This is a genomic window from Paenibacillus sp. GCM10027628 (assembly GCF_042676385.1).
Taxonomy (GTDB): Bacteria; Bacillota; Bacilli; order Paenibacillales; family NBRC-103111; genus Paenibacillus_E.
This window is the reverse complement of sequence record NZ_JBHTHA010000033.1, coordinates 173,015-230,685: the sequence shown is the minus strand read 5'-3', so window position 1 is coordinate 230,685 and position 57,671 is coordinate 173,015. Positions and strand designations below refer to the sequence as shown.

Genomic DNA, 57,671 nt, shown 5'->3' with positions numbered 1-57,671 from the left:
GCGGGAATAGACTCGGCGTTTTCAAATAGATCATCGCATCGAAGTAGGCATTCCAATTGGAAACCGCATACATGAGCGTAAGGACGGCCAGAATCGGTTTGGACAATGGCAGCACCACACTGAGCATAAACTTAATATCGCTGCAGCCGTCCAGCTCCGCCGCCTCGGCCAGTTCATCCGGAATGGTGGTCTGGAAAAAAGTTCTCGCCACAATGACCTGAAAGACCGCTATGGCACCTGGGATAATCATGGCCAAACGTGAATCCAGCAGATGCAGATTCTTCACGACCAGGTAGGTTGGAATCAGTCCAGCCTCGAACATCATCGTAAGCACCAGCAGAACCATGATGAAGTTGCGGCCGTAAAACGTTTTACGGGCCAAAGGATAGGCCATCATGACCGTCAGCGCCACATTCACGAACGTTCCGCCAACCGTATAAATCAACGAATTCCAGTATCCCTGAACGATATGCGGATCCCTGAACACAGCCTTATACCCTTCCAAAGAAAAATCGACCGGAAGCAGCCAAACTTTGCCGGATACGACAGCTTGCGGCGAACTGAACGATGAGCTGACGATAAATAGCAATGGGAATAAGACGGCAGCGAGAACAAGGGTCAAGAACACGTAGACGCCGAATAGAAACCATTTGTCTCCCCTCGAATCTTGGATGGCTATTCTAGACATTCTGATCCCTCCCTTTTACCAAAGACTTGAGCCCGATATTTTTTTGGCTACCTGATTGACAAGTACGAGCAGCAGCAAGTTGACAAGCGAATTAAAAAGCCCGATGGCGGCAGAAAAGCTGTAGCTTGCATTTAGCAGGCCCACTTTATACACGTAAGTTGAAATGACCTCTGACGAACTGAGGTTCAGCATGTTTTGCATCAAAAAGATTTTTTCCACACCAACCTTCATAATGTTGCCGACACTCAGAATTAAAAGAATAACAGATACCGGAATAAGGCTGGGGATATCTACGTTAATAATTTTCTGCAGCCTGGAAGCTCCATCGACCTTCGCCGATTCATAAAGCTCCGGATTAACTCCCGCTAAAGCGGCTATATAAATGACGGCCGAATAACCGGAATACTGCCAGACATCCGACATGACATAGATCGTCTTGAACAACTTGGGAATCCCCATAAAGTTCGTATTAGCTACGCCCAACATGCCGAGAAATTTACTAATCAAACCCACTTCAGGCAATAAGCTCATCATAATAATGGAAACCATGATGACCGTAGAGATGAAGTAGGGGGCATAGGTGGCCATTTGGACCGTTTTCTTAAACGGGCCGTTGCGTATTTCGTTCAGCGCGATCGCCAAAATGATTGGGGCGGGAAACCCAACCGCTATCCCGTACAGGCTGATGCCGATCGTATTTTTGATGTACAGCCAAAAGTTCGGCGACTCGAAAAACTGATTAAAATAAGTCATGCCTGCCCATGGACTGCCCCATATGCCTTTAATCACGTTATAATCCTTAAATGCAATCGCGGTACCCAGCATCGGTATATATTTGAAAATAATAATGTACGTGAGCGGCAGTAACACAACAAGGTAGAGCTGCCAGTGCCTTTTTATTCGCTTCCATACGTTTCTCTTAGGTTTGATATTTATTCCTGCGGCTGTTCGTGCCAATGTCCCGATCCTCATCTCGTGCCCTCCCCTTTGCTTTCCTCCGATTCTAGGCTCAACCGACCATTTGCGCAATAAACAAGATTCGAGGTGCAAACTGAAATCGAAATCACTTCCTAAACGCCTTTCGCATGACAAATACTTTTCGTAAAAGCATGAGAAAAACGTCTATCGACGTCTTTTCGAAGATGAGCGACCGCGTTCAGCGGAAGTTTATACGAAAATAAAAGTAACTCGATTCGGCCAAAATGGTGCTAGAAAGACAAAAAAGTAACTCGATTGTGCCAAAATAGTGCTAATAAGACAAAAAAAGACCCACTTCCCTTGATTCAGCTAATTCACTTTTCAAAAATTAGCTGACTTCTTTGGTGTTAATTTGAATTTCAAAACCCATTCCCTGAATTTGCTTTAAGTAATACTTGAGTATTTTTTCTTGAGACGTGCCGCCATGCACGTCTATTTCTTTATACTCGGTTTTGTCTCTCATCATCGCATAGATCATACGTAGCATGAGGTGCCCTGTTGCCACAATCGCTTTTTTCTCGCCTCGTCGTTTCTGGACCTGCCGATAAAATTGACCGATTCGATTGTCTGCTCTGGCATTCGCCCAAGCTGCTTGACAAAGACTGCTCTTGAGTTGTTTGTTGCCTTGCAGAATCTTTGTACTTTTCTTTTTTCCGGCGCTTTCGTTATTCCCAGGGCAAATTCCCGCCCATGAAGCGAACTGGGTATCAGTCGGAAAGTAATCCGTTACGTTGGGGCCAATCTCAGCAAATATAGCTGCCGCCGTATGCTCATCAATTCCTGGGATCGAATCCAACCAACCGACTTCATTCTGGTAGTCTTGAACGCAGGAGTCGATCTTGGCCTCTAATTGCTCAACTTGTTTCTCGAGGTACTCGATATGCTCCCAGTGGTAACTCATCATTTCCCGATGATGCAGTCGCAGTTTTCCATTTAATGCATCAAGAAGCTGAGGAATTTTACGTTTCAGTTTTGCCTTGACCAGCGCACGCACTTCCGGTTCATCGAGCACTTCACCGTTAATTAACTTTTGCAGCAGCGCCCTCCCTGACACGCCAAAGACGTCGGACATAAATGTCGTCAGTTTGATGTTCCCATCTTGAAGTATTTTGTGGATTCGGTTCTTTTCCGAGGTGATGGCCTGAACCAGTTTTCTCCGATACCGAGTGAGATCCCTTAAATCCCGGATGTTTTGAGTAGGGACCATACTTGCTTCAATTAGCCCACATCGGTGAAGTTGTGCGATCCACTGCGCATCCTTGATATCGGTTTTGCGCCCCGGTAAGTTTTTGATGTGCTTGGGGTTTGCCAAAATCAAGTTGCAGGTCGACTCCAGCACATTCCAAATCGGTTTCCAAAGTACACCCGTACTTTCCATCGCCACCTCCTTGCAATCGTATTCCGCCAGCCAGTCCTGCAATTGCAGAAGTTCTTTCGTGGTCGTACCGAAGGTTCGGATTTGTGGCCTAGGTTTTATATCCAAGGGCCCTTTTAAAATGCATACAACCACTGTTTCCTGGTGCACGTCCATACCAGCACAACATTCTCGAATCGCATCCATCATCATTCCTTCTTTCATGAAAAATGAACAAATCATGCGCCCGCAGTGTGAAAGTTTATACACGCTCTAGTGAGGCAATTGGCGGTTCTCGAAGGCGCAATAGAGACGGGTTTTTATTCAGGATCGAATCCCAGTACTTCCGCCGTCCTTTGATTTGTTACTTTTCATCTTTGACGAAATGCTCTATCTTGAGTCCTCTGTCTGTGAGAACTCATTTATTTTCATTCTTGGTGGTGACGTCGTAAGACGTCATGAGTGGTTTTTATCGCCAATAGGAAAGTTTGTTAAGCACTTTAGTGCTTTAACGAAGTTAAACTTTCCTATGTGGTAAAAAAGAGGCTATCCCTCAGCCATTTTCATGGTTTTTGGGACAGCCTCGAACGCTAATCATTGGATTTCATACAACAGAAAGGGTGCATAGGAGTAGGTTCCGTGGGCTTAATTGGAAAATCTCCAATTACCGGCTGACCTGCCGGGTGATTTCCTCCCGATACTCGGTCGGAGAGAGTCCAACAATTTTTTTAAACACGCGGCTGAATGAAATCGCATTCGTATACCCGGCATTCTCCGCGATGTGCTGCACCGGATCGTTCGTTTCGGAGATTTGCTTCTTGGCGTACTCCATTCTGGCATCGATCAGAAAATCAACGAACTTACGGCCGGTCTCCTCTTTAAACAGCTTGCTTAAATATTTGGCATGGATATGGAATTCCTCGCTCAAATGGTCCAACGATAGATTCGGATTGCGAAAATTTTGCTCGATATATTTCCTTACTTCCCGGATCGTCGACGCATGGTTTCGTTCATCCTGAACCCTTTTAAGCGCTGCAGCGAAATCAACCAGTTCGTTCTCAATGTGCTGCCGCATCTCATCCAGCGATTGGAACGATTCCATTCGTTCGCTAAGTCCCGGCAACCCCTTATGCTCCCATAACTCCTTAAATTCCTTCGCCATTCCGGACATTTCACGCCCGAGATAATACGTCAGGTAATTCATTAAATGAATAATCTCGTCTTTCGTTAACAGTCCTTGCTTCAAGCTATTGAATAAACCATCGTACTTATCCTTCCAACATTCTTCCTGCAAGCGGAAAGAATGGACGAAGGCGCGGATGGCATTGAGGTGGGAAAATACCTCGATCTGTCCATGGCTCACGATATCCTCGTAGCGGATGATGCGATTTTCTCCGAGCATGATTTTATATTTCAAAGCTTCCATAGCACTCTTATAGGATCTCGGGATGTCTGCCATACGCACAGCCGTTTCCCCGACTCCGATCGCGATGGTAAACTTCAAATTGGACTCAACCCATGACCGGATATTGTCAAACAAGAGGTGGATGTCCTGATCGGATGCCTCTTCATTCGTTCCATAATCGATAATTGCGCTTAACTGGAAGGCCGATGTCCACTCTGTCAAAAGCATGCAGCTGATCTTCTGAGCAAATTCCTGGATAACGCTGCGAAGCGCAAATTTGAGCAAATTCAAATCTCTTTGCGAATAATCCTGACAAATTTTCGTATATTTATCGATTTCGATTACCGCTACGATTTGCCGTTCCGAGGGCCGTGGCAAGTACAGGTTGATCGCTTCTTCATTCCAATCATCCCGCGAAAGCGGAGGTTCCCCTTCAATCAGCTGGTAAAATAAATACCTCTTTCTTAAATGCAAGTCTTCTTCGTGTTTCTTCTGAAACTGGTTGGATTGTTCAATCATATTCACCAATGCGGACTCAATGAATGTAAACTCATCCACCTTGCTTTCTTTGGAAAAAGTATGGGTGAGGGGTACCGTATAATTGCGGATACGGGCAACGATTTGCTCTAATGGCTTATAGTTTCTCCTTGTGACATAGATCATCCATACGAGTCCCAGCACGATCATCAGTATGCCGATCATAAACCAGACGTTGTACAGATTCATCACAACGCGGATCCAACCGCCACCCATTAAACCGCTTTCATAAGACCAACCGGTATAGCTGGAGACGAATTTGGAGGACACCTCTAATTTGCCGGAATGGTTCTGATTGTCAAATAAGCTCTTTCCATTTGCATCCGTTATATGAATGAAACTTGTCTTGGGATTGTATAAGTCGGCGATCATCTTGTCCAGCGAGTCCGTCGCTACGTTAACCACTAACAGTCCGTCCGTACCGGTAATGAAAGGAGCTCCCCGTACCAGACTGACGACGTGTTTGCTCTCTTTGACCGTAAATTCCTGAAAATTTCTGACACCCGTCCACTGCTTGGCGTTGGGGGATTCCATATGACTTTTAATAAATGGCGCGTCCAAGTAATGCTCTAACGTATCTCTCGTCGAAGTGCTGATCACAAATTGATCCTTGAGCCTGATTAAATAAATGGAGTCGATGATCGGGTTGGATGTCATCATATCCTGCAATTTTTTGACAGCCTGAATCGTTATATAGGCATCCGTCCCATTCGGATCGTTATAAAATTTGCTCAACTCCGGACTATTGATAATTTCCAGCATGACCATATTATCAACGGCTTTCAGGGAAGAGTCGATCAGTCTGATCGCTTGCATCGAGAGCGTCTTGTTAGCATTCAGCGCTTCGTTCCTGCTTTGCTCGCTCAACATTTGAAAAAAAACGAAGAAAATAAAGGTGACCACTATGAAAAAAACGGGCATATACGAGAAGAGCAACCGATAAAACCAAGTTCTACCCATCTGCCGGATCCCCCAATTAAGATCATTTTTTCTATATGCTAGTCAACAAAAAAAGCAGAGAAGCTTCGAACAAGCGGGGTTTCCACACTGTTGATAAATCTTACGCGCAGTCCGTTTGCTTGAACGGTTTCAAAACGATCGATTTTCTTATGACCAATCGCGCTTCCCCTGACAAGCTCCACCCAATCTCCCGCCAGATTTGCCTCAATTACATACTCCCTAACCCGTTCCCCATATGCGATATCCTCCATCAAGATGACATGGTTAACTGAAGTCATTGAACCAAATAGCAGCTGAACTTCCGTTCCTTCACCCGTTGTAGAAGCTATCGGATTGGAAAATCTTCTTCGTATTTCATCCCCAAACTCAATAACGCGCTGCACATCGGATTCCGGAAGAAGGCCCCGATCATCTGGCGCTACATTGAGCAGCAGGGTCGCTCCATGCCCGACAGACCGATCGTATAAATCGAGCAAATGATCAAGCGAATGCAGACTGTCTTCATCATTCGGATGCCAGAACCAGTGATGCTTACGAATCGGCACATCGCATTCGGCTGGAACCCAATCCGGAGTTCCCTCCAGCCAAGTCAGCATGTCGCTTGTGAACATGCTTTCTCTTGCCGTTGTCGCCGTATTCCAGCACGGGTAGGGCGCCACGCCGTCTTCGTTGCCAACCCAGCGAATGGTTGGAGAGCCCATGTTGAAGATCATCGCATCCGGTTGATACTTCTTCACAAGCCCAATAATACGAGGCCAGTCGTATTCTCTTCCTTGCGAACCGGCTCCATCGAACCACACCTCGACTAGGGGCCCATACTGCGTTAACAATTCCGTCAGCTGCTCGGCATAAAAATCGTCGTAAGCGGCCTTATCCGCATAGCAGGGTTCATGCCGATCCCACGGAGAGAGATACAGACCGAATGGCATGCCTTCGGCACGGCAAGCATCTGCACATTCCCGAACGACATCGCCTTGCCCGTTTTTCCATGGACTGCTTTTCACTGAATAATCGGTCGTATTCGTAGGCCAAAGGCAAAACCCGTCATGATGCTTGGCGGTTAAAACAAAATATTTAAATCCCGCGCGTTTGGCTGTGCGCACCCATTGCGAAGCATCCAATTGCGCGGGATGGAACAACGCCGGCGAATCCGTCCCCTCTCCCCATTCCTGATCGCAAAACGTATTAATGCCGAAATGACAAAACATGCCGAGCTCCAAATCCTGCCACCTCAACTGCTGCGGAGTCGGTAACGCTAATAAGGATTCATACATGCTTGATTGCCTCGCTTTCTAATTGAACTAAAGGAATGCTGCTCATTCAATTTTAACGGGGCACGAGGCAAGGCACAATAAATAGATTTCGCGTAACCAACATATTTCGTATTGAAAAATTAGCTCGCCATTATAGCAACCTGACAGTCGAAATTCTTCATTTTACTGTCACTTCCACATGTTCCGGACGTTCAGCCAGCCAATCCTCCAGGGTAGCCACCCGGTGCGGGTACTTATAGCTTCGAGCCAAAAAGCCGGCGCCGTGCGATGCCATGGGATCTTGATCCGTTGGCTGATAGCGCAGATCAACACTCCAACGGACTTCGTCCGATAGGTTGGGTGTTGACATATGCAAGCAGCGATCGTTGAACAAAATCGCGCTCCCCGCCGGGACCGGCAAAGCTACGGTCTGCGTTTTTCCCAGTTGACTTTCACGCAGTGCGGTATATCCTGTGCCGGTCTCTGATTCCTGATGCCACTTCAACAGACGCTTCCGATGCGTCTTCGGCTTGATGTGTAAGCAGCCGTTTACCTCATTGGCATCAACCAGAGGTATCCATACGGTAATGACAGGATTGGAGTTAGCGTCCGGCCAATAGGACTTATCCTGATGCCAAGGTACAGCTCCCGCGGCCACCCTTGGAATCTTCGGCCTTGTGTTATAGACCGGATTGGCAAAAAGCTCCCCGCCTATCAACGATTCAACGGCATCCAGGATCTTGGGATTGCTCATTAAATGGAAATATCCAGGAAGGCGATCTCGCCAGCTTCTGCCGTATTTCAAAAAATCATCCGCGGTCAAATGCTGAAAAAGCGCCGCAAGCCGTTTCTCAAATGGATACTCAACCAGCGTATCTGCAATGAGCCCATCCCGCAGCAGCTCCTCTGCAATCATCGAAACCTTTTGATTCATCGCCTCTTTGGCAGGAGCCATCTCCGCTTCAGTAAGCAAATACGGCAGTATAAGGTAGCCTTCCTCATCATAAAATTCCATTTGTTCCTTACTCAAACTTCCGCCATATTTATCACTGTTCATATCTAACACCCTCCAACGATAGTTATGATTACGCTTTAATACTAGCAAACATACTGCTAATAATATTTAGATAGCTTTTCGGAAATTGGTCATTTTCTCCGGTGATTTATCTAACGTGATATAATGAACCGTGTATATTATTGCAGAAAGGAGAGGGCGGATATAAGTTCACTACTGACCTTTCAGCCGTTTATTCGAACAGCCCATTATTACCGGTTTCCAGTTCAAAGAAATGAGAGTGAAGTGAATCGAATCGGCTATTGTTACGCATTCCATCTGATTGATGGCGGTAAAGGAACAGTGACCGTTGAAGACATTACTTTTGCCGTTAAAAAAGGAGATCTTCTCTACATCCCCCCTAAGCTGCTGCATGGGTTTTATTCCGAACCTGCGCATCCGCTCTCTTCCTATAACATTTACTGTGATCTATGGACGGATAAACCTTTTGGCACAGATCATCATATCGTTTGGAAGCCGTCTGATTTTGACCCTTCACTCATGACCACTGTGACGATAGGTACGGAATTGGATACGTTGCCTTACTTCTTACCACTACAGTATCAAGGCGCATTATCGGAAGCTTGTGCCGAAATCGTCAAAAACCATCAGAACAATGAACCATACTCGGTTGAGATAGTCATCTGTTTGCTGAAGGCGTTTATCTTGCAATTGGTTCAACTGCACGCGCAGGACCGGATCATCGATTACCGAATAAAGCCGATCATAGAGCGAATTGATAAGGAAGCGGCCACTGGAGCGCATTACATGAGCTGGCTTGAGGAGAGCGGACTTCAAAGGACTCAATTCCATGAATTGTTCAAGCAGGCCACCGGCCTTTCTCCTAAAGCTTATTGGACCAAAACCATTATGAAGCAAGCTTCCGTGACGCTTTTGGAAAGCAACCGATCCGTCACGGATGTAGCCGAGGATTTGGGCTATTCTTCGATTCATCATTTCACTAAGCAATTTACCGCTTTTTACGGGGTATCCCCCTCCGAGTTCCGGAAAAGGAAGAGATGAATGGGCGGTAAGTGAGTGAGCATATCCGAAATAGCTGGCCACTCTATTGGATAATTCCAATAGAGTGCTGCTTAAGCGACTGAAACATGAGTCCCGGAGGAAATCACCCTCCTGGAAGATTATTGGAAATAGGCGGGTTCAGCGGCGTATTGGACATAAAGTCGCTATTAGCGTACTGTTGGGACGCTATTTTATTGGTGAAATGTTCCAAACTGGTCTCGAACGAACAAAAGTCTATACCGAAAGAACCATCCGACTAGTGAAGAAATTAGGTATGGCATCTGCCCGATTCAATTCAGTAACGATGAAAAACATCGCTATGGGTTCGATTCCATTTTCTCTTACATCTAGTAACGATGAAATTCATCGCTATTGCTTCGCTCTGGCTCACCCTACTGCCTTTTTCTACTCTCTAACAATGGAAAACATTGCTATTCACGCGTTTCCATTTACTTTTACTTCAGTAACGCTGAATAACATCGTTCCAGCTTCGATCAGCGTCACATAGGGTCGAAATCGCTTAGAAAAGTGAGCCAAACCGTCCTCCCCTGCCTACCGAGGTTACTCCATGATGAGCTACAGCGTTTAGTGGTTGGTTATATCGCGAATAAGAAAGCGATTTTCGGCGCGGGCAATATGTGGAAAAAGAGCTGCCGCGGCAGCCCTTTCCGATCTCTAGATATACGATTTTAGCCTTGCTGGATCAAGCTCGCGTCAAACAGCTCCACTTCTCGCCGCGTCGGAAGCGATGTCTGCGCACCGAAACGCGAAACCGTCAGCGCGCCTACTTTCGTCGCGAATTCAATGCATTGCTCTAGCGGCTGCCCTTCGCCATGTTTTACCGCCAATGCCGCATTGAAGGAATCGCCTGCCGCCGTCGTGTCGATCACCGGAACCCGAAACGCTGGATATGATCCGGTGTTTCCATTCATATGGTAAGTTACGCCCTTTTCTCCCAGCGTAATCAAAATGTTCGTCTTCGTCTGATTGTAAAGTTTGGTCATGAGCTCAGACTCATCAGTATGGGACGCCGTTTCTGCCGTCAAAATGGCCGCTTCTGTCTCATTTGGCGTTACCAAATCAACATACTGCCAAATCTCAGACGGAAGCTCGGCGGCAGGAGCCGGATTCAAAATGACTTTCACGCCGTGGCTTTTCGCAAGCTGCACTGCCCGCATGACAGTCTCAAGCGGAATTTCAAGCTGGACAAGTATAACATCTGCGTCAGCAATGACTGCTTTCGCTTGCTCAACATGTTCAGGCGAAACGCTGGCGTTGGCTCCCGGTACAATGGTAATCCGGTTTTCACCGTCCTGCACCTGAATGAGCGCTACACCGGTAGTTTGCTGGGGTTCTGTAGTGACGTAAGTAGTACCTACTCCTTCATGAGCCAATTGTTCCAGCATCTGCTTCCCAAACGTATCGCCGCCCACGCAGCCAATCATCTCGACCTGTGCGCCAAGTCTGGCCGCAGCTACCGCCTGGTTCGCCCCTTTGCCGCCGGGGATGGTCGCGAACTCTTGACCGATGACCGTCTCACCGGCGACGGGGATCTGCCCCGACTTCACCACAAGATCGATATTAATGCTGCCGACTACGACGATTTTTGCTTGTTTTTCTTGCATACGGCTATCCCTCGATTTCACTGTTTCTGACTTCTTCCGCTGCCGGTTTAAGTGTGATGACGCAGTCAAGCGCTTTGACGCCTTGACCACGCGGCAAAACGGCGAGCGGATTAATTTCTACGCTCTCTAATAAATCCTGCTGATCATATACCCAATGCGAAAATATTTCCAGCGTTTGAAGTAAATCATCCATATCCATCTCTGGCATATGGCGGAATCCTTGCAGATATGTCACAAGTCCTTTAATTTCAGCCAGCATCCGCGCCGCTTCCGTTTTATCGATCGGGGCGACACGCCAGGTAACGAGTTGGAACAGCTCGGTCAATACTCCGCCCAGCCCGATCATGATGACAGGACCGAATTGCGGGTCATCGGTCGAGCCCAAGATCAGCTCCACTTTCTCGCCGACCATTTTTTCCAATAGCATGCCTTCGACGGCTGCTGCATCTTCAGTACTTTGCAATATGCGACGCTCAAAGAACGCTTTGACCTGTTCCGCACTTTTCAAGCTCAAAGCTACGCCCCCGCTGTCGCTTTTGTGAGTTATCGTGCGGGACACCAGCTTAGCTGCGTAACTTTCACCATCGAAAGGAACAGCTTGCAAAAAGGACGATAATTCTCCGTTCACAGGTAAGTAATAGTGATCCGGCACGGAAATCCCTATGGATTGAAGCACCTGCTTGCCTTCAAGTTCCGTTAATGTTCGTGATCCGGATTGTTGAGCCAGCGACCGCAGCGGAGTTTCAACAGCTGACACTTTGCTGCTCGCAATAGCCGTGATCCTACTCACAACATCTCGGCTGCGTTCGTAGAAACTCTGCAATTTCATTATCGTAAAGGCTAACTGATTCGGATTAAAGAATAAAGGTACAGGAAGCTTCTTAACTTCCTGCAGTACAGGGTCTTCCAGGCTTCCCGTCCACAGCCAGTATAATGGCCTAGCTGACAATCGATCAAGCGCATCTAGCCGTCCAACCAGCGGACTTTTACCGTGAGTGGCGTATATGAAACCGTCCAGTTGGGTCTCGCTTACAAGTGCAGCGTGAATCTCCATCAATTGCTCGGTTTGCATGGTCCCCGACAAATCAAGCGGATTGTTCGCCGTTCCGAAACCCGTAAGCAGCGTATCGATCTTAGCGATTGTTTCCGGCTGAAGCTGAGGAACGTGAAGACCGGCCGCGCCCAACTTGTCGCCGACGAATCCGCCGATGCCGCCCGAATGCGACAATACGGCGAAACGGCTTCCCGTGAGCGGCTTGCTGTACGTGCAGCACTTGACCATCGCGACGAACTCGTCGTAATCTCTGGCGTAGGCGATGCCTTTTTGCCGGCAGAAGGCTTCGAACACCTGCTGGTCTCCCGTCATCGATGCGGTATGGCTGACCGCTGCTTTTTGCCCGACAGCAGATTCTCCGATCTTGAGCGTAATGATCGGCTTGCCTAACCGCAGCGCTTTATCGGCCAACTTCGCGAACGCCTTCCCGTCTTTGATGCCTTCAATAAACAATCCTACCGCTAACACGTCCGGATCGTCCAGCATAAAATCGGCAAACTGCGTCATCGATACACTCGCTTCGTTGCCTGTCGATACAATGTAGCGGTAGCCGACCCCGTAATCCTTCGCCCGATTCAACAAAGGACCGAATGCCGTTGCGCCGCTGTGGGAAATAAGCCCGACGGAACCGCCTGGCAACTTGCTTTCTCCGATCGATGAAGCGGAGTTTGCCCACATCTGCGAAGCGCTGCTGCCAATGCCCAAGCAGTTGGGCCCGCAGATCGGTATGCCTGTGCGATGCGACCATGCCGTCAGCATACGCTCGCGCTGCGCCCCCTCCTCTGTCCCCTGCTCTCTAAATCCTGCGCTGATGATCAGCACGGAGCCTACTTGCAGCGCCTCGCACTGCGTTAGCAAGGACTCGATAGCCTCCGCTTTAACGATAAGAACGGCTAAATCGATGTCGGCATCAATTTCATTGAGAGAAGCATAGCAAGGTATGCCGAATATTGCTTTACTCGCCGGATTAACGGGAAATATTTGTCCATTATAACCTTGTTGAAGCAAATTTTTCATCAACCGGCCGCCGTAATTCATTTTCTCGCTGGCGCCGACAACGGCAATCGAGGTCGGATTCAACATGCGATGAAGCGCCTTGTTCATCCCCCGCTCACCCCCTGTTCATCATAGTTGTATGGCGTTTAAGTAAGGCCTGTGCCCGCAAATAAACGGGGGGATCGATCATTTTCCCCTGAAATGAACAGGATGACCTGCCCTCTTCCTGCGCTTGTTCAAAGGCTTGAACGATTCCCAACGCCCTCTGGACTTCTTCCGGCCGAGGCGTATATACTTCATTCAGAATAGCCACTTGGTCGGGATGAATACAAGAGCTGCCCATAAACCCTAGCTGCTTGCTCTTCTCGGCCAAATGGCGGAAGCGATCCAAATTCCGATAATCGGCAATCGAAGAAACGAAGCCCAATGGCATCACGCGATGAATGCGGGCAAGCAAAATAACCTGCGCATAGAAGGGATACAACTCTTCCCCTGTTGCAGAAGCCTCAATGCCCAAATCGAAGCAAAAATCTTCATTCCCTAGCGTCACCGTGCTAATCCGGTCGCTCGCCCGAAGCAGCTCATCCAGCCGGGATAACCCCAGCGCAGATTCGACCAAAACCGAGATTTGGGTATGCCCTTCCGCCATGCCGCGCTCCCTTTCCAAATCGATAAGCTTAGCTTCAACTTCTTGAATGATAGCAGGTTCTTCACATTTCGGGATCGTCACGCTTTGCAGGCGCGGGGTTACGCAGTAAGCTAAGTCATCCTTCCACATCATAGGCTCATTGTTGATGCGGACATTGATTTCTGCATGTGACGGCGGCAGCGCATGCAGCGCTTCCCACACCATTTGACGGCCGATGTCCTTTTGTTCCGGTGGAACACTGTCTTCCAAATCTAGCTGAACGGCATCCGCGCCGCGAGTGATCGCTTTCTGGATAAAGCGCTCCACATTTCCAGGGACAATGAGCGTAGAACGTCTTACTTTTTCGACGCGATTGCGTACGAATTTAGCATCCATGGTTAGCTGCTCCTCCTGACAATAAGTTCCGGAGTCTCAACGATCTCGTGTCCAAGCGGTTGCAGATTACGCTCAATTAAAGACAACAACATTTCGGCGGTCTTCATACCGATTTCTTTTTTAGGGACCCGGACGGTTGTCAGCTTAGGCGTGCAGAACTTCGCCATACGAATATCATCATAACCGACAATGGCAATATCCTCAGGAATCCGGAAACCGCTGTCCTGGAGCTTCTCCATCAAATTGATCGCCGTATAATCGGTAGATACGAATATAGCCGTTACGCCATGCTCTCGAACCCAGCTGCTGACCGGATACTCAGCCGAGAACATATCCGAGCTGACCGAGAGCGCCGGATCAACCGGCAACCCGGCTTCCCGATGCGCCATTTCATAGCCGATCCTCTTGTTGATCGAATCGTTCGTATGTTTCACATAGCGGTTCGTATAAAAAGCGATGCGCTTGTGGCCTTTTTCAATCAAATGCCGCGCAGCGAGCTGTCCTCCCAGCACATCGTCGCAAAGCACACGGTTATATTCAGAATTACCGTCCAGCGGATAACGGGTATAGAAAACGAACGGTACTTTCTCCTGCTGCAGCTGACGGTACATTCTCTGCTCGCTATCGACAACCGGTGACGGATGAACGATCAATCCCGCGCTTTTCAGCTGTAAAAATTCTTCGATGATGCTGTCTTCCGCGTCCCCCTCATTGTTCGTGAGCCCTACAAGAATTTTGTAGCCGCGTTCCTTGGCATAGTTCTCGATGCCCAAAAACACTTCATGGCTAAAATCGTCATGAAAGGAAGGGATCACCATGCCGATCAGCTTCATATGCTGGCGAGCCAAGCCTTGGGCAATCACGTTGGGCCGGTACTCCAGCTCCTCCGCAATTCGTTTGACTTTATCCCGCTGCTCTTGACTGACCCTTCCCGTATTATTCAGCACCATCGATACCGTCGCTTTAGTCACACCGGCCAAATCCGCTATTTCTTTTAATGTAGGCTTTTTGTCACGAATCATGTTTTCATCCCCTAGATCTCTGTAAATCGAATATGACTAAAATAAGTCCTTGCTGCAGCAAGGGTGCTCACACCATACATGCCGTAGCCAAAAGTATCATCCGTATATTTAAGAATCTCTTCTCCGTTAATGTATAGCGTAATTGTACTACCTTGAGCCGTTACTTTGAAATCATAATCTTGCTCATGCTGCCATTCATACGTACAGCCGGCCAGCTTTCTATAGCCGAAATCATTGATGTACAGCGCTACCTGATTCTCTCCGTCAAATCCGACATGGTATCCGCGCATCGCACCTTGCACGCGAACAGCCGCCAAATGTGAGTAACCATGCTGCGGATTCACTTTTACAGAAACCGAATAGTCCCGCGCAAAATAATTGCCCGTATACGCTTCAGCAGGCTCCGCAGTCATGAGGTACATCGCACCTTCAGCAATGCTCCAAGCGCCATGATTATGGGCGAAAGGCGTGACGCAGCCAAAATTCATCCGTTGTTTGTTAAAATCGATCGTATAGCTGGATTTGCCGGAAATTTTGAACTCATCAATGAAAATTCGGCCGAGACTAAGCGGTTTGCGCGTCGAATACGATTCTAACACGATACCGACTTCATCGATCAGTTCACCATCGGTATCCGGAATTTCAAACTCCACCTGCAGCCATTCCTGGTTGACGAGTTTCCTGTAGCCTTGCAATACATCTTTTTTGCTTTTTGCCAGCCGCACGTAAGGAGCAATCCCCATCGTTTCATTCCCGCCCCATTGGTCGAGGTAGATCTGCATGGACACTTTTTGACCCGAGTAGGCTTTGGGAGCGAACGTCGGCGAATACCTTTCATCGTTAAAATCATCCCGTGTATAAAAGGGTTTATAGAAAACTTTAGAACTCTCGCCTCGGGTCATCCTGTCAAATACCACTTCAAGGGAGCCCGATCCTTGGTACGCTTTTTCCGTAGAATGTTTGGTCTGGCAAAAGAACGGATCCGAAACGCGTATATTGTGGGTCGAACCCGGCAGCTCGAAATCAAAGTAGATGTCACTGTTCGTAAAACTGTCCAGAAGGTCCTGCGGACATGGAACGCCCGCCAGGCGATAGCCAAGAATCGCCAGTTCTTTCGCATAAGTAGGAAGATCCAGGATGTTCAAATAACCGGAAATTCCCGACATGACGATGGAATCGTTGATAGGCTTCCGATATTTATCGGCGATTCCCGATAACCCGCATGCAACGCCAAGCACAGTACCTACGTTGCCCGCATTGCAATCCGTATCCCAACCGCACATGGTGGCAATCTCAACCGTTCGATTAAAATCGCCTCCGCCATAAATGAGCGCTAACACACAAACGCCCGCGTTAGGAATGATGTGACAGACGCCTTTATACTTATCGTAGCCCCAATCGCGCTCCAACATATCGCGGCATGCTCTGAAATCATCCGGCTGCTGCGCGTGGAAGTTCAGCACGGCTCTTGCCACTTTGGCATAAGTCGATTGCTCGGGGATTTGATCCAGTCCCGCTTGTATAATGGCGTTGATATCGCTGGTTTCAAAAGCTTTGGCAATCGCCGCACAGAAAAACCTGGCGCCATATATGCCTTCTCCATCATGCGAAACCCTGGCAGCGGCCTCCCCGAAATCAGCAGCCTTCTTAGGGTTGCCTGGATTCACCAAGCCCCAGGTATCAATGAAAATCTGTCCGCCGATTTGCTCCGCCATAATCTGGCCGTTTTGCTTCATGGAACCGGATTGCGGAGCCGGAATCCCTTTTTTCAAATTGATGAAAGCCGTATGTTCCGTACTGACGCCGTAACCGCCCCACCAGAACATCCCGACGCCTTCGCGCGTATAGTTCAGCCAAGCACGTGCCACGTCGTTCGGGGTTATATCCCGATCCGCCGCATCGTCATAGAGCGCCCGCAAAAAGTAATAAGGACCGTTCGCGTCATCGTCAGCGGCAAAATTTTTGAAATCTTTGACATATCCGGTAATTTCGCCGTACGTATTTTGTATTCTCTCATAAGTCCAGATCGTCGGCTCAACCGGCGCCCCCAGCCTTATGCCAATGTTCATGCCCAAATAGCCGGAATATACTTTTTCCAAATAATTCGAAGGTATCAAGCCACACACCGCCTTTAATTTTTGAAACGAAGTTGTTGTTGTCTCCGGATGTTAAATTCCACATCCTCCGTAATAATCGATGCTGCGGCTTCGATAAATAGGTTGCAGTGCTTATCGATCTCTTGTTGATTGGCTGCTTCCAAAATGCCGATCTCCGCATCAGGGATCGCCTTAACGCCTTGCATCGCGCCCAGAATGGCGCCGATCATCACACCGATGGAGTCCGTATCGCGGCCTGAACTGACGCCATCTTTCATAGCTTCCAAGAAATTGCCGTCATGCAAAACGATATAGCCGAGGGCGAGCGGCAGCTCTTCAATCGAGAACAAACGGCTCGGCGTGTAATGGTTCGAAGGGACGCCCACTTTGTGAATACTTCGGTTCACGTCGTCGCCCATCGGCGAGTAATTGCCTATAACTTCATGAAAACGTCTGACGACTTCATCGCGATCTTCTCTTTGATTCTTAAGCGTTACCGCCGTTTCACAAATGTCATGAATGGCCCTTTTAGTTCCGTCTTTGGCAAACTGTAATGCCGTATTTACGACGTCTTCGATCGTTGCGCCCGGAACAAACGCTTTGGCCACGCAGCAAGCCATCACGCCAGCCGCTTCCAACCCATAGCTGACTTGATGTCCGGAAGCAAAAAGAATCGCCTCATCGTAAGCCCCCTTCGGGTTGCAGGCATTGACAATCCCGACCGGGGAAATGTACATGGCCGCGCCACAGTTCACCATATTGCCGTAGCCTCCTTCACGAGGCTCGCAATTCGCCAGGACATGACGATTGAAAATATGCTTTTCGGGATAAAAAAGCCGGTCCATAATGAGCGCTTCTTTGCCGAATTCCGGGATATACCGGGGGCGAAAAGCGATTTCCTTCACGAATTCATCGGCGAGATCATAGGCATCCAGATGACGCCGTTCCGTGCAGTACACATTCATCAATGCGAGCGTCATTAACGTATCATCGGTGACGATACCTTCGCCGCGCCTTCTTCCCAGCCTCGCGGTTTCCGGCCAATCGGATTTCCACCACTTCGTCATCGTCGTATCGATTCTTCCATACCTGCTTTTAATTTCGCTGTAAGTTAGTTTTTCAACAACTGCGCCCATCGCATCGCCATAGGCCGTACCGAAAATCACACCTTTGACCCGGTCAGCAAAAGTAATCAAATGTCTCACTCCCTCTACAGGGAGTGTGGGGCACTGGACCCCACACTTTGCAGTTCATTTTTACTTGATCGTTTTATTCGCGTAATCGGTAATGTCTTTACCGCCTGCAGCGTTCCATGCTTGAACGAACTTATCGAAATCCGCCACCGTTTTCTTGCCGGTTACTACATTTGCAGCGAATTCTTTATAAAGCGCCGTACATGCGTCCCATTTGGCCGCGAGATCAGCAGGCATAATAAACGCATTATCTTTGGTGGACATGGCGGTGAACATTTCCAGCGATTTGCTTGCCGGAGCCGATAAGTAAGGCGTCGACGGATCGAATTCTTTATCAGGCTTGAAATTGAATGTCGACTCAACAAAGTGCGGATACCAGGCAGCAAATTTGTCCGTAAGCTTGATTTTGTTATTGACGATTTGATATTGTTCGCCCTCTACGCCGACTTTATCGAGCATTTGACCCTTTGGACTGGCCAAGAACTCTAGCACGGCAAAAGCCATCTCTTTGTTCTTGGAAGTACTGGAAATGGCAAATCCGCGGCTTTCCTTGCTGACATCAACCGGCGTGTAGCCTTGGGCTTTGCCTTTGGCCGGCGGCAGCGGCATCACTTTAGCGGACGCGCCGTTTTGCGTGGATGACTTCGTATTATAAATATCGATAACTTTACCTTGCGTACCCGCAATGATGGCTGCTTGACCGTCATAAAACGCTTTCTCTTTCGTATCGAATTTTTTGGTCAGATACTCCGGATCCAGCAATCCTTCTTTATACAGCTTGGCATAGAATTCCAGCTTATCTTTCTCATACTGCGTCGTTTTGCCAAATGCGTACTTGCCATCGGCGCCTTTGATCCATGTTGAAGTTAGTCCGAACGCCTGCCCGAACATCACGTCAAGCTCATCAATATCGCCTGCAGTGGTGTAGACATATTTAGCTCCGGTTTTTTCTTTCAATTCTTTAAAGAAGTTATAATAATTATCCGTTGTCGGATTATCCAATAAAGCTTTGCCCGAAGCTGTTTTGTCAAAAGAGTCTTGACGAACGACCGGAACCTTGCTGTTAATCGGCGCCAGCCATACTAAGTACGGATAGTTCTTCATTCTTTCTTTATTAAAGTCCGTCATTGAAGCTTTCACATAAGTAGATTTATCAATGAATGGCGTTAAGTCTTCGAGAATTTTTTGAGTGACTCCAAATTGATAGTCCCCGCCTTGGAAATAGATCAAGTCAGGAATGTTGCCGCTTTGCAGCAGCAGACCTAATTTCTCTGAGTAGGTGCCGCTTTGCACAGGAACAATGTTCAACTTAACGTTCTTTCCTTCTGCTTTCATGCCTTGTTCGATCCCGTTAATCAATAACTTTGTATTAGGATCGTCTTGCGGAAAATCTTTGTCTACGATGGAGATAGTAACAGGCTCTTGACTTTTGGTTGATGAGGTTGCACCCGCACTTGCTGCCGGAGCCGAAGATGGTTCAGATTTTTGGCCCCCGCCGGTACTACACGCTGTGGTAATAACCATTAAGCCTACAGCTAAAACGCTAAGCATTTTTTTCATTTCTGTTTCCTCCCTTTTTGGGTATGGATTTATTCTTTGATGCCGCCTTCCATTACTCCATTGGTGTAGTACTTCAGAATAATGGGATAGAGCATGAGAATCGGAATCATGGCAATCACGATTGTAGCCGCCTTCAAGGCTGAAAAATCCAGCTGCGCGATATGATTATTTTTAAGCAGATCAACCGCGCCGACTAATGTCGTCGTGTCTCTTTCCACTACAAACTGTCTTAGCAGCACTTGTAATACCGTGTGGTCTCGGCTTGAGAGAAAAATACTGGATTTAAAAAACTCATTCCATCTTGCGATCGCATAAAACATACCAATGGTAAGCAGAGGAATGCGGGAAAGCGGCAATACAATTCGAAGAAATATTTTCATATGCCCGGCCCCGTCGATCTTGGCCGCTTCAATTAAAGAATCGGGAATGTCCTCAATGAATCTCATCATCACAATCAGGTAAAATACGTTGATCGTACGATACAGGACCATCGACCAAAGACTATCCAGCAAATGCAAATCTTTGATCACCATGTATTCTTGAATAACCCCAGGCTCGAAGATCATAATGAAAATAAGAAAAATCATAAGCGGTGTTTTGCCGACCAAGTTTTTCCTTGTCAGAACGAATGCTGTAATCGTTGTGAAAAAAATACTTAAGCATGTGCCTACTATCGTAATAAATAAAGAATTAAGGAGTGCTTTTGTCACAATGGGATTCATCAGCACGACCTGAAAATTGATGAAGGAGAAGCCTTTAGGCCAAATCTCATAACCATGGAGCAAATGGACTTTGTCCGGATTGGAAAGTGCTTTGGCAAACAAGTTCATAATCGGCACGAACATCGTCAGGGTCATGACCGTTAGAATGATTCCGATCAACACTTTGGAAACGGTTAATTTCCGTCCTACCATGCAGACACCTCCTTACCATGCCCCTTTTGAGGTTAGTTTTTTCGATATGAAATGAGTGGAGAGCACAAGGATCACACCAATCACACTTTTAAACAAGTTGGCAGCTGTGGCAAATGAATATTGGCCGTTAAGCAAGCCCATCCGGTATACGTAAGTATCAATAATATCGATTTGACTATTGACCGAATCGTTGGTAAAGTTGATCACTTGGTCGAGACCGGCATTCATAATAAAACCGACATTCAAGATAAAGATGGTCACCATCGGTACGTACAAAGCGGGTATCACGATGCGTGTAACAATATGCCAGCGGTTCGCGCCATCGACATAAGCCGCTTCATAAAGACTGGGAGAGATGCCCAGAATCGCTGCAAGGAAAAGGATCGAATCCCAACCGACACTGCGCCAGGCTTCACTGGCAACGAGAATCCACCTGATGACCGTTTTGTCCGTCAAAAAGTCATGAGTCGGGAACCCCAACGCCTTGATCAATTCATTAATAGCCCCTGTTGACGGCGACAAAAATTCGAACCAAATGCCCGCGATTACGACCCATGAAAGAAAATGCGGCAAGTACGAGACGACTTGCACCGCTTTGCGGAATTTGCCGTTCATGAACTCATTGAGCATTAACGCAAACAGGATCGGAATCGGAAAAATAATAAACATCTTCATCGCACTGATGATTAACGTATTTTCCAGCACTTGTGAGAAGATCGGTGTACTGAACAGGTCCCTGAAATATTTAAGTCCTACAAAGACGTTATGGCCAAGAATGCGATATTCATAAAACGCCAGCTTCATGCCGATAATCGGCCATACATGGAAGATGATAAAATAGGCTAAGCCTGGAAGCAGCATAAAGTAGAGCGTTTTGTCGGTCCACATTTGTTTAAGCTTGGAATTCGCACGAATTTGATTCAACCCCTCTCTCTCCACAATGAATATCGGGCGCATTTCATGTTGCATAATGTCATTTTATGGATTAACCGGTTCAGCAAATTTGATTAACCGGTTAATCAATCTCGCAAATTAATCATATCCCATTATGGAAGCGTTGTCAATTGAGAAAGCAAAAAAACAAAAACAAGGCCGTCCCCTAAGCAGCTTATGCTGCTGAAGAGACAGCCCTCCTAAAGTTAATAACAACAATGTCTTACTGCACTTTAATCGGCGTAGTTCCGGATATGCCGTTAGCCGAAACTGCCGTCAATTCGAATGAAGAAACGTTTGCTTCCGCTGCGTTTGTCGGAGTTGACCCGTCCGCCTTGGTAATTGTAATATTTCCATACTGATCAATATTAACCCTTCCTGTAGGGCGAGTACTGTCTACAGCCATTATATGTGCTGTAGAGAAAACAACGCCAAACAGGTAGTTATATTTCATGGCGTCGCCCTTTTCAAATTCATTGCCATAGTTGTCATACACCTGCAGATCCATAACGTTCCAAGCATCATTACCGGATAAGCCGATCGTTTGCACCCCGCCGTTCCCTGCAGTGACATGATCTACAGCAAGTGTATCTCCCTTTACAGTTACTTTCGTGCTGAGCGTCTTAATCGAACCGTCAGCGCTTCTATAGCTTATGACGACTGTTGCCGTACCAGCATTATTGCCGACAACGAACGCTTGTCCGGCGCTGTATACGACCTTAGTAACCGAAGTGTTTGAAGTTGTTACGGACGTAATCTGCTTCGACAAAGTTGCAACCGAATCGCCGGACGCGGTCACTGCGGAAATCGTAATTTCTTTGCCGAATTTCCCGTTTTGGGCGTCCTTTTGCACCGTGTCCGTTAACTCTGTCACTCCGTCATACTTCGTTGTAGCAATGACTCCATTACTAAGAGCATTAAATAAAGTAGGGACGGAACTAACCGAATACGTCAAGCTTTCATTGTTGGACAGTACGCTTGTTGAACGGCTTACACTATCTATTGCAGTTTCTTTGCCGTCTTTCCCGACCTTGATCAATTTGACTGTAAATCCGAAGGAACCGGAAGCGCCGGCAGACGTGTATAATCGATAGGTGTTATTCATCGTATCAAAATGATCATTCTTTAGTCCGCTGCCATTCGCATCGGCAATAACATGCTTGAAGGTCGCCATACCGGCTGCAGCATCATAGTCTTCCGAAACGCCGATCATGCCAGCTCCGTCCGAATCTGTGGAGATCCATGTTTTGCCTGCGGTCAGATTGTTAGGCGTAAGGGTAGCATAATAATATACATTCCCCGTTACACTGCTTGCATCCGTGGCGCCTAACAGCAAATTGCCGTTACCGTCCGTAACGAAAGAACTGTCCATGCTGGAGCCGTATTGATCGATCGCTTGAACCGCGAATGTTGTGAAAGCGCTTGGAACCACATACTTCGCAGGTTCGGAAGAAACCTTCAAATGATCCGGAACGCGGACGGGCTTCACCGTATACGTTTTTGAGGAATTACTGTTCGCATTAACCGTTGCGATATAGGCGGTGACAGAGATTATGCCTCTAGCATTCACCGCAAGATCCTTCAGATGGATCGTACCTTTATGGTCGCCTACGTTCAAAATGGACGATTCATAGCTTGCCCCTGAAACACTTACTTTTATTCGGCCGATATTTGTGTCGCTTACCAGATCGTCCAAACTTAACTTGTTACCGCTTGCATCATAAGCATTCACCGGGATGTAAATGTCTCTGTCTCCCGCCGCAATCTCATTACCCAAATCGCCAATCTCAACTTTGGTTGCGACGGCTGCCGATTTCACACTGATTTTCGTTTGCGCTGAGGCGCCTTGATAGTAAATTTGGATCGAATAATCGCCGGATTTATCAATATCCTTCTTCAAAGAAACGCGCGCTTGAGGCAGATTCGAATTGTTTGTATCCCAATTTCCTTGATCGACCTTCAAATTGTCCTCATATGGCGAAACGATCGATTGTATGTTCGAATCCTTATACGCATCACTGTCTCTGTTTAACACATTGCCATATTGATCGTACAGATTGATGTTAAATGTAGCCGTATCCCCTTGCTTATTAATCGCAGATCCACTGCTGTATTTTACCGTTCCCAGCTCTAATTTGGATACAAAAGGCGCTACGCCGAGCGTAAAGTTCTTGCTTACCGAGATGTGCGGTTCGTTCAACCAGACGTTGACCGGAATCACCGATACATTTTCTTGTTTCCCTGTTAATGAGCTTGTATCGAGCTTCAAACTTAATGACCCGTCCGATTCTCTAATAAGACGCGGATTGACGTCGTTGTTATTTCCGGCGATGACTGAATATGAACCGCCGGACAAGGAAGCGTTCTCGCCGTATTGATTCGTTGCTTTCATCTTCACAACGACGTTCTTCGCGTCGGCAAGCGTATCGCTTGAGTTGACGAATTCGATTTTCTGTATCATCTCATCTTGAGCCGTGAAGGAAGCGGACGCCTGTTCGATGGCTGTTGCATCCAATCCTCCGAGCGTGACTGTGTATTCGCCGGCAGATAGTTTATTGTCGCTAAGCGTTAAAGCAGCGGATTTTTTATCGTCCGCCCATTTCACTGTTGTATTGATCGTAACCGTGCCTTTCTTTACCGTAAAGGATGCTTTTGCCGTATCTACATCCCGGTTTAACGACACCTGAATCAATTGTACACCGGTCGCTTTTGCGCTAGAAATAGAGGCTTTTGAAGGTTGATTTGCGTTGTATGCAGAAACGACAAGCAATTCCCGAGTGGCATTCACCTGCCCCCCGAACTTGCCGTCAGCGCCATTATTCAGCAAGCCTTTTTGCAACGCCAATGCGACATAGCCTTTGGCCCAATCGGATACTGTGCTGTCCTCAACACCATTCGTAGACTTGGCAGTAGTTTCCAAGCCCAAACCGCGTACGAGAAATGTTGCCAATTGCTCTTTGGTAACTTTGCCTGCCGGATTGAAGACGCCATCCTCAATTCCATCAGTAATGCCTGCAGCTTTGACTGCTTCGATGTAAGGCAATGCGTAACCATTTGAAGGATCCTCCGCTTTGACATCGTTGAAACTGGATGCTTTCATGTCCTTATCCACCTTCAGGTTGAAAATAAGCGCCGCCACTTTCGCAAATTGCGCGCGATTCATTTCATCGGTCAAACCGAACGTATCACTACTGACTCCGTCGAAAATCCCCGCTTGAATCAACGCATCGAACTTCGTTTTTGTTGAGGCGTCTAAATCTTTGAGATCTTTAAAGTCTGCGGAAGACTTCCCTGAACCCGTGCTTGCATTCGCAGCTGTGCCATCAGCCAAAGCGGTTGATCCGAACATGGATAGTGCCAGCGTGATTGCTGCGATCATGGATAAGCTTTTCTTCATACTCTTTCTTTCCCCTCTCTAAATATACCTCGAATATAGGTTAAATTGGTCTCGCTATGCTTTAGTTTATCGAAGGGAATCTTTTTTTGTTATGTACGTACTGAACGTAAATATGGTGAAACAGAACAAACTATGAAAGCGATTTCAAATTAATTCAAAAAAGCCAGATTATATATTCCTTTTGAACATGTTATTGATTTCAGAACTGTTCTATAATCCGAACTATAGTGCTGGTTTAATCCGGTTTTCAGCGCCTTTCTCCTCGAATATGCGCTTACTTATATGGGGCTCCCGCTTATGGAGGTCCCCTTTTTTTTACTCTCTTCGTTTAGACAAAAAATCCCGCAAAGCTTCTTCAGCCTGCGGGATTCCATCTCTAACTGGGTTCTTTTCTTATGCAATCCTTTCTGAATTGACCGGGTGATCTTTGGTACATCCGCTGAAACAGCCGGTAAAAAGACCTCCATTCCATCCCTACCCGATCGGCTACCTGCTCGACCGTTAACATTTTGTTACCAAGCAGCTCCGCCGCCTGCTCCAACTGTATTTTCAAGATATATTGATGCACAGAGTAACCCAGCTCTTTCCGGAAAATCCGGTTTAAATGCTGCGGGGAATATCCGAAAATACGGGATAATTCGGTAAGCGTGAGCCTATTTGCGTAATGGTCATGTATATATTCCATAATTTTCTGTATCGTCATCAAAGGAAAAGAGGCCTGCTGCTGAAGGCAGTCCGACTGCATCTTGATCTCGAGCAACAACGAGTAAATGATTTCTGAGGTTTTCCAGTCTGATCCCTGCGCTTGATCTCCATGCCGCCACAACAGCTCGGTCAGCTCCATGATTCGCTGTAAAGAAAATAATGAAATCGGCCTATGGGCTCTCAGACTAAATTGCGCCAAAACAAAAGGATTGCAATAAAAACCGATAGACACGGTCTCCCACTTCTCATCAACCGGGGTAAATTCGTGAGGAATACGCTGTTTAATGATAACTGCATGCTGCGGGCTGAGGATGAAATCATGTTCTCCGGCAATCCGAAACACGCCATTGCCTTTTTTCCCGATGATGACATGGCATACATTTGCACCGTTTGGTTGATAAACCGGAGGTTGTTTGTGATGACCAATGGAATATAGACCAAGCGGCAAATAATCGTTTGACCGGCTTTGTGCCGGATACATTCTATTAGGTAACAAGAGCCTCCCCCTTTTATATATGGATTGTTTATAGACCCTGTCATACAAACCTAGTTCAGAAATGTGTGCACTTTCAAAACACCCTCGCGATCTCCCATTGAATTAGCCCTCTCGGAATTTCATGGCAACGCTTTCATAATGGATTGCAATTGATACCATGAAAATGAGTTTCGTATCCCCCCTACCTTTATTATGCAAAGAGAGCAAGAAAACTCGAAAGTAGATAAATGCTAAATTAAGATGGAGCCCCCCCCCCCTCTGCGATCATGGATCTGGTGTCTGCAATAGCTACAAAAGCTAAGAACGTCCCCCTCCTGGGTGGTTGTTGGAAGAAAGCAGCTTCAGTTGAGTTTTGGACTTAAAGTCGCTATTAGCGTACAGTTGGGTCGCTATTTTTTGGAGGAATGTTCCAAACAGGTCTCGAACGAACAAAAGTCCATAATTAAAGAACCATGTTCGTTATACATGGACTTTTGTTCTCTAATCGCACCCAAGACGGGAATGCCTCCCCATTTAGCGCCTCTTCGGGCGTTATTAGCGAACATTAGTTCTCAAAAAGTATTGCCAAATAAGGTACCGAGTTCCATGAGCAAGCACCAGCCAACACACACACGAATATCAGGTTCCAAGACATCCTCACTTGCCCACAAAAGTATCTAGCCTAATATCCCATTTAGCAAAAAGAAGCAGTTCCGAACTTAGCACCAAGTTCTAAACTGCCGCTCCCCGACGACCAAATTCGACGCGGACGCGGATGCAGACGGCTTCGGACTCGTTTGCGTTTGGTTGCAAACACGCTATCTCCCTTCAGTTTCATTTTCATATGCCCCTCCCCAATGGTTGGCAGTTGATAGTTTAAGTATAAGAAGCTAAGCGCGATCATTCCATATACCAGCGTTTACTTTCATATACACCTCTTGACGGCGTTTCTCCTAGCTCAATTGGCCCCCTCATTCGTCCCAAATCATGCCCCAACGTAAAAAAACCGGCAAGCTCATAATATCGAGCCAAGCCGGCACTTAATCAGGCACCTTTATCGTAAAAGGGACAGTGAACACTTCATTGTGCTGTTGAAACTGCCCCCATATTTTATAAATGCCGCTTTTAGGGAAGTTGATGGTAAAAACAGCATTCGGGTCAGACCCTTTTGGTTCATTCGGATGGACGTGCACGTATTCCTTAGCGTCCGCGCTGATGGCAACCGCATGGGCCAAGCTGCCCAAATAAGGCTGCAAATCGGTCTCCGGCAATTTCGTCTCAGCATTCTTAATGGATAACGCCATGCTCAAGTCCATACCGGCCATCAAATGATCGAAGGAAAGGGTTGCTTCGTTGCCGCCAACTATTTTCGTAAGACTAGCATCCGGTCGAAGCTCTTCTGCTTTATTCTCCTGACCTCCGATATGCGTCCAATGGCTTTGTACGGTCTCTCCCATCCCCTGTGGCGCAAAATCGGCAATCAATTGATAATCGCCACCGGAAGGGAACCGGGTCATGATGTCGAATCGGCCACCGCCTTTGTATGCCGGATGCAGATGGGCGAAGTACGATAGATCTTTGCTGACGACGATCAAATGCAGCTGCTTTTCATGTAGGAGCTCGAAATTGTCAATAGGTCTGTTCCATTTATCTTGAATGAGAATCGTTACGTCCGCATCCTCGTTTGGCAAATAGTTCTGTGACACGACCGAAAAATGAGCGATGGCATCACCGCTGTGGCTGTGAGCCGCTGATGACGTAGATGCCGGCATCGGCATGCTCATCTTCATGCTTTGCTTCGAAGAATCCGTTCCGCAAGCGGTTAGCAAGATCGCAGTGCAGATCAGACCGGCAGCTGCCCGCCTCACCGGTGGTTGCCCCGAACGATCGGCGTTGTCAGAATACTCAAGCCCATTGAGCCGAGACCGCATATAAAAATGGCGCCTCCCCACAATTCCGGCGCCCAATCGAGCGTGTGAAAGATTTGCAAATCCGCAAAATACAAGCCCCAGATAATGACCGGAATGACGAAAAATACAACCCGATACTGCCAAACACAGGGCTCCTTCTCTTTAATGGACCCGAACAGCCAATCCCCCGCCACCCCGCTGATCAGCAAAATCACTATGGAACCGTATTGTGAGAATCCGTCGAGGACTGCCATCAAGATCGCTTCGAATACGAAGAAAAAAGTGACCGTACCGGTCGGCAGCTTCCAGCGTCTGAGCACAAACATGACCGGTAAAACCAGAAGCATCGTCGTGATCAAAAAATCGACTATCGCCTTCGCGACGGCATCTTCTTCTCTAGCCATCCATAAATTTTGCCGGAACGACCAGGCGTACATGAGGAAAAAAGCTATTACCGCAAAAGTTAATGCTACAGAAGTCAACGCAGGCAGCAATTGCCTGAATGTCGGAGCTTCTTCGTTCACAGATTCGCGCAGCGCCCGGTATGGGCTGGTTAGAATCAGCAAACCGCCTGTCAATAGGATCAGATGCGTCGGGCTTAGGAGCGCTGCAATATTTTTCTCGATGCCAAACACGGTATGCCAGATCATATCGCCGATACCTCCGATGAAAAAAACAATAACACCGGCTACCCCAAGCTTGTAGCCCACCGGAATGGCTTGCGCCCAAGTTGCATGATCGGCTTTGGATTTATTCTGCACGGTCAAGATGAAAATCCAACCAGCGCAAGCCACATAGCCGGAATACAAAATGGCGTGCCATGGCGTAAAAAAAGTTTCGACTACACCATGGTTATGTGCAAAACCATCGATAAACACGCCTACAATAAGCCACATCCCCATCAGCATCGTTACAGAATGCTTGAAGTTACCGGTATTTGAGGCCTTTTCCGTCATTTGCGGTTGCATGGACAAAAGGATCAGCTCCTTCATTTGCTCTTTATCCGTATTATATGACAGTTCTGCACAAGATTTAATGATTACTTTTGTAAAATGTTTAGTTACTTTCTAGCACCAATTCGCCCCTGCCCCCCTGAGATCTTATATCAAAGCAAAAAAACCGCAGCCGCGGTTTTTTTGCTTTCTATCTAGCTAACTATCTAGCTTTCTATCCCTTGTTCGTTTTATTGATAGTCTTTTGCTTTTTTCACAAGCTCGTCAAAAGCTGCTTCTGGCGTCAATTTGCCGAACATAACTTTTTCACCGATGCTCTTGTAATCCTTAGCGGTATAATTGCTCCAGCCTTTAGCTCCAGGATTGAAAGGCTGAGCATCCGGAGCGACATTCTTAATCAGTTCAATTTGCAATTTATCGGCTGGCGTTAACTTGGGCGTTAAATAATCGAGCATCTTTTTGGATACCGGAACGCCTCTCGTTGTCGTTAGAATGTCCGCTGCTTCGGAATCATTGACGAACCAGTCGATGAATTTTTTGGACTCTTCCGCATATTTGGAATCGGCGCTCACCGACCAGAACATGGAAGGTTTCAGCCAACCGCTGGATTGCGCTCCTTTAGGCTGTGCGACAAGCGAGTAAGCACCGGGCTTCACGCCTTCATAACCTGGAAAGAGAGCGGCAAACGTACGTTTCATCAACACGTTGTCATTGTTCATCAAATCAAGCTTCGCGTCGGATTCTTTGTCCGTGCTCGCGATATCAGCAGGTGGGATAACCCCGGCTGCCCGCAGCTCGGCATATTTTTTCACATAAGTCAGCCAAGTCTCTTTATCGAAATTAAATTTGCCATCGACGGTAATCGGATAGCCTTTACCTTGGCTAATCTGATAGGCGGAATACGTCGTATAATCGGAGGTGCCGTCCATAAGCACATACTTGTCCTTATCCAGCTTAGCTTTGGCATCTTTGCCGAATTGGAAGTATTGATCCCAAGTCCAGCCGTTTTGAGGCGGTGTAACGCCCAGCTTATCAACCGCGTTTTTATTGTAAATCATCCCCGTTGCATTGTTCCCGAGCGGAATCGCGTACAGCTTGTCTTTGTATTTACCTGAATCGACGAGCGATTTGTCGATGTCTTCGGTACGGATGCCTTTGGACAAATCGGCCAGTTGATTTCTGCCCGCATATTCAGCAAGCCAGGCGGGATCCATCTGGATAATGTCGGGGGCATTTTTTGCCGCCGCTTGGGTCGCGAGCTTATCTGCGTATCCGTCAAACCCGGAAAATTCAGGCTCAAATGTTACATTGGGATGTTTTTTGGTATAAGCTTCTAATGCTTTTAATGTCGCATCATGTCTCGCCTGAGACCCCCACCAAACAATTCGCAGCTTTACGGGATCTGCTTTTGCAGCAGCTGGCGTACTCGTTGTCGCTGTAGTAGCAGTCGCGTTGCCTGATTGAGCCCCTGAGCCGCATGCACTTAGGGATAGCGCCAGTAGGGCAGTCATCGAGAGCATGCTCCATTGTTTTGTCTGCGCTTTCATTGTAAATCCCCCTTCAATCCTGTTATCATTCATAGTTTTATTATATGAACTGCAGAAATGAAGAAAAAGCAGAGTAATGAACACACTTCTTTCACTTTTCATCACAATCCGCCTTTTCCTACTTCACTGGGATTGATTCCGTTATACTTTTTAAATATGGTGCTGAAATATGGGACATTTTTATAGCCTACTTTTTCTGAAATCTCATAGATGAGGTACTTGCCTTCTGCCAAAAGAGCTTGAGCCTTCTTCATCCGCACCCGAATCACATAATTCGTGAACGTTTCGCCGGTTGCTTTCTTGAAAATTTGATTCAAATAATTTCGGGACAAATACAGCTGCTTCGACATATCTTCCAGACTGATCTCTTCCGCGTAATGCTCGTGCGCATACCCAATCATAAAATCAACCGCTTCTTTATGCCTGAAATTCTCATGCCAATGGCGACTCGTCGCAATGAGATGGATTTTGTTTTTCAACCACCCTTTCAATTGCTCCTGCGATTGAATTTGCGCGATCTCCTTTTGCAGCTCCATATCAGGCACCAATTCGTCGAGTACAATGCCTACGCTGTATAAAGAATAAGCAAAAATAGCCCATAGTTCTGTGCATAAATACTGCAAATAAGCTGGTGTTACGGCTGATACCGACTTTAATTGCTGAAAATAAGCTTCTATGATGCTTAGAGCTGCTTCTTCCTTGGAGTAGACAATGGCCTCTGCCAGTTCTTGATAAAATTTAATCGGCCTGATCGCCCCCTCTTTCTCGGAAAGAAACATGGACTTCTCGCCCTGCGTATCCACGGTCGTCTGCTGCAATAAATCCAGAAACGCTTCCTCCGTCGAATCAGCGATCTCCTGCCAGTTGTCTTTCAGGGAGCCCAAGCCAATGCGAATCGTTAATTTTAGATAAGTTTGAACGCATTCGGCGATTCGCTTGCCAATAGAATGAATCTTCTTACGTGCCTCTTCTAGGTTAAGCGAAGGCTCTGCACTGAACAGAACTGCCGCATGATGGCTATGCAGCTCAATATATTCGGATTCTGACCATTCTTCCGCCAAAATTTCCCGGATTATATTCGCAAGCGCAAAGCGAAACAAATTCCAATCAATTAGCGATAAATTGGCGGTTCGGACCGTACTCGTCAGCTCAATGCCCATCACCATGTGATTCCGTTCCAACCAATGCATATATTCAGATCGCTGAATGCTTTCGAAAGCTAAAGATGGATCAAAAGTGCCTGTGATAACCGATTTAAGCCATTCCTTATGGACAAAAGGTTCATACATCATCAGCCTTCGTTTGACTTCTTCCTGCTCCAACTTTTTCAATTCTTTGCTTTCCAGCTCTTTAACGACTTTTGACAGCACTTCACCCAGCTCTTCGATCGTCACCGGCTTAGATAAGTAATCAGTCACCCCAAGCCGCATTGCTTGGCGGGCATACTGAAAATCTGCGTAACCGCTCAAAATAATAATCTCACCGCGAAAGTCTGCCTCCCGGAGCTTTTCAATCATTTCAAGACCGTTCATAACAGGCATATAGATATCCGTGATCACAATGTCCGGTTCGGTTTGTCTCACCATATCCAGCCCTTCCACGCCGTCGGATGCCTCACCTGCCAACTCCGCGTCAATGGTTTCCCAGGGAATGGACTTCTTCATCCCTTCCAGAACTTGAAAATCGTCATCGATAATGAGTATTTTCCACATCGTACCTCTCACGGGCCTCCTCTTTATGATGGATTTGCGGCAATCGGATCGTGACCTCGGTTCCTTCTCCCGCTGCACTCGTAATATGAACTCCATAAGGCGGACCAAAATAAGCGCCTATTCGCTCTTTCACATTTCGCAACCCATATCCGCCTGTTTTTCTGCGCTTCGGTTGATTCCAGTCTTGTCGCAGTCCTACGCCATCATCCCAAACCTGCAATTGCAATTCTTGATCGTGCAGTCGGACCGTAACCTTGATTTCCCCCTTCTTCCTCCCATGAAATCCGTGAATAATCGCATTTTCAATAATAGGTTGAAGAGTAAGTCGAGGAATATACAGATTCGCAGCCGTTTCTTCCACGGCAATGGTAAATACAAGGCGTTCCCCCCAGCGGATCTGTTGAATTTGCAAATAACATTCCACATGCGTGATCTCATCGGCCATCGAAATCAGCGTTTCACCATTGGAGAGGCCGATTCGAAACATTTTTCCCATCAAAGATAAAATTTTGCTGATCTTATCCTGACCCGAATCGATCGCCAGCCAATTCAACTGATCCAACGTATTATAGAGAAAATGGGGATTGATCATCGCTTGCAGCGCTTGAATTTCGGCCTCTCTTTGGCGCTTGTGCTGAGATTTCAACGATTGCAGGAGCTCTTCGATTCTTTCCATTTGCTTGCGGTAGCCGTTGAATAAATTCCCAAATTCATTGGAATAGTCCATCGGCAATTCAGTAACAAAGCCTTGCTCCGGAAGCTTTCCCATATAGGCAACAAGTAACTTAATCGGCCTGGTGAATTGTCTGGAAATAAATAATGTAAAAAACAACGCGATAAAAATGGCGGATAGCCCTACGCCGAGCAGAATAAACGCTAGCCGAATGCTTCCGTGAACGATATTTTTCCATGGCGTCAGCTCAACCAGCGTCCAGTTCGAAGGCGATTTACTCCATACAAGAAGTGAATCATTCGGTTGGTTCGCCGATATGTGCATGCTCCCGGACTTGTCCTTGATCCTGCCAATAATCTCCCATTCATTAGCTTGCAAGTGCGCATCGCCGATGGATGCAATTTGTCTGCCGCCCGCATCGAACAGCAGCCTCGTTCTCGTCTCCGTTTCACCCCGGATCAACCCCTGAATGTCCGAAGCTTTCACATTGAGCAAAAGCAAACCGTAATAAATGCCGGAGTTGTTATACAATTTCCTGGCGAAACTTATGACGGGCAGGGTTCCCTTATTCGTCTGTATCGCGCGCTCCTTAATCCATGCGAAATCGTTGTTTTGGATATCCGGATACCAATCCTCGTCTCTAACCTTCTGCAAATCATAAATACGAATCGGACCTTGAGGATCCGCCAAGAAAGGATGATCCATATATAAATAGATGGATTGTACCATGGTTGTGCTATACGTGATGCTCGCAAGCAAATCTCCCAAATCCGTTTTGCGCCGGTTTCGCTCGAATAAATCGCTTTCAAGAGGATCAAAGCCAATAATATCAATGTTCCGGGAAGCCGCAAGTGACATTTGTTCGATGGAATTTAATTGAGTCACCAAACGTTTATTCAGTTCGTTTAATAAATCTTGCTGATAAACGGAGGTGTTGTCTGCCAGCTCACGCGAGGTCAAACTATAGCTGATCCATGAAAAAACAAGCAAAAGCAAAGCTATAAATGCGGCGAAGCTTCCGAAGAAGAGCCTGCCGATCCGCACGCGCTTAAAAACGTTAAACACCGCATCCCCTCCCCAACAGGCGCAAAAGTGGAAAAAGGCTGCAGATTGCAGCCTTTTTCTACATTCTTATATGCCTTATTCTATCCCTTCACCGCACCCGAGGCAATGCCATCGACAAAATGACGCTGCGCCATAAAAAAGAGAATTAGCGAAGGTATAATAGAAACGAGCGACATCGCCAGCAGTTGCCCCCATGGCAGTGCAGATTGGCTGTCTACAAACAACTTCAACGCGAGGCCGACTGTGTATTTACTAACGGAATTAATATATAGCAACTGACCGAAGAAATCGTCCCAGTTCCACAAGAAGCAATAAATGGCCACCGTTACAAGAGCCGGCTTCGTAAGCGGCAGCACGATTCTGAAGTAGATGCCAAGCCAGTTGCATCCATCCATTTTGGCCGATTCATCCAACTCCCTCGGAATGCCGCGAATGAATTGAACCAACAAGAAGATGAAGAACGGTCCACCGATCCCGCCTGCCAGCGAATGCGGAATATAAAAAGGGAGATATGTATTAATCCAGCCCCAACTATTAAACATAATATATTGGGGAACCAGCGTAACCTGACTCGGCAGCATCAAAGTCACCATTAGAATGGCGAACCAAACATTTTTCAAGGGAAAATCTAATCGAGCGAAACCAAAGGCAACCAAACTGCAGGACAGCACGGAAGTGATAAGTACCCCCGCTATCAATTCAAACGTATTGAGGTAAAAATGGGTAAAAGTAAATTTAGGAATCGCTACCCATCCTTGACTAAAATTGCTCCACAACCATTCCGTTGGAAACAGGCTGGGTGAGCTCATTTCCGCGTTCGATTTAAATGCCGCACCGACCCACCAGAGGATCGGATAAATCATGACCAGACTAAATAAGGCAAGAACGAAGTGGGTCCGGAGCGTAGGAGTCGAAATAGGATTCGTCTTCATCATTTTCTCCCTCCTTCGGTTTCATAGAATACCCAATAGCGTGAGGATGCAAATATCAAAGCAGTCACGATAGCGATGACCACCAGCAGAATCCATGCCAGCGCAGAAGCATAGCCCATTTCATATCTCGAAAACGCCCGATCATATAAATACAAAGCATACATGTAAGTCGAGTTGATCGGTCCGCCTTTGGTAATAATGAAGGCCTGCGTAAACATTTGAAAAGAACCTATCGTCTGCAGGACAAGATTAAACAGCAGTACAGGTGAGAGCATAGGCAATGTGATGCTAAAGAACTGCCTCCATTTTGTCGCTCCATCCACGGAAGATGCTTCATACAACTCGCTGGAAATTTGCTTCAATCCGGCTAAGAAAATAACCATCGAAGAGCCGAACTGCCAGGCAACGAGAATAATCAGCGTTCCCAGCGCCGTACTAGGATTACTAATCCAACTGATCCCTTCAACACCGACGAAGTTCAATATTTTATTAATGAATCCGTCTTTCCCGAAAATGTTTTGCCAGAGAATGGCTACCGCAATACTGCTGCCAATTAATGAAGGCAAGTAGACAAAAGTCCGGTAAATGGAAATGCCTTTTATTTTCTTATTGAGCGCCATAGCGACCATCAAGGCACTGATGAGTTTAATCGGCACCGATAAAACGACAAATAGAATCGTAATCTTCAGCGATTGGCGAAACATCTCATCGTCCGTAAAAATACGCTCATAATTGCGGAGACCAATCCATTCAGGCGAATCAAGCAGCGTATATTTAGTGAACGAATAATAGACGGATTGTACCATCGGCCAAAGCGTTAATAGTAAAAAGCCTACCAACCAAGGAGAAATAAACAGATACCCGGCGACAGGCGATTCCCAGCGCCCTTTCAGGGTGAAATTTCTGGACCCAACTTTCATCATGACAACCGCCTTTCAGATCGATAACACCTCTCCTCCAAGTATATAAAGGATCCACACCCTGAAAAATAAGAGTAATGAACACAGTTTCTTCATTATTGAACAATGCACCCTCTTTAAATCTTTCCTGAAACGAATATCCCTTCTAAGTATGATATACTACTAGATAAAAACTAAGCATCGTGCAAGGAGATCGACGAAAATGAAGATGGTATCGTGGAATGTTAACGGTTTACGGGCGTGTGTAAATAAAGGATTTAACGACTATTTTGCAGAGACAGACGCTGATATTTTCTGTATCCAGGAAACAAAATTGCAAGAAGGGCAAATCAATCTTGAGTATGGCGAAGATTACCATCAATATTGGAATTACGCGATTAAAAAGGGCTACTCAGGCACGGCGGTTATCACAAAAATCAAACCGTTGTCCGTTCGATACGGTATGGAAGAGGATCAAGAACCTGAGGGGCGGATCATCACGTTGGAATTTGACACCTTCTATCTGTTAACGGTTTACACGCCCAATGCAAAGCGTGATCTGTCAAGGCTGGACTATAGGATGGAATGGGAGGATCGGTTTCGAAGCTATCTGAAGGAACTAGATGCCCATAAACCGGTTATTGTTTGTGGAGATCTCAACGTGGCGCACAACGAGATTGACATCAAGAATGCCAAATCCAATCGCAACAACTCGGGGTTTACGCAAGAAGAGCGAGACAAAATGACTCAATTACTAGAGTCCGGCTTCATAGACACCTTCAGACACTTCTACCCCGACCAAACGGATGCCTACACCTGGTGGTCGAATATGCCTAAGGTGAGAGAGCGAAATGTCGGATGGCGAATCGATTACTTCCTTGCCTCTTCCCGTCTGGCTCCGTCGTTAATCGACGCGCAGATTGATGCCCATATTACAGGCAGCGATCACTGCCCAATTGTTCTGATAGTGGGAGATCATTGATTACGATCAAAACCCTGCGGGCGATTGAAAGTAGGTAAAATCAGCAGATTAGAGAACAAGGTCTTTATTAGCGAACCTGTTTGACGCAATTTTAATGAAGGCATGCTCCAAACTGGTCTCGAAAGAACAAAGATCTTTAATTAAAGAACCATCTTCGTTATTTATAGTCCTTTGTTCTTTAATCGATCCCTAGACGGAGATTCCTCCCCTTTTAGCGTCTCTCCGGTCTTTATTAGAGAACAATTGTTCTGATTATGCACTTACCTCAGGACATCGGATGGGGAGATGCCAAAACACAAACATTCAGCAGTCTGTCGAAGATTTCTTTCGGATTAAACCGTCGGTTAAACCGAAAGCAAAATTCATCAAAGTAAGACTGCAGATATTTGGAGCCCAACCCGTGATAAGTGCCTTGGATATAGGCCTTCACATTTCCGATGATGATATGCAGCATCTTCAGAAAGTCATCTTTGTCTTCCTTGTAGTAAGCTTTAGCTTCGTGAAAGAAGCCAATATCCATCAACCGTTTATAAGAACTGTGACCGTCCGAGACGATCCTGCTGCCTGGTTTGATGTGCTTCTTGGCTACACGCCCAATCTCTTCGATAGAGACACTTTCGATGGATTCGATCCTCAGATATGCTGGGTGATTTTGGCCATCTTTGGACAAGGCAATCACTGCCTTGGATTTATCGCTTCCGCGGCCGTCTTTCCCTTTACGGGGGGCTCCAAAGTAAGCATCGTCCATTTCCACTACGCCTGAGAGCATATAGCCCGAATCCCTGTCTTTCATAGCAGCGCGGATTTTCCGTAACATATTGAGCGCTGTGCGGTAGTTAAGGCCGAGAACATCAGAAAGCGACAAAGCCGATTTACCGCGTTTGTCATGGGCGACGAGGTATATGGCCCAGAACCAAACCGTCAATGGTTGCTTAGTTTTATGGAAGAGTGTCCCAGCGGTAATAGACGCTTGGTAATGACACTTACGGCACTCATAGAGCTGGCGCGAGCGAATGTAATAGTATTCCGTATGGTTACACTTCAAACACGAGAAACCGTCTTTCCAGCGTTTACTCATCATGTAGTCGGCACAATTTTCTTCTGTGCCAAAATACTTTTGAAAATCTAACAATGACAATGACTCTGCTTTCGCCATTTCAACCACACTCCGAACAAATGTTTGTATTCATGATACCACACAAATGTTCGTATTTGAAGGGGTTACTGAGCAGAATGCATAGTCAGAACAATTGTTCTCTACAGAAAAAATCGGCACTCAAACCGATTTCACCCGATTACGATATTGCCTTGGCGTCATACCCGTCTTTTCCTTAAATAAGCGATTAAAAAACTTGATGTCTTGGTACCCGGCTCTTCGTGCGATCGATGAGACTTTTTCGTTCGTTGATGTTAGCAGTTCACAGCACAATTCGATGCGCAGCTTATGGACAAACTGTGTATAGTTCATCCCGGTGCGCGTGGCGAATCTGCGGCGAAACTGTCTTTCGCTAAGTCCTGCCATTGTCGCAAGCTGCGTGATTTGCGGCGGCTCTGCGATTTGTTCGCGAATCAACTGTAGCACTTGCTCCAGCATATCTTCCGTACTTGCGGAATGTTCCGAAGCCGCCGTCCCGCTCCTACTGCGGTGCATATGCGCAAGCAGCCTGATCATCTCCGTTTGCATCATCAACAAATAATCCGGTCGTTTCCGCGCAAACTCCTCGAACAACGTATTTATCATCGTCTGAAATGTGCCGTCCCGATCTTTCCAATGAAACCATGGACTATCCGGATACGATGTGGTAAGGACACGGAGAATCTCTCCCTCATCAGCAAAAAAATCCGTCAACTTACGTGTAAACACCTCGCCAAACAAACAGTTATATACGATCAAGTGCTGCCGTTTCGGCTGCGCGAATGCCGGACGGAACACGTGAGACACCCCGATTGGAAGAAAAAACAAATCCCCTTTGGTTACTGGCAGCGTCTGACCTTCGATATGATGAAAGCCGCTGCCTTCGCTAACATAATTGATTTCCATGAACTCGTGGTTATGTTCCGCAAGCTCGAAGGATTCCGACACCCTGTTGACATAAATCGGCGTATCCGGCGTCAAATACAAATCCGATGGAGTCGTTATAACATGTCTTTTTACTCGCATAACGTCACCTCACCCGTGAATGTCCGATTACACCCTATACAATGTCCTTTTAGACACCCTCATTCTAGTTATCTCTAGATTATACTATATTCAAATCAACTTGAAATCTAGGGAGGCTTCAGGAAACTAATGAAAGAAAACGCACATTGGAAGGCTAAATGGATATGGGCTGAAGGAGAGGAAAGCCCTCGAAATGAATGGCGATGCTTCCGCAAGCAGTTTCATTATTCAAGGGAAAATGTTACCGAGCAAGTTACTATTAAAATTACGGCCGATTCCCGGTATGTCCTATATGTAAATGGGACTTTGCTAGGACGAGGTCCCGTTCGTTCCTGGCCATTCGAGCTCGCTTATGACGAACATGAAATCGGCCATTTGCTTAAAGACGGCGCCAATAATACGATCGCAGTCATCGTTATGCACTATGGGGTTCCAACATTTCAATATTTACGCGGCAGGGGTGGACTTCTAGCCCAAATCGAACAGATTGACGGGAACCAACGTAACGTCATACTTGCAACCGATTCCACATGGACCACGGTCATTCATGCCGGCTACGATTCCCGCTCCTCCCGTATTTCCTGCCAACTTCCTTTTACCGAAATTATCGACGCCAGAAATTGGGATGATGCCTGGAAACAAACTGGGTTCATCGATGCGGATTGGCAACCTGCATCCGTGATAGGGCCGGCAGGCATGGAACCATGGACACGCCTTGTTGAGCGCGACATTCCTCCACTAACCGAAGAACCGGTATACCCGGTCCGAATCGAAAGCCTAAGCCAGGTAAAGCCGCGATCATGGGGAGTCGTGCTTGACCTGCGGAACCATTTTGTTCCGAGCAGCGAGCATCATGCCAACAACGTCCGATTTTACGGCTATTTGTCCACGGTGATCCGGACGAATAAGCCAACTCGTGCTACAATCGGTATCGTCGACGGCGGACGTTTGTTTGGAGCTATGAGCCTTAATGGAATGTGGTATGACGAGGGCGACTATTACGGAGAAAAGCCGGAACGTTATTTAGACGTCCAGCTTGTCCAAGGGGATAATTTCTTCATGATGGATATTCAAGGTGCCAGCCATGGGCACGGGTTTCATCTCGCAATGGATTGCGAGGACCCTTTCGAGATCGTTTCTCCTCTTGAGAACAGCCCCTATCCCACTGGTTCCCGCTCGCCTTTTGCCACACTAGGACCTTTTGATTATGTCGAAATTATCGATCACCAACCTGAACGCCCTATTAACCCCGCCCATCCGGATTTCACAGCGGCAAAACAAGTCGGAGGAGCGGCCGATCTCAAAGAATTCGAAGCCTGGTTAAAACCGATCGATAATCGTTATGTCAGTCGCGATGACGTCTTCAGTCAATGCATCTGGAAAAAGCAATCCATACCGGTGCCCATCCCCTACTCCCTACAAAACGCAGTCATCGCAAACCGCGCAGCCGCCGTCATTCCCGTTTATCCGGAAGCACATACCGAGATGATTATTGATTTCGGCAAGGAGGTCTCCGGTTTCATTGAATTCGAAGCGGAAGCAGCAGGCGGCACCGTTATCGATTTCTACGGCTTCGAGTACATGAGGGACGGTTGGAGGCAAGAAACATACGAGCTGGACAACACGATGAGATACGTATGCAGAGAAGGTCATCAAACATACTCTTCCTTAGTTCGAAGAGGATTCCGTTACTTGATGGTCGTCGTCCGGAATGCCCGGGAACCTTTGAAGCTTCACCGTGTATCGCTCTTGCAAAGCAACTACGCCGTCGCAGAGATCGGCCGTTTCCAATGCTCCGACTCGCTGCTGGGCGAGATCTGGCAAATCAGCAAACATACGACCCGCCTCTGTATGGAAGATACGTTTGTCGATTGTCCGGCGTTCGAACAGACCTTTTGGGTGGGCGATGCCCGCAACGAAGCGCTTGTCAACTATTATGTTTTCGGTGATGATACGATTGTCAAAAGGTGTCTGCGACTCGTCCCCGGCTCCAAATTCCAGTCTCCCTTATACGGGGATCAGGTGCCAAGCGGGTGGAGCAGCGTAATTCCGAATTGGACATTTTTTTGGGCGATCGCCTGCCTGGAGCTCTACCGGTATAACGGGGACCATCAATTTGCCGAACAAATTTGGCCTCATATCCGCCATACACTGGATCACTTTCTTGAAAAACTTGACGATAACGGTCTACTGAATATGAAAGGTTGGAACCTCTTGGATTGGGCTCCGATCGATCAGCCTAATGACGGTATCGTCTCTCACCAAAACATGTTTTTTGTCCAGGCGCTTCGTTCCGCCGCTTTGATTGCTGATGGAATCGATGAGGAGTGCGCTGCACGTTTTGTGGCCCGCGCTGACCAATTAAAAACGGCGATTAACACGTTCCTTTGGTCGGAAGAACGCCAAGCTTACGTGGACTGCATTCACAGCGACGGCCGAGTCTCCGAGACATTTAGCATGCAAACGCAGGTGGTCGCCTATCTGTGCGGCATCGCGGACGAGACCCGACTGAGCAGCTTAGAAACGTACATCATCAAGCCTCCGCAAGATTTCGTGCAGATCGGGAGCCCTTTTATGTCGTTCTTTTACCAAGAGGCGCTCGCCAAGCTCGGCCGGTTCGACGTCATGCTTGAAGATATGAGAACCCAGTACGGTGTCATGATCGAACACGATGCAACAACGTGCTGGGAAATGTATCCGAATTCTTCTGAGAACCGGGACCATCCGAAATTGATGACTCGCAGCCATTGTCATGCCTGGTCGGCCGGTCCAGGTTACTTCCTCGGCGCTTACGTTTTAGGCGTTCGGGGTCTTAATCCAGGCTGGTCAAAAGTGCTCATAGAGCCACAAATCGCTGACCTTTCTTGGGCTCGCGGTACCGTCCCGCTGCCGCGACAGGGCAGGATCGATGTCTCTTGGAGAGCCGACAGGCAAAACCGGAAACTGCACATCCGGATCGAGGCGCCGGCGGCAATAGATCTTTCAATCGTGCCTCCCGCAAGTTATGAGGCCGTAATCGAGCGGATTGAGCTCTGCCCCCGTCCAGCCCACACCATCTAGACAATGGCGCTGGCGACCACCATGCCCATTTGCCAAGAAGCCGCCATCGTTAAATAGATTTTATGGATTGCAGGCCGCCGGTTATTCACCGGCAGCCTGTTTGATCTTTATACAATATCCAATACTATTGCCCGAGTATCATTTTTCGAGATAAAAATGGGGTCACCGTTTCTTTCAAAGCCATATGCAATTGGTATAGATATACCGGTATCTCTAAAGCAACCATCTGCATGACTAGTACCAATGATCATTGTATCGTATTTAACAGCAATTTTTCGAGCTTCGCAGATCCACTCTTCGAATTGCTCCTCACTAAACATGCCTACTCCAATGGGATGAACGAGCAGATCGATGCCCCTACTATAGGCTTCATCGCTTTTAATTCCTTGTTCGATCAGCTCATCACAAAGGATGTGACCCATTTTCAACCCTTCTTCCACAACAAAAGTGGTCGGGCTGTACTTTACTCTGTCAAGTATGATTTCACCTTTACGATTAATGATAATTGCTCTGTCTTTTGGTTTTTCTTGCAGCCGTCTATGCCCGCCGATAAGAACAGTATTGTATTTTTTAGCTAACAAGCAGGCGTCCTCTACATTTTCATTCAAATAGCCCTCTGGAAAAATTACTGCATCAACAAAAGGATTATTCCGTAGTTCGTTTTCAAGTTGTACAATACCTTTTTCCAGTTTTGGTTGAATAATTAAAAATTTCAGTGCTTCCGCCTCCCACCTCTAAAACTCGATACCGCGGACTTTAGAAAATACCATAGTATCTCTCAAAGAACCATCAACATCGCACGTCTCATTTCGGAGAATCCCTTCCAAAGTAAACCCCAAGCGTTCGGCAACACGTGCACTTCTTGTATTGCGGCCATCGCATCGGATTTCAATTCGATTAGCTTGTAACTCCTGTATAGCATAGTTTGTAATAGCATCTGCTGCTTCAGTAATATACCCTTGGTTACCGCAAGATGTTCGCACCCAATAACCAATTTCAAATTTTCGCGACTGCCAATCCATGCGATGCAAACCGCTGCAGCCGACCAATTGACCTGTTTCCTTCAAAATAAGAAGCAATCTTAAGTCGGTTCTATCCAAGAATTGCAGTCTGGATCGCCGAATATTCATTTCTGATTCTTCAATCGTTGGAATGTTCCTAGCCCATGGCATCCATGGACGTAATTCTTCCATGCTTTCTTTAACGGCCTCATTTACAGCTACGCCATCCCCCCATAATGGGGCTCGTATCAGCAATCTTTTACTTTCAAAGCTCTCTGGTATCGAAAATAGAATCGGGTCGGTTGCTTTAATGCCCATGCTAATACCCCCTTAAGCTGTTTAACTCCAGATAATGAGTTGATTTTTCAAAGCTTGAACTTTCGGTGAATCCTAGTGCTTTATAGAATTTATCTGCTGCAGGGTTATCCGTATAAAGTACTAGAACCTTGTAATGAAGGCTAGCCACATCCATGATACCTTCCATTAATTTTTCACCAAAACCATTTCTTCGGTACTCTTTTAATACATAAAGCCTCCGTACTCGTCCGATATTGTTGCTATTTTCAAAAGGATTTCGATTTAGTCCGCATATTCCGACGATTCGACCTTTATATACGGCTGCAAGGAGCGTTTCCCCTTCATGATTAAATCTATTTGTCCCACTTTGATATTCTTGAACTAACTTTTGAATATGACGATGACCTTCTGCTAAACTTTGTTCGACTAAGTGAAATAAGTCGTGATGAATCCCATTCAACCGAACTATAGAGAACTCGTTCATAGGGATGACACTCCTCCCACAAAGTTCGCCGTTATTTAGATATTCGCGCTAAAAACCTTCCACCAATCATGCAACTACAGTGGTTTATCGTTCGTCTAAAGCTATAAAAACGTAAATGAACAATAAGAATCGATGTGAACCTAATGGAGTCTTTCTTCAGGTTTAAATTAATGAAAAGTATAATCAATTGCATAATTTATTTACTATTTATCTATAAAGCGTAATCTTGAAAAAGATTGTTATCAACACTCCTGCTAACCTTCGAGTCACCCGCTTGACAAAGAACAAAGGTCGTTATTAGTGAACAAGTTTGACGCTAAATTTCGGAGAAATTGCCATTTCGGGGCTCGAAAGAACAAAAGTCCATAAACAACGAACAAATATTCGCTAATTATGGAATTTTATTCGTTCGAAGCCTGATTGGTGGTCATTCACCTACCAATTGCGTCAAAATGTTCTCTATTAGCGACCTTGATTCTTTCCGCTACGGGTAAGGGGGGAACTGTAGACATATACGGCATTACAGAAGAAGTTGCTGTGTTGCAGAATAAAGCCCAAAGCAGCGAGAAGAAAATCATTATTGATCTGGATAGGATCATTACAGAAGTCAGTACAGAGGGCCCGGGTATCGAGGTACAGATGAGCAAACCCGGAGGTATCACCTACGATGTTATGTTGTACGCGCCGGAAGGAACAGAAGCGTTATTTGTAAAGGAAATTATTGAGAATACTCCGACTGAAATGTCCGTCAACAGAGAACTTCCACGGTGAATCCACCCGGGGCTTCAACATAAAATGTATAGCCATGCGACCTTTGCGGCAGATCCACATGAAATCCGTCATCCTTCATACGTTGATTGATCTCGTTCACCCGTTCTTCACTCTTCTGTATGAAGCCGATATGAAAGGTATTGGGATAACTGACCTGTGCGCCTTTCATCAAGGTGATCACGGATCCGTCGTCGTCTAATAGTACAGCGAATGAATTACCGCGGGTATTCACGGTTTTTAGTTCGAAATATTTCTCCAAGAATTCTCGGGCTGCGTTAACATCATTGACCGTGAGATTGAGATGGTTTAGCTTCATAAACAACACATCCTCTTTTTTAGTGATTTCACTTGAATTTGCTTACTCCATTATCATACATGAATTATATATTTCATGGCAAAACCTGGTAATTCGCCTCAAGGTAATACCAAAACAAATGGCGAAGAAGAACGTATTTTTCGTATTGGTGAAATATGCCAATGTAACGGCGCCCCGCGGAAGCAGACGGGCTAAAAACGGGCTTTTTCCACCTTTGATAAAGACGTAAGGACTTTTTCAGTGGCCTCGGTTTTTCCTGACGATCCTTTTCCCTCCATTTGCGACTAAGGAGGAACTTAGGTATGGCATCTGACCCTTCAAATCAGTAACGATGGAAAACATCATTGTGGGCTCGATTCCATTTTCTCTTACGTTTGTAACGATGTAAAACATCGCTATTGCTTCGTTCTGGCTCGCCATACTGCCTTTTTCTACTCTGTAACGATGGAAAACATCACTATTCACTCGTTTGCATTTACTTTTACGTCGTTAACGCTGAATAACATCATTAACGCATCGACCAGCATCCCATATAGTCGAACTCGCTTAGAAAGGTGGGCCACACGTCCTCTCGAAACTTATGCTTACTTTAAAATCAAAAACGCCGAGTGAATTGCCCCATGGGCCTATTCTTTCAGCGTTTATTCCTTCATTCTGGTTTACTTGCAAACACTTTATTCGGCATGAGACTGAAAGCAGTAACTCATAAACGTCAAACTACCGCCATGGATCCTTGCTATCTCCAAGTCATTCTAAAACCTTGCTGATTCTCACTCGCTGTTCTCGATCAAGCCCCGCCATTTACTTCCTTGCTTCGCTCATATAGACAGGATCATTCCCGGTACCCGGTCCACAGAATACAGCTATTGTTTTCATATTTACGCCACTTTTCCCCTCTTCATATTTCTTTTAATAGACTATCCTAAAATATGTTCTCTTCAAGGAAATCTCGGTTCTGCACGTTGAACGTTCTTGCTTACGAAAATGCAAAGAACCTCCAATTCCACAAAAAAGTGGAAACGAAGGTTCCTTGAAAATCTTTATTTAACATAGGGACAGACGTTTACGAATGAAAGTCTTGTCCCGAACGAACTTCTTTAACATAGCCTGCACGGATCACAAAATCGCCGAAATGCTCGTTTTCTTGCCGTTCCTTCGCATATTGAGCAATAATCGGTTCCAGCGACTCCAGGATCTCCGCTTCGCCAATGTTTTCCTTATATAGCTTGTTCAACCGGTTACCGGCATGACCGCCACCCAAATACATGTTGTATTTGCCAGGCGCCTTGCCAATGAACGCGATTTCCGCCAACATGGGTCGGGCGCATCCATTCGGACAACCTGTCATGCGAATCACGATCTCTTTGTCTTGCAAGCCGGCCTTTTCCAACATAGGTTCGATCTTATCCATCAGATCGGGAAGGTAGCGCTCTGATTCGGCCATCGCCAACCCACAAGTAGGGAGAGCTACGCAAGCCATAGAATTTCTCCGTAAGGCGGAGTAGTTGTTCCCATCAGTGAGCCCGTATTCCTTGATCAATTCTTCAATCTTTTTCTTTTTCTGGCTGCTTACATTTCCGATAATCAGGTTCTGGTTCGGAGTGAGCCTGAAGTCCCCGTTATGCACTTTGGCAATCTCCCTGAGACCCGTCATGAGAAGGTAGTTGTCCTCGTCTTTGACCCGGCCGTTTTGGATAAACAGAGTGAAATGCCATTTTCCATTGCTACCCTTCACCCAGCCGTAGCGATCCCCATTATGATCAAAATGGTAAGGACGCGCTTGCTCCAGCTTCCATCCTAGGCGATTGGTAAGTTCTTCAATGAACCAATCGATGCCGCGGTCATCAATTGTGTATTTAAAACGTGCATGCTTCCGGACTGAACGATCACCATAATCCCGTTGAATCATAACCGTCTTCTCGGCCAAGTCAATAACCTGCTCAGGCTTGATGAATCCGATCACTTGGGCAACTTGCGGATAAGTCAGCGGATCGCCGTGGCTCATCCCCATGCCGCCGCCTACGGATACGTTAAAGCCCAACAAACGTCCATCTTCAACAATCGCGATGAATCCAAGATCCTGGGAAAATACGTCTACATCATTGGATGGAGGCACAGCCATACCTATTTTAAACTTACGCGGTAAATAAACAGGCCCATAGATCGGCTCTTGTTCTACTCCGTTATCCTGGCTGTCCACCACTTTCTCGCCATCAAGCCAAATCTCGTGATAGGCTTGGGTCCGCGGATCGAGATGAGCGCTGACGCGGGAGGCCCACTCGTAAACTTCAGCATGAACATCGGACTGGTACGGGTTAGGGTTACACATGACATTACGGTTTACGTCACCGCAAGCTGCTAATGTACTTAACATCGCATCATTGACTTCCCGAATTGTCTTCTTCATGTTCCACTTGATGACGCCATGAAGCTGGAAGGATTGACGGGTTGTCAGACGAATCGTTCCGTTGGCGTATTTACTTGCGACGCGGTCCATCATCAGCCACTGTTCCGGCGTAACTATCCCGCCAGCGGCACGTACACGGAGCATGAACTGATAGGCCGGTTCCAGCTTCTGCTTTTGCCGTTCATTTCGCAGATCTCTATCGTCCTGCATGTAACTTCCGTGAAACTTCATTAATCGATTGTCATCCTCTGGGATGGACCCTGTGATGACATCTTCAAGCGTCTCGACAAGGCTCCCCCGTAAGTAATTGCTTCTGATCTTAATATGTTCTACATCGCTGTGTGGCGCACTGTTCGATGAAAGTAAATTATTTTCTGACATATTGCCCTCGCTCCTCTCGCGATCTTTGGGACATATTCTTAATAAACATCCCTTTGATAACGTTTTTGCTGTTGCATACGGATCAAATATTCCGCAGCCTCTTCTGCACTGAAACCGCCCTCTTGTTCAATGATCGTTGTTAAGGTCTCATGGACATCGTGTGCCATTTTGTGACCGTCGCCACAAACGTACACGCAAGCGCCTTCCTGAAGCCATTTGTAGAGCTCAGCACTCTTTTCAAGCATTCTGTGCTGCACATAAACTTTTTTGTCGGTATCGCGGGAGAACGCAACATCCATGCGCGTCAACACGCCATCCTTAAGCCATTTTTGCCACTCAACCTGATAGAGGAAGTCTGTGGAGAAGTGCTGATCGCCGTAGAATAGCCATGATTTCCCTTCGGCTCCAATCTCTTCCCGCTCACCTAAAAAGGCTCTGAACGGAGCGACGCCCGTTCCAGGTCCAATCATAATGATCGGAGTTTCCGGATTGTCAGGAAGCTTGAAATTCGGATTATTTTGTACATAAACCGACAGCAAATCTCCCTGCTTGATTCGTTCCGCAAGATGCACGGAGCATACTCCGTAACGTTCTCTTCCTTGAGCCTCGTAACGCACGGCGCGAACCGTAACATGAACTTCATCAGGGAATGCTTTCGAACTGCTTGCGATCGAATAAAGTCGGGCAGGCATCTTCCGAAGGATCGATACGAATTCGCCCGCGGCTACACCTTTAAAGGAGTAATCTTGCACCAAATCAAGTAGATCCCGACCGGCCAGATACGATTTAAGCTCTTGCTCGCGCCCTTCAGAAAGCAGTTCTTGCAGTCCATTGTTCGAATCAAGCTTTGCAGCTTGCTCAAGCAACGGCTTCGTCAGCACGGTAATCTCATAGTTGCGAAGCAAAGCCTCACGCAGCGGCCGCTTTTCGCCATTTTTATTTATAGTAACTAGTTCTTCGGCTTTCCAGCCCATAGCTTCGATCAATTCATCGACAAGCCGAGGGTGGTTCTCCGGATAGATGCCTAAGCAATCACCAGGTTCATATTGAAGATTAGATCCCTCCAGAGAGATCTCGAGGTGGCGAGTTTCACGATCTGAACCGCGACCATTCAGATTCAAATTCTCAAGAACCTCCGCTTGAAACGGATTCGTTCTGGAAAACTCCGATTCAGTTCCATTCTCGACCGTAACTCCTGCACCACTTGCAATAACCGGGACAGCTGAAGCTTCGCTTAAGGAACTTATAACTTGATTCATCCACTCCGCGGCAGGCTCATCGAAATCCACGTCGCAATCGACTCGCGGTGTAAACCGCTTACCGCCCAGCTCTTCCAACCTCTTGTCGAAATCCTTGCCTGTTTGGCAGAAAAACTCGTAAGATGTATCTCCAAGCGAGAGAACAGAGAAACGCAGATCCTCTAATTGAGGCGCTCTCTTGCTATGAAGGAACTCATAGAAGGAAATGGCGTTATCCGGCGGCTCTCCTTCTCCGTGGGTGCTTACAAGAATAAGCAAGTTTTTGATCTTCTTCAAGCCATTCGGTTTGAAGTCTCCCATAGAGGAGAGAGCTACCTGAAAGCCGAGCTCTTCCAGCTTCTTGGACACCTTTTTTGCTAATCCTTGGGATTTGCCGGTCTGTGATCCGAAGAGCACAGTCACCTCTTTAGAAATTACCGGCGCATTCTCCACCAAAATCGCAGGGGGCGTCACGCCAGTTGTCGTCGCAGTTGATGATCCGCGAGTAGCCGCTAGATACCCGCTCAGCCATATCCGTTGAGTTTCCGTTAGTGTAGGAAGCAGACGATTAAGCAAATCTACTTGTTCCTGATTAAAGGGACTGTTCATTACTTGAAGTTCCAAAAAATATCCACCTCTCATAGCATGCCAAGAATATAAATTCCAAGTATACGTATCTCATTACATTTCTGTCTCTTGAACCTAACACAGCAGACGTATTGGGTCAATTAGAATGATCTTATATGATTTATCAGTTATGCTGATAAAGGATTGTAACGCTTACGGGAATCAGGGATATTTTATTTTAAAAAAGTAAAAACTGCGATACAAGAATAACTCCTTGTACCGCAGTTTTTTTCTAATACGAACCGGCCCCGCTGAAGGAGCCTGAATCAAAATTCATGATGTTGGCCGCTTCTACATCGCCTTCCTTATTTGTGCTGAAATACTCTAAAGAATGAGTATCGCCCGCATAGATTTCGAATGTGCCAGTGTAGGTGGCCCAACTGCCGCCGTTGATCCGGTATTGTGTCTGTTGCACGGTGCCGGAATCAGCCGTGGCTTTCAACGAAACTTTGAATCCTTTGATGTATGAAATCCCTTTAGGACTTGTTTCGTAAATCGGATCAAAATGATATTGCGTCATAATGGATGTGATTTTTCCTTGGCTGATTTTCAATGTATCGGTATTTCCAGGCGAGCCATCGGGCTTTTGAGTGGTATACTCGAATAACATTTGATCGAAGTGGAGACTTATATTCTCTATGACTTTGGACTCCTGGTAAGACATGTCGTAATTGGTTACCCGGATATCACTAAAATGAATTTTCAAGTAAGTCAAGTTGTTTTTCGGATTATTGTTTTGAAAATACAAGGTTCCTTCACGAATCTTCTGCCCTACTGCCAGAGTTTTTAAAATGGACAACGATGAAGCATCCATCTCCTTTGTTATTTTCACGTCATGGTATTCTGGTTTCCCCGCTCTGCCTACTTGCGAATCGGGTACGGTGGCCTCGAACGAGTAGGACGATACGACTATAGCGTCTTTATAGGGACCTTCGGAAAAACTGCCGTGAATCCCGTCCAAAGTTAGCAGTTTGGAAGGCAAGCTCCCCGGTGCGGCGAATGAGGAAGCCGGCCAGGTGATCAACAGAATGGCGGCAGTCAGCAGGGTCATTAGCCTTCTCAGATTGAAAAATCCCAACAATCAAATCTACTCCTTTTCATTGGATACAATATGTATCTAGAAGCTCGCGATCAGCCCAATTATCTATCTGTTTCAGCTTTCTAAGAGTAATTCCCTCTTCCAGAAATCCCCATTAGGGGTGAATTCCCATATTCCATTAGAAGCCATTGTAGATTTAACATCCAACATAATGAGATGCGGTTTACTCCACGGCTTTTTATTTTCGGAAATATGCGGTTGCTCAGGTTGTCCCATAGGTGAACCTCCCTACTTTTATTCTGGTAATCATTAATTGGCAGTGCCTTTGTTTACATCAATGTCTAATGTCTGTTTGGATCCGGGTCTTCCATCTTCTCTCAACGCAATATACTCGAATTGGATATCAGCTGCATTTAAACTCAAGGATTCTGTGATTTTTTCCGTTTCCGCTCCTGAATATTGGACGGAGGTTACCATGATGTTTTTTAATTTAATAGTGAGGTAGGGTGTATTGGAGTTATTGAAGAAGTAGAGCGTTCCGGAAGCGATACTATGCGCCGTTGCAAGATTCTTTAACAGCGGCAAAGAAGCTGTGTCAAAGCTCTTCATAAAACTAAAATCTGAGAAAGTAGGTTTACCCTGTCTGCCGTTATTAAGAGGTCCACTTATAACTGGGTTCGTCGCACCGAAGGAAAAACTGTAAACATCAATGCCGTCCTTCACACGTTGGTCCCTAGATTCACCCTTTATGCCGTCCAGAACCAAAATAATCGAAGGTCCGGGCGTCGCGGCATGCGTGGAAACAGGCGAAAACCAAGTAGCAAATGAGATGAAAGTGAGTAAAGCCATGAAAAGCTTCAAATTAATGATTTTGAACAAAAGAATCAGCTCCTAAAGTTTTTTGGATACATTTCGTATCAATACTATCATACTTTTGTCCATAAGACTAGAGGCCTATTTGATCGACGATCGATCTTGCCGATTTCAATTTCAAAGCCTTGACTCACCTTTTATCGGATCATTTGTTTAATAAGCTCCCGGTTGCGTTTTTTAAACACTTCATTATGGGAAGATACCATCCCATATTTGTCAGCCGTAGGCTGAATATAGAGTTTGGCTTTGTTCACAGCATTGGCCGCATCCTGGAAAGCGCCAGCGATTAAATGAACTTTCCCGTCGTGGCTTAAAATGTCCCCCGCAGCATAAAGACCTTCAACCGACGATTGGCTCGATGAAGTGCCGGCAATATAGTAATTGTCTGCAATTTTAATGTTTAATTCGCTATTTTCCAGCAGTGTCGTATCGCGTTCATAACCGTGATTAATAATTACTTCATCGATCAGCAAGGACGAGACGTCTCCCGTTTCATGGTCGATTAATTCAACGCGTTCAATGAGTTCATGATTAGCGCCGGCAACTAACTTGGAAATCGAAGTGTTGAAGAAGCAAATGACCGAACTGCTCATTAACTGTGTTGCTTGCGCTTCATGGCCCGATAACTGATCTTTTCTATAAGTTAAATAGACTTGATCGGCAATCGGCTCCAGCTCATTAGCCCAGTCAATCGCAGAATTGCCTCCGCCTGAAATAATGACTGTTTTACCTTTGAACCGCTCCAAGGACTTCACGGTATAATTTAAATTGGATACCTCATATCGCTCTGCGCCTTCAATCTCCAGCTTCTTGGGATTCAAAATTCCCGAGCCAACGGCTACAATAACGGTTTTCGAGAAATGCTGTTCGCCAGAAGCGGTATGTAAAACGAAAATCCCCTTTTCGTTCCGCTTGATGGACTCCACTTTTTCACTCAGCACAACTTCAGGTTGAAAAGTTAACCCTTGCTGTACAAGCTGTTCGATAAGTTTAGCGCCTGGAACCGGCGTGAGTCCCCCGACATCCCAGATCATTTTCTCCGGATATACATGTATTTTTCCGCCCAACTGCGGCTGATACTCAATAATTTTCGTTTTCAATTCTCTAAGTCCGCTATAGAAAGCTGAGTAAAGGCCAGCCGGCCCGCCCCCAATTACAGTCACATCGAACAGATCAGGTTGATCCAATTTATCTCACTCCTCAACATTAATTGCGATTGATAATCATTCTTAATTGAATATACCGCTTTTCTATTCTTTTGACAATCAAATACTTTTATCACGGTCCATCGAAGTTGAGCCGCCGCCCCGCTCCTAAAGATTGGTGTTATCGCCACTGTATGATTAAAAAAATAATATTGACATAAAGCACCAGTTTAAAGTAACGTATTGTGTAATTGATAATAATTATCATTATCATTTAACAATTGGCTGCCAAATACGAATAACTGGAGGTTGGATTATGGTTCGCCTGTATACAGATGAACTGAGCATTGGTTACAATGACCGTCTGATTGTGAAAAATCTCAGTGCTCAGATTCCGGATCGTAAAATTACCGCGATCATCGGAGCGAATGGCTGCGGAAAATCTACCCTGCTGAAGGCAATCACTCGGATTATTCCTCATCAATCCGGAACCGTCGTATTGGATGGAGCGCTTATTTCTAAAGAAAATACCAAACTGCTCGCCAAGAAAATGGCTATTCTTCCGCAGACACCTGAGAGCGCAAGCGGTTTAACCGTCGGCGAACTCGTATCCTACGGCCGTTATCCTTATCAAACAGGCTTCGGGCGCCTAACAAGAAAGGATTACGAAGTCATCGACTGGGCTCTTGTTGTGACGGGAACGCACCATTTTAAGTACCGGCCGGTTGATGCTTTGTCCGGAGGTCAACGACAACGCGTATGGATTGCGATGGCTTTGGCTCAAGAGACGGACATTATCTTTTTGGATGAACCTACGACCTATTTGGACTTGGCTCATCAACTTGAGGTTCTGGAACTTTTACAAAAGCTGAACAAGGAACAAGGACGCACGATTGTTATGGTGCTTCACGATTTGAATCAGGCTGCCCGTTTTGCCGATTATATTATCGCGCTTAAAGACGGTGAAATCGTGAAGGCCGGAACCTGTGAAGAAGTGATCAGCCCTGAAGTGCTGCAGCAAGTATTCGGCATCGATGCTGACATCGGCCGAGATCCTCGAACCAATAAGCCGATGTGCGTTACATACAATTTATTAAGGGGAGTTTAAGCAAATGAAAAAACGATTGATTCCATTCCTGCTTATCATCGTACTGACGATGAGCGCTTGCAGCAGCCAAACCACAACGAAGAACACAGCCAACTCGGATAGCAAACCGACAACTATCATTTATCAATCTGAAAACGGTCCTGTCGACGTTCCTGCCAACCCGCAGCGCGTCGTTGTCCTTTCAAGCTTCGCAGGGAGCGTCATGGCGCTCGGGGTCAAATTGGTCGGCGTCGACTCCTGGTCTAAAATGAACCCGCGCTTTGCAACAGCCCTACAAGACGTGCAAGAGGTCACCGATGAAAGCTTGGAAAAAATAATTGAATTAAAGCCCGATCTCATCATCGGCTTGAGCAATGTTAAAAACGTCGACAAATTAAAGCAAATCGCTCCTACGGTAACATTTACATACGGAAAAATAGATTATTTGACGCAGCACATCGAAATCGGCAAGCTGTTGAACAAAGAAAAAGAAGCCAAAGCTTGGGTCGATGACTTCAAAAAACGCGCGCAAAAAGCCGGTGATGACATTAAAGCCAAAATCGGTGCAGACAAAACGATTTCCGTTATTGAAAGCTTTAATAAGCAGCTCTATGTTTTCGGCAACAACTGGGGACGCGGTACGGAAATTTTGTATCAGGAAATGAAGCTGGCCATGCCGCAAAAAGTTAAGGATATGGCTTTGAAAGACGGCTATTACGCCTTGTCTCTGGAAGTTCTTCCTCAGTTCACGGGCGACTATGTGATCCTCAGTAAAAACCCGGATGCCGACAACTCATTCCAAAATACAGATACATTCAAAAATATTCCGGCGGTAAAAAGCAATCATATCTTTGAAGTGAACGCGAAAGAATTTTACTTCAATGATCCGTTGACCTTAGATTACCAACTGGACTACTTTATTAAAAACTTGGGTAAATAACAACGCAAGGATGAGAGAATGATGACCAAAGAAAATCAACGCTACATCCCGTTTGGATATAAACTAATCGCTGGAATCATCGTTTTTATGGCGATGTTTGTGATCGCCTTGGTGTTTGGCGCAGCGGACGCCACGGTCCGAGACGTATGGTTAGCTCTAAGCTCCAAGGCTTCGGGCGATCAACTTTCGATCATCCGCGAAATTCGATTGCCGCGTGAAATTGCGGGAATAATTGTTGGAGCCGCATTAGCCGTTTCCGGCGCCATTATGCAAGGGATAACGCGAAACCCGCTGGCCGATCCGGGATTGCTCGGTTTAACGGCCGGTGCCAATGCGGCGCTTGCGTGCACGATCGCTTTTATGCCTTCAACCAATTACTTCGGCATTATGATTGCCTGTTTTCTAGGAGCTGCCCTAGGCGCTATCCTGGTATTCGGCATGGGTGCGATGAAAAAAGGCGGCTTCTCGCCGCTTCGCATTGTGCTGGCCGGCGCTTCCGTTTCCGCATTCCTCTTCGCCATTTCGGAGGGTATCGGGATTTACTTTAAAATATCCAAAGATGTGTCCATGTGGACGGCCGGCGGACTCATCGGCACCTCTTGGAGCCAGCTGCAAACGATCGCACCCTTCATAGCGGTTGGAACGATGATTTCGCTGATTCTCTCCAAGCAGCTTACCCTTCTTAGTTTAAGTGAAGAAGTTGCCGTTGGCCTTGGGCAAAAGACGACTCAAATTAAAATGATTCTTTTTGCCGTTATTGTCTTACTCGCAGGCGCTTCGGTTGCGCTTGTCGGGAACATGGCCTTCATCGGCCTCATGATTCCGCACGTTGTTCGGGCCATTGTCGGAACCGATTACCGGTTTATCATTCCGATGTCGGCTATTTTCGGAGGCGCTTTTATGCTGTTTGCGGATACTTTGGCACGAACGATCCATGCTCCGTATGAAACGCCTGTGGCCGCTATCGTTGCAATGTTCGGTCTTCCCTTTTTCCTCATCATCGAACGGAAAGGGAGGAAAGCATAGCCATGATTCATCCGGCCATAATCAAAAAGCAACGACTCCTGGTATACGGCGCGCTCGTGCTAATTACGATTACGATTATTATCGGAATGGGCTTGGGGTATTCCTCGATCTCCTTCGATAAATTGGTTCCGACGCTGCTCGGCCAGGGCACGTTCAAAGAAAATTTCGTCTTATTTTCCGTCCGCTTGCCACGAATCATCATTACCCTGTTAGCCGGAATGGCGCTTGCCTTGTCTGGCTCCATCTTGCAAGGCATTACGCGAAATGACTTGGCAGATCCAGGTATTATCGGGATCAACTCCGGCGCCGGCGTTGCCATTGCCGTATTCTTTTTGTATTTTCCCATCAAAGCGGATACATTCGTTTATGCGCTGCCGTTGGTTGCTTTTATCGGCGCAATCATCACGGCATGTCTGATCTATTGGCTGTCGTATAACCGGACGGCTGGCTTGCAGCCGGTCAGATTGGTGTTGATCGGAGTTGGCTTTTCCCTGGCGCTGTCCGGGATTATGATCGTTATTATTTCATCGGCCGAGCGTGCCAAAGTAGATTTTATCGCCAAATGGCTGGCCGGAACGATTTGGGGGACGGACTGGCCGTTTATTGGGGCGATTCTCCCGTGGTTAGTCCTGTTGATTCCATTGTCGCTATATAAAGCAAATCGGTTGAATCTTCTCGGAATGAGTGAACCAGCAGCCATTGGCGTCGGCGTGTCGATTGAAAAAGAGCGAATCGTACTGCTGTTAACTGCGGTTGCCCTGGCAGCTTCAGCGGTTTCTGTCACAGGCGGGATTGCCTTTATCGGGCTCATGGCACCGCATATCGCCAAAGCTCTTGTCGGACCTAGGCATCAATTATGTCTACCGGTCGCGATTTTGCTGGGCGGTTGGTTGTTATTGCTAGCAGATACCATAGGACGCAATGTCGTAGGCCCTGATGGCATCCCGGCAGGGATCATGGTCGCATTGATTGGTGCGCCGTATTTTATGTATTTGTTGTTGAAGAAATAATTTTCTTTTTTCCAGACAACAGGCTTGCCGATTTTAGTGTGATTTCCTCCAGATTTACAAAAAACAGGTCAACTCATGAATAATATACATGAATTGACCAGTTCTTTTTCCCTCAGAGATTTTCCTATTTGACAGTCTGTCACAATTACGGTGCTTTATCTTTTATATCTTGTGGGATTTTAAAAACGCTATCATTGAGCTGCGAGTTTATCGTTTATAAAAAATCCAGTAAATACGTCGAACGGTGAGGAATCAATGCCTCGAGGCGGCTAACAGCATCCGCTTCACCTTTCAGGCGCTCAATTCCACTCATATAAGAAGGCCGCTGGTAGCCCATAAACATGGCTGTGAGCGTTGTAATATCACATGCTAAATCGTAAGAGGCGCCATTGAGGCTTGTTTCCTCGCCATTCAGCTGAACGTCCGACAGTTCCTCAAACTCAATGCGGACACTCCCATCAACAAGGTGTTCGATCGCAAAGAGACCATTGTTCCATTTTGCTTGAGCATCAGTGACCTTAAGTGTCAACTTCCTGCCAATCTGAATTCCATCAGCGGCAAATGGAATCTGTTCCAAAAACCGCCTGACATCAACGATACGCGCCATAAAATAAGGCACAATCTCCTGCTTGATCCGAGGGTTATCCAGCATAAATGGCAACTGATCATCACTTGGAGCGCTTAGAGTAACCTTATCCAGCATCGAATCATGATCTGCGATAAATCGCCACAGGCCTTTCACAGCTCCCCAATGCAGCGATACCAGTTCATAAATTTGGCATATCTTCTCTTTCACTTGATAATGAATGTAGCCGCCTGCTTTGCCTTCAGCATCATAATAGACGGCTACAGAACCCTTCTTTTTGGCAAAAATACGCTGCTTCCACCA

The 57,671-nt window shown here is 46.5% G+C and carries 47 protein-coding genes (2 of these 47 running past the window's edge); 9 read left to right on the top strand and 38 right to left on the bottom strand.

Annotated features, from left to right (window positions below):
* The 6 genes from ACFQZT_RS21955 to ACFQZT_RS21930 all read right to left on the bottom strand — a co-directional run.
* Positions 1-688: the 5' portion of a carbohydrate ABC transporter permease gene (locus ACFQZT_RS21955; protein WP_379303063.1), read on the bottom strand. It extends 209 nt beyond the left edge of the window; the window shows 688 of its 897 coding nt (coding positions 1-688); the start codon lies at positions 686-688; its stop codon lies off the left edge, out of view.
* Between the two features lie 15 nt (positions 689-703).
* A complete protein-coding gene (locus tag ACFQZT_RS21950) occupies positions 704-1,660 on the bottom strand; it encodes an ABC transporter permease (protein ID WP_379303061.1) in 957 nt (318 codons plus the stop codon).
* A gap of 334 nt (positions 1,661-1,994) precedes the next feature.
* Positions 1,995-3,245, bottom strand: coding sequence for an IS110 family RNA-guided transposase (locus ACFQZT_RS21945; protein WP_379303059.1), 1,251 nt, complete (start codon positions 3,243-3,245; stop codon positions 1,995-1,997).
* A 439-nt stretch (positions 3,246-3,684) separates the two neighbouring features.
* On the bottom strand, positions 3,685-5,922 hold the full coding sequence (locus ACFQZT_RS21940) for a helix-turn-helix domain-containing protein (protein ID WP_379303057.1): 2,238 nt from the start codon (positions 5,920-5,922) through the stop codon (positions 3,685-3,687).
* 38 nt (positions 5,923-5,960) lie between these two features.
* Entirely contained in the window at positions 5,961-7,196 is a 1,236-nt protein-coding gene (locus tag ACFQZT_RS21935; protein ID WP_379303055.1) for an alpha-L-fucosidase, read from the bottom strand.
* A gap of 157 nt (positions 7,197-7,353) precedes the next feature.
* The gene (locus tag ACFQZT_RS21930) at positions 7,354-8,232 is read right to left on the bottom strand and encodes a phytanoyl-CoA dioxygenase family protein (protein WP_379303053.1); all 879 of its coding nucleotides are present in this window, start codon (positions 8,230-8,232) and stop codon (positions 7,354-7,356) included.
* Positions 8,233-8,475: 243 nt separating this feature from the next.
* Between ACFQZT_RS21930 and ACFQZT_RS21925 the strand changes: the two genes are divergently transcribed.
* Positions 8,476-9,252, top strand: a complete 777-nt coding sequence (locus tag ACFQZT_RS21925; RefSeq protein ID WP_379303051.1) for an AraC family transcriptional regulator — start codon at positions 8,476-8,478, stop codon at positions 9,250-9,252.
* A 46-nt stretch (positions 9,253-9,298) separates the two neighbouring features.
* Positions 9,299-9,760: a hypothetical protein gene (locus ACFQZT_RS21920; protein WP_379303049.1), complete on the top strand. Its 462-nt coding sequence runs from the start codon at positions 9,299-9,301 to the stop codon at positions 9,758-9,760.
* 181 nt (positions 9,761-9,941) lie between these two features.
* Here the strand turns inward: ACFQZT_RS21920 and rbsK are convergent, their stop codons facing one another.
* The 19 genes from rbsK to ACFQZT_RS21825 all read right to left on the bottom strand — a co-directional run bounded on the left by rbsK (position 9,942) and on the right by ACFQZT_RS21825 (position 35,961).
* Complete coding sequence (rbsK, locus tag ACFQZT_RS21915; RefSeq protein WP_379303047.1) at positions 9,942-10,877, bottom strand: ribokinase; 936 nt, start codon at positions 10,875-10,877, stop codon at positions 9,942-9,944.
* A gap of 4 nt (positions 10,878-10,881) precedes the next feature.
* Positions 10,882-13,035 carry an acetate--CoA ligase family protein gene (locus ACFQZT_RS21910; RefSeq protein WP_379303045.1) on the bottom strand — a complete coding sequence of 718 codons (2,154 nt, stop codon included), beginning with the start codon at positions 13,033-13,035 and terminating at the stop codon, positions 10,882-10,884.
* 7 nt (positions 13,036-13,042) lie between these two features.
* A complete protein-coding gene (locus ACFQZT_RS21905) occupies positions 13,043-13,951 on the bottom strand; it encodes an HpcH/HpaI aldolase/citrate lyase family protein (RefSeq protein ID WP_379303043.1) in 909 nt (302 codons plus the stop codon).
* 2 nt (positions 13,952-13,953) lie between these two features.
* Positions 13,954-14,973, bottom strand: a complete 1,020-nt coding sequence (locus ACFQZT_RS21900) for a LacI family DNA-binding transcriptional regulator (RefSeq protein WP_379303041.1) — start codon at positions 14,971-14,973, stop codon at positions 13,954-13,956.
* Between the two features lie 11 nt (positions 14,974-14,984).
* Positions 14,985-17,090 carry an ADP-ribosylglycohydrolase family protein gene (locus ACFQZT_RS21895; RefSeq protein ID WP_379303039.1) on the bottom strand — a complete coding sequence of 702 codons (2,106 nt, stop codon included), beginning with the start codon at positions 17,088-17,090 and terminating at the stop codon, positions 14,985-14,987.
* Between the two features lie 14 nt (positions 17,091-17,104).
* The gene (locus ACFQZT_RS21890) at positions 17,105-18,265 is read right to left on the bottom strand and encodes an ADP-ribosylglycohydrolase family protein (RefSeq protein ID WP_379303037.1); all 1,161 of its coding nucleotides are present in this window, start codon (positions 18,263-18,265) and stop codon (positions 17,105-17,107) included.
* Between the two features lie 60 nt (positions 18,266-18,325).
* A complete protein-coding gene (locus tag ACFQZT_RS21885) occupies positions 18,326-19,822 on the bottom strand; it encodes an extracellular solute-binding protein (RefSeq protein ID WP_379303035.1) in 1,497 nt (498 codons plus the stop codon).
* 29 nt (positions 19,823-19,851) lie between these two features.
* Entirely contained in the window at positions 19,852-20,736 is an 885-nt protein-coding gene (locus ACFQZT_RS21880) for a carbohydrate ABC transporter permease (RefSeq protein WP_379303033.1), read from the bottom strand.
* A 12-nt stretch (positions 20,737-20,748) separates the two neighbouring features.
* Entirely contained in the window at positions 20,749-21,651 is a 903-nt protein-coding gene (locus ACFQZT_RS21875) for an ABC transporter permease (RefSeq protein WP_379303211.1), read from the bottom strand.
* 241 nt (positions 21,652-21,892) lie between these two features.
* On the bottom strand, positions 21,893-25,066 hold the full coding sequence (locus ACFQZT_RS21870; RefSeq protein ID WP_379303031.1) for an S-layer homology domain-containing protein: 3,174 nt from the start codon (positions 25,064-25,066) through the stop codon (positions 21,893-21,895).
* 376 nt (positions 25,067-25,442) lie between these two features.
* Entirely contained in the window at positions 25,443-26,267 is an 825-nt protein-coding gene (locus ACFQZT_RS21865) for an AraC family transcriptional regulator (RefSeq protein WP_379303029.1), read from the bottom strand.
* 673 nt (positions 26,268-26,940) lie between these two features.
* Entirely contained in the window at positions 26,941-27,090 is a 150-nt protein-coding gene (locus ACFQZT_RS21860) for a hypothetical protein (RefSeq protein WP_379303027.1), read from the bottom strand.
* A gap of 196 nt (positions 27,091-27,286) precedes the next feature.
* Entirely contained in the window at positions 27,287-28,177 is an 891-nt protein-coding gene (locus ACFQZT_RS21855) for a hypothetical protein (RefSeq protein ID WP_379303025.1), read from the bottom strand.
* Complete coding sequence (locus ACFQZT_RS21850; RefSeq protein ID WP_379303023.1) at positions 28,111-29,130, bottom strand: hypothetical protein; 1,020 nt, start codon at positions 29,128-29,130, stop codon at positions 28,111-28,113. The genes ACFQZT_RS21855 and ACFQZT_RS21850 overlap by 67 nt, the downstream gene beginning before the upstream one ends.
* 209 nt (positions 29,131-29,339) lie before the next feature.
* On the bottom strand, positions 29,340-30,656 hold the full coding sequence (locus ACFQZT_RS21845) for an ABC transporter substrate-binding protein (RefSeq protein ID WP_379303021.1): 1,317 nt from the start codon (positions 30,654-30,656) through the stop codon (positions 29,340-29,342).
* Between the two features lie 101 nt (positions 30,657-30,757).
* Positions 30,758-32,380, bottom strand: a complete 1,623-nt coding sequence (locus ACFQZT_RS21840; protein ID WP_379303018.1) for a response regulator — start codon at positions 32,378-32,380, stop codon at positions 30,758-30,760.
* Complete coding sequence (locus ACFQZT_RS21835; protein WP_379303016.1) at positions 32,343-34,106, bottom strand: sensor histidine kinase; 1,764 nt, start codon at positions 34,104-34,106, stop codon at positions 32,343-32,345. The genes ACFQZT_RS21840 and ACFQZT_RS21835 overlap by 38 nt, the downstream gene beginning before the upstream one ends.
* A gap of 80 nt (positions 34,107-34,186) precedes the next feature.
* Complete coding sequence (locus ACFQZT_RS21830; RefSeq protein ID WP_379303014.1) at positions 34,187-35,041, bottom strand: carbohydrate ABC transporter permease; 855 nt, start codon at positions 35,039-35,041, stop codon at positions 34,187-34,189.
* The gene (locus ACFQZT_RS21825) at positions 35,038-35,961 is read right to left on the bottom strand and encodes a carbohydrate ABC transporter permease (protein WP_379303012.1); all 924 of its coding nucleotides are present in this window, start codon (positions 35,959-35,961) and stop codon (positions 35,038-35,040) included. Before ACFQZT_RS21825 ends, ACFQZT_RS21830 begins: the two co-directional genes overlap by 4 nt.
* Before the next feature lie 199 nt (positions 35,962-36,160).
* On the opposite strand from ACFQZT_RS21825, the gene ACFQZT_RS21820 reads away from it, so the two are divergent.
* A complete protein-coding gene (locus ACFQZT_RS21820; RefSeq protein WP_379303010.1) occupies positions 36,161-36,919 on the top strand; it encodes an exodeoxyribonuclease III in 759 nt (252 codons plus the stop codon).
* Positions 36,920-37,184: 265 nt separating this feature from the next.
* On the opposite strand, the gene ACFQZT_RS21815 is transcribed toward ACFQZT_RS21820, so the two are convergent.
* Both ACFQZT_RS21815 and ACFQZT_RS21810 read right to left on the bottom strand, forming a co-directional pair.
* Positions 37,185-38,075 carry an IS1595 family transposase gene (locus ACFQZT_RS21815; protein ID WP_379303008.1) on the bottom strand — a complete coding sequence of 297 codons (891 nt, stop codon included), beginning with the start codon at positions 38,073-38,075 and terminating at the stop codon, positions 37,185-37,187.
* Positions 38,076-38,195: 120 nt separating this feature from the next.
* Positions 38,196-39,080 (bottom strand): helix-turn-helix domain-containing protein, encoded by an 885-nt coding sequence (locus tag ACFQZT_RS21810; protein ID WP_379303006.1) that lies wholly within the window; start codon positions 39,078-39,080, stop codon positions 38,196-38,198.
* Positions 39,081-39,209: 129 nt separating this feature from the next.
* Here ACFQZT_RS21810 and ACFQZT_RS21805 point away from each other — a divergent pair, with 129 nt between their 5' ends.
* On the top strand, positions 39,210-42,140 hold the full coding sequence (locus ACFQZT_RS21805) for a family 78 glycoside hydrolase catalytic domain (RefSeq protein ID WP_379303004.1): 2,931 nt from the start codon (positions 39,210-39,212) through the stop codon (positions 42,138-42,140).
* A gap of 107 nt (positions 42,141-42,247) precedes the next feature.
* Here the strand turns inward: ACFQZT_RS21805 and ACFQZT_RS21800 are convergent, their stop codons facing one another.
* The 3 genes from ACFQZT_RS21800 to ACFQZT_RS21790 form a co-directional block, all read right to left on the bottom strand.
* Complete coding sequence (locus tag ACFQZT_RS21800) at positions 42,248-42,721, bottom strand: hypothetical protein (RefSeq protein WP_379303002.1); 474 nt, start codon at positions 42,719-42,721, stop codon at positions 42,248-42,250.
* 153 nt (positions 42,722-42,874) lie between these two features.
* Entirely contained in the window at positions 42,875-43,459 is a 585-nt protein-coding gene (locus ACFQZT_RS21795) for a GNAT family N-acetyltransferase (protein WP_379303000.1), read from the bottom strand.
* Between the two features lies 1 nt (position 43,460).
* Positions 43,461-43,922, bottom strand: coding sequence for a GNAT family N-acetyltransferase (locus ACFQZT_RS21790; protein WP_379302998.1), 462 nt, complete (start codon positions 43,920-43,922; stop codon positions 43,461-43,463).
* 537 nt (positions 43,923-44,459) lie between these two features.
* Here ACFQZT_RS21790 and ACFQZT_RS21785 point away from each other — a divergent pair.
* Positions 44,460-44,693, top strand: coding sequence for a hypothetical protein (locus ACFQZT_RS21785; RefSeq protein WP_379302996.1), 234 nt, complete (start codon positions 44,460-44,462; stop codon positions 44,691-44,693).
* On the opposite strand, the gene ACFQZT_RS21780 is transcribed toward ACFQZT_RS21785, so the two are convergent.
* The 7 genes from ACFQZT_RS21780 to ACFQZT_RS21750 all read right to left on the bottom strand — a co-directional run bounded on the left by ACFQZT_RS21780 (position 44,671) and on the right by ACFQZT_RS21750 (position 52,761).
* On the bottom strand, positions 44,671-45,009 hold the full coding sequence (locus ACFQZT_RS21780; RefSeq protein ID WP_379302994.1) for a VOC family protein: 339 nt from the start codon (positions 45,007-45,009) through the stop codon (positions 44,671-44,673). The two genes, ACFQZT_RS21785 and ACFQZT_RS21780, sit on opposite strands and share 23 nt — an antisense overlap.
* Before the next feature lie 1,063 nt (positions 45,010-46,072).
* Positions 46,073-47,797, bottom strand: coding sequence for an assimilatory sulfite reductase (NADPH) hemoprotein subunit (cysI, locus tag ACFQZT_RS21775; RefSeq protein WP_379302992.1), 1,725 nt, complete (start codon positions 47,795-47,797; stop codon positions 46,073-46,075).
* A gap of 38 nt (positions 47,798-47,835) precedes the next feature.
* Complete coding sequence (locus ACFQZT_RS21770; RefSeq protein ID WP_379302990.1) at positions 47,836-49,659, bottom strand: assimilatory sulfite reductase (NADPH) flavoprotein subunit; 1,824 nt, start codon at positions 49,657-49,659, stop codon at positions 47,836-47,838.
* A 235-nt stretch (positions 49,660-49,894) separates the two neighbouring features.
* Entirely contained in the window at positions 49,895-50,743 is an 849-nt protein-coding gene (locus tag ACFQZT_RS21765) for a type VI secretion system tube protein Hcp (RefSeq protein WP_379302988.1), read from the bottom strand.
* A 72-nt stretch (positions 50,744-50,815) separates the two neighbouring features.
* Positions 50,816-50,977: a paeninodin family lasso peptide gene (locus tag ACFQZT_RS21760; RefSeq protein WP_379302986.1), complete on the bottom strand. Its 162-nt coding sequence runs from the start codon at positions 50,975-50,977 to the stop codon at positions 50,816-50,818.
* Between the two features lie 33 nt (positions 50,978-51,010).
* Complete coding sequence (locus ACFQZT_RS21755; RefSeq protein WP_379302984.1) at positions 51,011-51,580, bottom strand: Hcp family type VI secretion system effector; 570 nt, start codon at positions 51,578-51,580, stop codon at positions 51,011-51,013.
* A 131-nt stretch (positions 51,581-51,711) separates the two neighbouring features.
* Positions 51,712-52,761 carry an NAD(P)/FAD-dependent oxidoreductase gene (locus ACFQZT_RS21750; protein ID WP_379302982.1) on the bottom strand — a complete coding sequence of 350 codons (1,050 nt, stop codon included), beginning with the start codon at positions 52,759-52,761 and terminating at the stop codon, positions 51,712-51,714.
* A 274-nt stretch (positions 52,762-53,035) separates the two neighbouring features.
* Here ACFQZT_RS21750 and ACFQZT_RS21745 point away from each other — a divergent pair, with 274 nt between their 5' ends.
* Genes ACFQZT_RS21745 through ACFQZT_RS21730 form a run of 4 tightly spaced genes read left to right on the top strand, consistent with a single transcriptional unit; the run spans position 53,036 to position 56,782 of the window.
* Entirely contained in the window at positions 53,036-53,827 is a 792-nt protein-coding gene (locus ACFQZT_RS21745; RefSeq protein WP_379302980.1) for an ABC transporter ATP-binding protein, read from the top strand.
* A 4-nt stretch (positions 53,828-53,831) separates the two neighbouring features.
* Positions 53,832-54,746, top strand: a complete 915-nt coding sequence (locus ACFQZT_RS21740) for an iron-hydroxamate ABC transporter substrate-binding protein (RefSeq protein ID WP_379302978.1) — start codon at positions 53,832-53,834, stop codon at positions 54,744-54,746.
* A 21-nt stretch (positions 54,747-54,767) separates the two neighbouring features.
* A complete protein-coding gene (locus ACFQZT_RS21735) occupies positions 54,768-55,772 on the top strand; it encodes a FecCD family ABC transporter permease (RefSeq protein WP_379303209.1) in 1,005 nt (334 codons plus the stop codon).
* Positions 55,773-55,774: 2 nt separating this feature from the next.
* On the top strand, positions 55,775-56,782 hold the full coding sequence (locus ACFQZT_RS21730) for a FecCD family ABC transporter permease (protein ID WP_379302976.1): 1,008 nt from the start codon (positions 55,775-55,777) through the stop codon (positions 56,780-56,782).
* Between the two features lie 214 nt (positions 56,783-56,996).
* Here the strand turns inward: ACFQZT_RS21730 and ACFQZT_RS21725 are convergent, their stop codons facing one another.
* Positions 56,997-57,671, bottom strand: partial view of a GNAT family N-acetyltransferase gene (locus ACFQZT_RS21725; protein ID WP_379302974.1) — the 3' portion only. Its footprint extends 552 nt past the window's final position; only the last 675 of its 1,227 coding nucleotides appear in the window; the start codon falls outside the window, past its right edge; its stop codon occupies positions 56,997-56,999.

Bases quoted from the DNA above. Each gene is read 5' to 3' on its own strand.
- ACFQZT_RS21945 (WP_379303059.1), bottom strand. From the start codon at position 3,245: ATGAAAGAAGGAATGATGATGGATGCGATTCGAGAATGTTGTGCTGGT.
- ACFQZT_RS21740 (WP_379302978.1), top strand. From the start codon at position 53,832: ATGAAAAAACGATTGATTCCATTCCTGCTTATCATCGTACTGACGATG.
- ACFQZT_RS21730 (WP_379302976.1), top strand. From the start codon at position 55,775: ATGATTCATCCGGCCATAATCAAAAAGCAACGACTCCTGGTATACGGC.
- ACFQZT_RS21760 (WP_379302986.1), bottom strand. From the start codon at position 50,977: ATGGGACAACCTGAGCAACCGCATATTTCCGAAAATAAAAAGCCGTGG.
- ACFQZT_RS21855 (WP_379303025.1), bottom strand. From the start codon at position 28,177: ATGCGGTCTCGGCTCAATGGGCTTGAGTATTCTGACAACGCCGATCGT.
- ACFQZT_RS21905 (WP_379303043.1), bottom strand. From the start codon at position 13,951: ATGGATGCTAAATTCGTACGCAATCGCGTCGAAAAAGTAAGACGTTCT.
- ACFQZT_RS21940 (WP_379303057.1), bottom strand. From the start codon at position 5,922: ATGGGTAGAACTTGGTTTTATCGGTTGCTCTTCTCGTATATGCCCGTT.
- ACFQZT_RS21825 (WP_379303012.1), bottom strand. From the start codon at position 35,961: ATGATGAAAGTTGGGTCCAGAAATTTCACCCTGAAAGGGCGCTGGGAA.
- ACFQZT_RS21830 (WP_379303014.1), bottom strand. From the start codon at position 35,041: ATGATGAAGACGAATCCTATTTCGACTCCTACGCTCCGGACCCACTTC.
- ACFQZT_RS21780 (WP_379302994.1), bottom strand. From the start codon at position 45,009: ATGAAGCTAAACCATCTCAATCTCACGGTCAATGATGTTAACGCAGCC.
- ACFQZT_RS21815 (WP_379303008.1), bottom strand. From the start codon at position 38,075: ATGGCGAAAGCAGAGTCATTGTCATTGTTAGATTTTCAAAAGTATTTT.
- ACFQZT_RS21935 (WP_379303055.1), bottom strand. From the start codon at position 7,196: ATGTATGAATCCTTATTAGCGTTACCGACTCCGCAGCAGTTGAGGTGG.
- ACFQZT_RS21880 (WP_379303033.1), bottom strand. From the start codon at position 20,736: ATGGTAGGACGGAAATTAACCGTTTCCAAAGTGTTGATCGGAATCATT.
- ACFQZT_RS21930 (WP_379303053.1), bottom strand. From the start codon at position 8,232: ATGAACAGTGATAAATATGGCGGAAGTTTGAGTAAGGAACAAATGGAA.
- cysI (WP_379302992.1), bottom strand. From the start codon at position 47,797: ATGTCAGAAAATAATTTACTTTCATCGAACAGTGCGCCACACAGCGAT.
- ACFQZT_RS21950 (WP_379303061.1), bottom strand. From the start codon at position 1,660: ATGAGGATCGGGACATTGGCACGAACAGCCGCAGGAATAAATATCAAA.
- ACFQZT_RS21790 (WP_379302998.1), bottom strand. From the start codon at position 43,922: ATGAACGAGTTCTCTATAGTTCGGTTGAATGGGATTCATCACGACTTA.
- ACFQZT_RS21805 (WP_379303004.1), top strand. From the start codon at position 39,210: ATGAAAGAAAACGCACATTGGAAGGCTAAATGGATATGGGCTGAAGGA.
- rbsK (WP_379303047.1), bottom strand. From the start codon at position 10,877: ATGCAAGAAAAACAAGCAAAAATCGTCGTAGTCGGCAGCATTAATATC.
- ACFQZT_RS21810 (WP_379303006.1), bottom strand. From the start codon at position 39,080: ATGCGAGTAAAAAGACATGTTATAACGACTCCATCGGATTTGTATTTG.
- ACFQZT_RS21745 (WP_379302980.1), top strand. From the start codon at position 53,036: ATGGTTCGCCTGTATACAGATGAACTGAGCATTGGTTACAATGACCGT.
- ACFQZT_RS21885 (WP_379303035.1), bottom strand. From the start codon at position 19,822: ATGAAAAAAATGCTTAGCGTTTTAGCTGTAGGCTTAATGGTTATTACC.
- ACFQZT_RS21820 (WP_379303010.1), top strand. From the start codon at position 36,161: ATGAAGATGGTATCGTGGAATGTTAACGGTTTACGGGCGTGTGTAAAT.
- ACFQZT_RS21795 (WP_379303000.1), bottom strand. From the start codon at position 43,459: ATGGGCATTAAAGCAACCGACCCGATTCTATTTTCGATACCAGAGAGC.
- ACFQZT_RS21910 (WP_379303045.1), bottom strand. From the start codon at position 13,035: ATGAACAAGGCGCTTCATCGCATGTTGAATCCGACCTCGATTGCCGTT.
- ACFQZT_RS21845 (WP_379303021.1), bottom strand. From the start codon at position 30,656: ATGAAAGCGCAGACAAAACAATGGAGCATGCTCTCGATGACTGCCCTA.
- ACFQZT_RS21735 (WP_379303209.1), top strand. From the start codon at position 54,768: ATGACCAAAGAAAATCAACGCTACATCCCGTTTGGATATAAACTAATC.
- ACFQZT_RS21900 (WP_379303041.1), bottom strand. From the start codon at position 14,973: ATGATTCGTGACAAAAAGCCTACATTAAAAGAAATAGCGGATTTGGCC.
- ACFQZT_RS21870 (WP_379303031.1), bottom strand. From the start codon at position 25,066: ATGAAGAAAAGCTTATCCATGATCGCAGCAATCACGCTGGCACTATCC.
- ACFQZT_RS21860 (WP_379303027.1), bottom strand. From the start codon at position 27,090: ATGAAAATGAAACTGAAGGGAGATAGCGTGTTTGCAACCAAACGCAAA.